The organism is Truepera sp. (assembly GCA_032027045.1).
Lineage (GTDB): Bacteria > Deinococcota > Deinococci > Deinococcales > Trueperaceae > JAAYYF01.
In genome coordinates this window covers 1041332-1094634 of the sequence record JAVSMU010000001.1, presented here as the reverse complement: position 1 = coordinate 1094634, position 53303 = coordinate 1041332, and the positions used below count along the sequence as shown (strand labels likewise).

The window sequence follows — 53303 nt, the reverse complement described above, 5'->3', positions numbered from 1 at the left end:
CCACGCCCTCGAGCACGGCCCGGACGTTCTCGCCCGTCTTGGCCGAGACGGCCACGGCGTGGTCGCCGGGCACGCCGATGATGTCCTCTAGTTCCTCTATCGCCGCCGGCACGTCGGCGGCCGGCAGGTCGATCTTGTTGATGACGGGCAGGATCTCCAGGCCGTTGTCTGAGGCGAGGTAGGCGTTCTGGATGGTCTGCGCCTCCACGCCCTGCGCGGCGTCTATCACCAGCAAGACGCCCTCGCAGGCCCTCAGGGCGCGGGAGACCTCGTAGTTGAAGTCGACGTGACCCGGCGTGTCGATGAGGTTGAACTGATAGGTGACGCCGTCGTCGGCCGTATAGAACAGGCGCATGGGGGTCGCCTTGATGGTGATGCCGCGCTCACGCTCCAACTCGAGGGAGTCGAGCATCTGATCACGGCGGCCGCGCTCGGAGACGCTCTGGGTGAGTTCGAGGATACGATCCGCCAGCGTCGACTTGCCGTGGTCGACGTGCGCGATGATCGAGAAGTTACGGATCTCCACCGGGCAAGTGTATCCCACCCCCCGGTGCTACTTCGTGCCGCCCTGCTGGGAATCATCCGGTTGAGGCTCCTCGCTGGGCTGGGTACCGGCGCCCGGTTCGGGCGGCGGGACAGGCGCCGCCGTGGCGCCCGCCGCGGAGGCCGCCCTCTTCGCCGCGAACGCGCGCTTGAGGAGGGCCGCCGCTTCCGCCGCCCGAACGCCGCCCCGAACCACGGGCACGCGCTTCCAGCCGGCCGCTGCCAGATCGACCACCCCGCCCAGGGCGCCCTCGCGCACGTTCGTCGCGCCGTAAACGAGCCCGGCGGCGTGGGTCTGCAACGTGGCCCCCAGGCACATCGGGCACGGCTCCAGCGTCACGTAAAGCGTGGCGCCCTCCAGACGCCAATCACCCACCGCCTTGGCCGCCGCCCTTAGTGCCAGCACCTCGGCGTGGGCCGTGGGGTCGCTCTCGCTCTCGCTTTGGTTGTGAGCCGCCGCCACGACCTTGCCGTCCACGACCACCACGGCGCCAACCGGCACTTCGCCCGAGCTCAGCGCGAGGCGGGCCTCCGCGAGCGCCAGGCCCATGAAGTGTTCGTCCGTGCCGAGCGGGCTGGCCTCGCCCTGGCGCCTCGCCAGGCCGCTGGAGCGGGCGGCGGCGCTTGGCGAGGCACCGCTGGGCGACTCACCGCTTGGCGAGGCACCGCCAGGCGAGGCAACGCCAGGCGAAGCGACGCCAGGCGAAGCGACGCCAGGCGAGGCGACGCCAACAGCGGCGGCCACACCTTCCACCCACAAGACCTCGTTGCCTTCGGCCAGGATGGTGAGCCCGTCCCGGTCGGAGCGGGGCACCTTGCGGTCGATCAGCAGGTCGCTCACGAGCTTGCTCCCGAAGGGCAGCCGGATGCGATCGCCTGCCAGCCGCCGCCGCAGGACCAGGTCCGGATGGCCCTCCAGGACGCTCGGCGACACCCCAACGGGTAGCTGCTCCGCCGAGGTCACCCTCACGGCCGTCGGGTCCGGGGCGCCTTCGGGCGCGCGCCCGAGCGAGAAGCGCCCGTACGCCACCGTGGCCGTCACTCCCCTGCCCACGTCGCGGCGCCAAGGCGGCGCGCTGGTACCCATCCGCGCCGAGCGAAGCACCGCGTCCTCGAGCGCGGACACCAGGCGGGCGCTGGCCGGCACGCCGAGGGCCCTTAGCCTGGCAGCGAGGCCCACACGTAGCACGGCGGCGGGCGCGGCGGCGAGGGCGGCCGCGTCCAGCGACTCGCCACCGCCGAAGCGCCGGCTCGCCTCGGCCTCCAGTGCCTCCCGAGCGGCGGCCAGCTCGCCCGCCGTGTGAGCCAGACGCCCGCTGACTCCCACGAAGCGCGCTTCGAGAGCCGGGATGACCTCGTGCCGCAACCAGGCGCGGTTCCGGGAGAGGTCGAGGTTCGTCGGGTCGTCGCGCCAGGGTTGTGACGCCTCGCGGAGGTAATCGCGCAGGGCCTCGCGCCTCTCGGTCAGTAGCGGGCGCGCCACCGCGCCCCGCCGCGCCGCCATGCCTGCCGGGAAAGCGGCGCCGCGCAGGAGTTGCAACAAGAACGTCTCGGCCTGGTCGTCGGCGGTATGAGCCACCACAATCACACCGCCCCCGGACTCGCGGAGCACGCGGTGGAGGAAGGCGTAACGCAGGCGCCGCGCGGCGTCCTCCAGGTTCCAGCCCTTGGCCTCGGCCACTCGCGCCACGTCCGCGCCGCCAAGCCTGAACGGTGCGCCCAACGACTCGCTGAGGGTCTCGACGAACGCCGCGTCCTCCCCCGATCCGGCGCGGAGCCGGTGATCGAAGTGCGCCACCACGAATGGTCGCTCCGCCGCCTTCAACAGCAGCGCCGCCGCGACGGAGTCGGCGCCACCCGAGACCGCGGCCACCAACGGAGTGCCGGAAGGCGCCAGGCCATCCAGTCGCGCCGTGAACCTCTCGAGCAGGCCCGCCGCCGGCGTCATGTGCCCCGCCGCCGCATGCCCCGCAAGCCTGAGGAAGCGCACCACGCGCGAAGTTCGACCACGCCACATACTACCGGCGGGCGCGTCGCCTGCCGGGCCGCGGCTCTTATACTCTCCCAATGACCGTCACACTGGTGGTACTCGACTCGGTCGGCGTTGGCGCACTGGCGGACGCCGCGGCTTTCGGCGACGCCGGCTCGCACACGCTCGACCACACCCTCGCCGCCACCGGCGTGGAACTTCCGAACCTCGCGCGCCTGGGGTTGGGCCTCGTGGATGGCGTCACGAGCCTGCCAAGGGAGGCAGACCCGCTCGCCAGTTACGGCCGGCTCGCGGAGTTGAGCAAGGGCAAGGACACGACCACCGGGCACTGGGAGTTCATGGGCGTGGTGCTGGAGCATCCGTTCCGGACGTTCCAGCGTTTCCCGGACGACGTCATGGCGGCCTTCGACGCGGCGACGGGCCGGGGCCACCTCGGCAACTACCCCGCGTCGGGAACGGTCATCTTGGACGAACTTGGCGCCGAGCACCTGCGCACGAGCTTCCCGATCGTCTACACCAGCGCCGATTCCGTGTTCCAGGTGGCGGCGCACGTCGACGTCGTGCCGCTCGAGACCCTCTACGCCTGGTGCCTGGCGGCCCGCGAGATCCTGACGGGCGAGAACGCCGTTGCCCGCGTCATCGCGCGCCCGTTCACGGGCGGGCCTGGCGCCTTCGTGCGCCTGGGCGAGAAGCGCCACGACTACTCCCTCGCCCCGCCCGCCAACGTGCTCGACGCGCTCGCCGCCGCGGGCAAAGAGGTCGTCGGCGTCGGGAAGATCCCCGACATCTACGCCCACCGCGGCTTCACCCGCGAGGTGGCGGCGGGCACCAACTTGCTGGGGATCGAGCGCACGCTCGAACTCATGCGCGAGCGGCCCGCCGGGCTCGTGTTCACCAACCTGGTCGAGTTCGACTCGCTTTACGGACACCGCCGCGATCCGCGAGGGTACGCCGCGGCGCTCGCGGAGTTCGACGCTAGGCTCCCCGAACTCGTCGCCGCCACCGCGCCCGGCGACGCGCTCATGTTCGTGAGCGACCACGGCAACGACCCCACTTGGAAGGGCACCGATCACACGCGCGAACACGGGCTGTTGCTCTACTACCGCCCGGGCGAGGAGGCGCGGGCGTTGGGCACGCGCCGCACGTTCGCGGACGTGGGTGCAACCGTCGCGGACCTCCTCGGCGTCGCTTGGGGGGGCGTGGGCACGAGCTTCGCCTGAGGGTCCGCCCCCGCCGACCCCGACAGCCGCGCCCGCATGCTGCACCCATGCCCCACCAAGAAGACCCGACGCCCGCTCGAAAGTGAGCGCCGGGTCCTAGCGGCGGTTCGGCCCCGGTCTCGTTCAGCCGGGAGCCGTTGCCGGGGGTCTCAAAGGTTCAGTCGTTGACCAACTCGATGAGGGCCTCTTGCACGCCGTCACCGCGCCTCGAGGTGAGGCGGTAGATGCGCGTGTAGCCGCCGGGTCGCTCCAGGTACCGGGGCGCGATCTCGTCCATCAGCTTGCGCTGCACGGCGAGATCGTGGATCTCGCGGGCTACCAGCCGGCGCGAGTGGAGGTCGCCGCCGCGGGCGGTGGTGATCAGCTTCTCCACGAAGGGCTGCAGGTTCTTGGCCTTCGTGAGGGTGGTCTTGATGCGGCCGTGCCGCAGCAGTGCCGTGGCCTGGCTGCGTGCCAGGGCCGAGCGGTGACTGCTGGAGCGGTTCAGTTTGCGGCCGCGGATCAGGTGGCGCATCAGTTACTCCTTAAGGTTGTAGCCGCGCGCCGCGAGGCGCTCTTTGATCTCTTCGAGCGACTTCTCGCCGACCCCGCCGACCTTCTTGAGGTCGCGCTCCGAGAGGGCCAGGAGGGCGTTGACGGAGTCGATGCCTTCCTCTTGCAGGGAGTGGAGCACGCGGCTGGAGAGGTCGAGGCTCTCGAGGCTCAGCGTGACCGTCTCGGCGAGCGGCTCGACCTCTTCGGTCTTGCTGGGGCCCAGGACGAGCACCGGTGCGGCGTCCTCCTCCGCGAAGCCGTCGCCCGTGAAGACGTTCAGCTGGCTGCGGAGGGTGTCGACGGCGACGTCGAGCGCGTCCCTCGGGTCGACGCTGCCGTCGGTCCACACGCGCAGGGTGAGGCGGTCGAGGTCCGTCCGCTGGCCGACGCGGGTGTCCTCGACGCGGTAGGCGACGCGGCGGACCGGCGTGTAGATTGCGTCGACGGGGATGGAGTTGATGCGGTCCTTGGTGCCGTGCACCTCCGACGGGACGTAGCCCACTCCGCGCTCGACGCGCACTTCCATGACCAGCTTTCCGCCCTTGGCAAGGGTGGCGACGTGCAGATCGGGGTTGATTATGGCGGCGTTAGACGGGACGTCGAACATCTTGGCCGTCACTTCGCCCGGCTCGTCGACGCGCAGCGTGAGCGTGACCGGATCGTCGTCATGCATCTTCACGACGAGGTCCTTGAGGTTGAGGATGATCTGCATGACATCCTCCTTGACCCCGTCGATGGTCGAGAACTCGTGCAGAACGTCCTCGATGTAGACGCTAGTGACGGCCGTGCCGGGAACCGACGACAGCAGGATGCGCCGTAGCGGGTTGCCGAGCGTGACGCCGTAGCCGCGCGGAAGCGGCTCGACCACGAACTCGCCATAACTGCCCGTGACCTTGGCTTTGAACTCTGGGATGATGTGCACCGGTACCTCCTCGGTAGCGACTTGACTCGTTTGCTCGCCGCTTAGCGCGAGTAGTACTCGATGACCTGGAGCTCGTTGACGGGCACCATGATGTCCTCACGGGCCGGGCGGTGAAGGAACCTGCCCTTCATGGTTTCGCCGTCGAACTCGAGCCACGGGTTCAGCTTGCCCCGCCGACGATCCTCGATGTTGGCCTGGATCACGGGGTTCTTCTTGGCGTTGGGAGCCACTTCGATGACGTCGGCCGGACGCACGCGGTACGACGGGACGTCGACGCGCTTGCCGTTGACCAGGATGTGGCCGTGAGCCACGAACTGGCGCGCCTGCCGCCGCGTGTAGGCGATGCCCAGGCGGTAGACGACGTTGTCGAGGCGCGACTCGAGGAACTGCAGGAAGACGGTTCCCGTCGACCCCTCGGCGCGCTCGGCCTCCTCGAACAGGTTGTGGAACTGCTTCTCGCTCATGTTGTAGTAGAAGCGCAGCTTCTGCTTCTCGCGCAGACGCACGCCGTAGTCGCTCGGCTTGCGACGGCGACGCTGGCCGTGCTGCCCCGGGGGGTACGGGTGCCTCTCCATGTAGCGCTGCACCTTCGGCGTCTCCACCAGGTTGGCGCCCTCGCGTCTGCAGATCTTGACTATCGGTCCTCTGTATCGACCCATATCTCTCCTAGGCCCCCATCATGGGGCCGCGCCCCAAGCTCAGGGACGCTTCCGCTTGCGCGGGCGGCAGCCGTTGTGGGGTGTGGGGGTGTCGTCGATTATGGTGCGCACGGTGACGCCCGTCGCTTGGATGGAACGGATCGCCTGCTCGCGTCCGGAGCCCGTGCCCCTGATGACGATGTCGACCTGCGACACGCCCATGTTCTGGGCCTTGCGGGTGGCGTCGGCGGCCGCGAGCTGCGCCGCGTACGGCGTGCCCTTCTTGGATCCCTTGTAGCCGATGGAACCGGCCGACGACCAGGCCACGGTGTTGCCGGCCATGTCGGTGATGGTGACGATGGTGTTGTTGTAGGAAGCGTGGATGAACGCCTTGCCCTCGGTGAGGGAGCGCTTGACCCGCTTCTTCGTGGTCTTCGTGGGTTTTGCCATAGGTCAGCGTCCCTTACTTCTTCGGGGCCCTCTTCTTGCCGGCCACGGTGCGGCGCGGTCCCTTGCGGGTACGCGCGTTGGTCTTGGTGGACTGCCCACGGACCGGAAGGCCGCGACGGTGGCGGAGGCCACGGTAGCAACCGATGTCCATGAGGCGCTTGATGTTGAGCTGCACTTCGCGGCGCAGGTCACCCTCCACCTTGTAGTCGCGGTCGACGACTTCGCGCAGGCGCGAGACCTCGGAGTCCGTGAGGTCCTTGACGCGCGTGCCGGGGTCGACCGACGCCTTGGCGAGGATGTCCACGGAGCGGCTCCAGCCGATGCCGTAGATGTACGGGAGGGCGGCCTCGATGCGCTTGTCGCGCGGCAGGTCGATACCTGCGATACGAGCCACTCTCAGCCCTGCCTTTGCTTATGCGTCGGGTTGACCGAGCAGATGACGTAGACGCGACCGTGCCGGCGGATCACCTTGCACTTGTCGCACATTGGTTTGACTGAAGCCCTTACTTTCATGCCCCAACTCCTACTTGCGGTAGACGATCCGACCCTTCTCGGGGTCGTAAGTGCTGATCTCCAGGACGACGCGGTCGCCTGGGAGGATCCGGATGTAGTGACGGCGCATCTTGCCACCTACGTGGGCAAGGATCTCGGGCCCGGCGTCCAACTGGACCAGGAAGGTCGTGTTGGGGCGCGCTTCAAGTACCACGCCTTCAGTGCGGATAGTATCTTGAGTCGTTTCTTCCAACCGCTCCACGCGTGGTTTCTTGGTTCTGGGCGGACCCGACCTCTTACGCGCCATGCACACCTCCTGGGGCGGCCGGATGAGCGCTCTTGGCTCCGGTTCCGCCGATCGCTGTCAGCACCCAAGGGCCATCTTCGGTGATGGCTACGGTGTGCTCGAAATGTGCCGCCAGGCTCCCGTTCTCGGTGGAGGCCGTCCAGCCGTCGTCCGCGATGACGACGCGCGTGCGCCGCTGAGCCACCATGGGCTCGATCGCCAGGACGAGGCCGGGACGGAGAAGGGGTCCGGTACCGGCACTACCAAAGTTGGGCACTTCCGGTCCTTCGTGGAACTCCCGGCCGATGCCGTGTCCTACGAATTCCCTGATCACCCAGTAACCAGCCGCCTCGACGACATCCTGAATGGCCGCGGATATGTCGCCCAAGCGCTTGCCCGGCAGGGCCTTCTCGATGCCGGCGGTCAGCGACCGCTCGGTGACCTCGAGGAGGTTGCGGGCTTCGACGGAGACGTCGCCCACCGCGTAGGTGCGCGCCATGTCGGCCGCGTACCCGCGATAGAACGTCCCGATGTCGATCGAGATTATATCGCCTTCCCTTAGCCGGCGGTCGTCGGGGAAACCGTGAACGACCACCTCGTTCGGGCTGGCGCAGATAGAGGCGGGGAAACCGTTGTAACCCTTGAAAGCGGGCTTCCCGCCGCGTGAGAGGATAGCATCTTCGGCCAGCGCGTTCAACTCGCGCGTGGTGACGCCGGGGGCCACGGCCGCCTCGACCACCTCGAGGGCCTCGCGGTTGATGACGGCGGCCTCTGCCATGATGTCCAGCTCGCTTTGGCGCTTGACTACCATGCCAGGGCGCCTTCCAGGGCCGCTTCGATCCGCTCGAAGACGTCCTCGGTGGTGCCGACGCCGTCGACGTCATGGACCTTGCCCTGCCTGCGGTAGTAGTCGAGGAGCGGTTCGGTCTGCTCGCGGTAGACCGCCATTCGCCGGCGGATGGTCGCCTCGTTGTCGTCGGAGCGGCCCTCCTGCCGGGCGCGGCCCAGTAGCCGGCGGACCAGCTCCTGGTCGTCGACCCTGAGCTCGATGGCGGCGTCGATGGCGGCACCGTAGTCGGCCAGGAGCTCGTCGAGCGCCTCGGCCTGGACGGTGGTGCGCGGGAAGCCGTCGAGCAGCACGCGGATGGGGTCCAAGCGGTCCAGCTCGGCCTTCACCATCGCGATGATGATGTCGTCCGACACCAGGCCGCCTTCGTCCATGACGCGTTTCGCCCTGGTGCCCAGCTCGGTGCCGCCCTTGACGTGTGCGCGGAGCATGTCGCCCGTCGAGAGCTTCAGCAGGTCCCGGCTGGCGGCCAGCAGGTTGGCCTGCGTGCCCTTGCCGGCCCCCGGTGGGCCCATGAGCAGGACGACCTCAGGTCCGTGCGCGCTCACCTAGAAGCGCCTCCCACGGCCGCGGATGCGGCCCTTGGACACGAAGCCCTCGTAGTGGCGCATCATGAGTTGAGACTCGAGTTGACGCAGAGTGTCGAGCGCAACGCCCACCATGATGAGCAGGCCCGTCCCGGAGAAGACCAGGGAGAGCTGCTGCTGGCCGGTGAGCCACGAGAAGGTCTGCGGGAGCGCGTTGACCAGGCCCAGGAAGAGTGCGCCCCAGAGCGTGATCCTGTTCGTGATGCGGGTGAGGTGCTCAGTTGTCTGCTGACCCGGGCGCACGCCCGGCACGAAGCCGCCGTACTCGCGAAGGTTCTCGCTGATGCGGCGCGGGTCGAACGAGATCTGCGTGTAGAAGTAGGTGAACCCGACGATGAGCAGCGTGCTGAAGAGCAGCCCCTGCCACTGTGACGGGTTGAACCAGGCGCCCAGGCTCTGCAGCCAGGCCACTTCGGGGAAGCCGCCGATGAGCGTCTGCGGGAGCACGAGGATGGCGACGGCGAAGATGATGGGGATGACGCCGGCGGCGTTGAGCCGCAGCGGGATGTAGGTCGTCTGGCCGCCCATCACCTTGCGGCCGACGACCTTGCGGGCGTACTGCACCGGGATGCGGCGCTCGGCTTGCTGCACGAGCACCATGCCCGCGATCGCGACCACGAGCAGCACGAGGTAGAAGAGCAGGCCGAACACGTTGGATTCGCCCGCGCCGATGAGGGCGAACTGCTGCCCGAGCGCACCCGGGAACGCGGCCACGATGCCCGCGTAGATGATGAGCGAGATGCCGTTACCGATGCCGTACTCGGTGATCTTCTCGCCCAGCCACATGACGACCGTGATGCCGGCCACCTGCGTGACGAGGACGACGAACCAGAAGAACGGCCCGTTCGCCCAGCCCACCTTGAGGGCGCCGGAGGGCCCGATGAGGGCGACGGCCAGGAACAGCGCCTGGATGGCGCCCAGCGCCGTGGCGCCCCAGCGCGTGTACTGCGTGATCTTGCGCCGACCCTCCTCGCCCTCCTTGGAGAGCTTCTCAAGGGGCGGGTAGGTGCTTTGGAGCAGCTGGATGATGATGCTGGCCGTGATGTAGGGGATGACCCCGAGCGCGGCGATCGAGAAGACCTCGAAGTTGCCACCGGAGATGAAGTTGAGCAGGGAGAAGACGCCACCACCGAACCCGCCGGCCTTCAGCGCCTGGATGTCCACTCCCGGGGTGGGGATGTGGACCATCAGGCGGTATGCGGCCAGGAGTCCGATCGTGACGAGCAGCTTGGCCCGCAAGTCCGGTATCACCAGAGCGTTGCGAAAGGCCTTCAGCATATTTAAGCGCCCTCGGCCGGAGCGCCGGGTAGGACTACTCGACCGCCGGCGGCGGCGACGGCACTGAGGGCGCCCTTGGAGGCCCGATCGACCGTGATGACCAGGCCCTTGACCTCGAGCTCGCCGTCGGCGAGCAGCTTGACGGGGTGGTCGGTGCGGCGGATGACGCCGGCGGCCACGAGCTCCTCAGCGCCGACCTGTCCGCCCTCGGTGAAGCCGTTGAGGTCACGGAGGTTGACGAGCTGCAAGGGCTCCTTGACGCGCGTGAAGCCGCGCTTCGGCAGGCGCATGATCAGGCGCGAGCGCCCGCCTTCCCAACCGGCCCCTTGGCTGAAGCCGGAGCGGCTCGCCTGGCCCTTCTGCCCGCGGCCGGCGGTCTTGCCGCGACCGCTGCCCACGCCGCGGCCGACGCGCTTCCGCGACTTCTTCGAGCCCGCTGCTGGGGCGAGTTCGTTGAGCTTCACCGCTTCTCCTCCTCGATGACGACGAGGTGCTTGACCTTCTCGACCATCCCTCGGGTCGACTCGTTGTCGACCACCTTGCGCGCGTCCCCGATCTTCTTGAGACCCAGTGCGTTCACCGTGCCGCGCTGCCTTTTCGTGGAGCCTATGAGGCTACGGACCAGCTTGAGCTTCACTCGGCCGCCTCCCTCAAACGCTTGGAGTCCTCGTAGGTGCGCAGTTGCTTGAGGCCCTCGATGACGGCGTAGGCGACGTTCGTCTGGTTACGACTGCCGAGCTCCTTCGTGAGGAGGTTGCGGTAACCGGCGAGTTCCACGATGGCGCGAGGCACGCTGCCGGCGATGACGCCGGTCCCGGCGCCCGCGGGCTTCAGCATGACGCGGCTGGTGCCGTGCTCGCCGAGGACCTCGTGGGGGATGGTGCCACCCTCTTCGATGGGCACGTTGATGACGTTGCGGCGGGCCACGTACTGACCCTTCTGCACGGCCACGGGCACTTCGCGGGCCTTGCCCAGCCCGACGCCCACGCGGCCGTTACGGTCGCCGATGACGACCATGGCGCCGAAGCGGAACCTGCGGCCGCCCTTGTAGGTCTTGGCGGTGCGGCGGATGAAGATGACCTTATCTTCGAAGTCGGTATCAGCCATCAGAACTCGAGGCCTCCTTCACGGGCCCCTTCTGCCAGGGCCTTGACACGGCCGTGGTAGCGGAAGGCGCCACGGTCGAAAACGACGCTCTTGACGCCGGCGGCCAGGGCGCGTTCGGCGAGTAGCTTGCCGACTTCCTTGGCCTGCTCCGACTTGGTGCCGGTTGCGGCGAGCGTCTTGCTGTTGGCCTCTGCGACGGTGCGACCTTGCGCGTCGTCGATGACCTGCGCGTAGATGTGCTTGGCGCTGCGGAATACCGAGAGGCGCAGGCGTTCGGTTTCGACGGGCCTGCGTAACCGGCGGCGGGTCCGGTTGGCGCGACGTTCCTTGCGTACGGTAGCGTTCATGCTCATTCCTTGACCTGCGCTCAGCGAGCCGCGGACTTGCCGGGCTTGAGGCGGACGGTTTCTCCCGCGTACCTGACACCTTTGCCGTGGTACGAGTCGGGTGGACGCAGCGCGCGGATATCGGCGGCGACTTGGCCGACGAGTTGCTTGTCGATGCCGCTCACGGTGATGCGAGTGGGCTCGGTGGCCTGGATCGTGATGCCCGCGGGGGCCTCGACGGTGAGCGGGTGCGAGTAGCCGAGGGTCAACTCGAGGCTGCTGCCCTTGTTGGCGCAGCGAAAGCCCACACCGTGGATCTCGAGCTTCTTCTCGTAGCCCTGCGTGACGCCCGTGACGGCGTTGGCGATGAGGCTACGGGCGAGGCCGTGCTGGGCGCGGTCCTCCCGGTGATCCGTGGGGCGGGTGATGCTGAGGGTGCCGGCCTCTTGCAAGAGCCCCAGGCGCGTGCTGAAGACGACCTCCAGGTTTCCCTTGGGTCCCTTGACGGACACCTTGCCCGGCTCCATTAGCTTGGTCTCGACACCCTTGGGCAGCGGGATGGGTGAGCGGCCGATCCTCGACATCACCACACCTCGCAGACGATCTCCCCGCCGACGTTCTGGCGGCGAGCTTCGCGGTCGACCATGAGACCCTGGGAAGTGGAGACGATGGCGAGGCCGAGCCCGCCACGAACTACGGGCACGTGCGCGGCCTTGGCGTAGGCGCGGCGGCCCGGGGTCGAGACGCGCTTCAGGGAGTGGATGACCGGGGTGCGCTTGTGGCCGTACTTGAGCCCCATGCGCAAGTAGGGCTTGCCGTCCTTGTCGACCGACTCGATCGACTTGAGGTAGCCCTCGGAGACCAGCACCTGGCCCAGGGCCAGTTTGAACTTGCTCGCCGGCACGTCGACGCTTGCCTCGGCCTTGGCCACGGCGTTGCGGATGCGCGTGAGCATATCTGCGATTGGATCCGTCTGCATTTACCTTCCTCCGTGGGGGCGGTTTCGGCGCGTATGCGCCGACCTTTTCCCCGCTACTACTTCGACTCGATTGTCAGCGGGCGCGCTTCGCGCCTCACCAGCTCGCCTTGACGACGCCCGGCAGGTGCCCGGCGTGGGCAAGTTCTCGCATGCAGATACGGCAGACGCCGAAATCGCGCAGGTAGGCGCGCGACCGGCCGCAGCGCGAGCAGCGGTTGCCGGCGCGAACGGCGAACTTGGGGGTGCGCTTGGACTTCGCTATATGAGCCTTGGTGGCCACTCTTCCTCCTTCCCTTACTTCCTGAACGGCATGCCGAGGAGTTCGAGGAGCGAGCGCGCTTCCTCGTCGGTCTTAGCCGTGGTGACGATGGTGACGTCGAAGCCACGGGTGGCGTCGACCTGCTCGAAGCTGATCTCGGGGAAGACCATCTGCTCACGGATGCCGAGGCTGTAGTTGCCGCGGCCGTCGAAGCTGTTGGAAGGAACCCCGCGGAAGTCGCGGACGCGTGGGAGGGCGATGTTGACGAGGCGGTCGAGGAACGCCCACATCTTCACGCCGCGCAGGGTGACGCGCAGGCCGACCGGCATGCCGGCGCGGACCTTGAAGTTCGACACCGACTTCTTGGCGCGCGTGACCGCCGGGCGCTGCAGGGTGATGGCCGCGATCTCCTTGGAGGCCTTGTCGATGACCTTCGAGTCCTCGCGGGCTTCTCCGAGCCCCATGTTCACGACGATCTTCTCGACGCGCGGGATGGCCATGGGGTTGGTGTAACCGTGGCGTTCCGCCAGTTGCGGCTGGATGGCCGCGAAGCGCTTCTTGATTGGTAGTTCGATCTTCTCCACGTTGCTCACTCGTCCAACTGCGCGCCGCTCTTGACGGCGATGCGCACTTTGCGCCCGTCGTCGAGCTGGCGATAGGCGATGCGGGTGGGGGTGCCCGTCTGGGGGTCGACCAGTTGCACGTTGCTCAGGTGAAGCGAGGCCTCTTGCTCCAGGAAGCCGCCGCGCGGGTTCTCCTGCGTGGGGCGCTGCGCCTTCTTGATGACGTTCACGTTCTTGACGAGCACGCGGCCCTTGATGCGGTCGACGGAGATCACTTCGCCCTGGGACCCCTTGTGCTTCCCGGCGATGACCTTCACGTTGTCGCCCTTCTTGATCCGCGACTTGACCTGGGACATCAGAGGACCTCCGGGGCCAGCGATACGATGCGCATGAACTTCTTCTCGCGCAGTTCGCGCGCTACCGGCCCGAAGACGCGCGTGCCGCGCGGCTCGTTCTGGGGGTTCAGGAGGACCGCGGCGTTGGTGTCGAAGCGGATCGACGAGCCGTCTTTCCGGCTGACTTCCTTCTTGGTCCGCACGATGACGGCCTTCACGACGTCGCCCTTCTTGACGGCGGCGTGCGGGATGGCGTCCTTCACGGCCGCGACGATGACGTCGCCCACCGAACCGACCCACTGCTGGCCGGTGCCGAGGACGCGGATGCACTGGATGGTGCGGGCTCCCGAGTTGTCGGCCACGTCTAGGTAGCTTTCCTGTTGAATCATCTCAGCTCACTCCCGCGGCCTAAGCGCGCGCCTTCTCTATCAAGCGCGACACGACGAAGCGCTTGCGGCGACTGATGGGGCGGCTGGCGGCTATCTCCACGAGGTCACCGACCTGATAGGAGTTCTCTTCGTCGTGCGCGAGGTAGCGCTTCGAGACGGTGACGACCTTGCCGTAAAGCGGGTGCTTGAAGCGCCGCTCCACGTTGACCGTCACGGTCTTATCGGCCTTGTTGCTCACGACGCGGCCCTGCATGCTTGTCTTCGACTTCACCGTGTTCCCTCGGCCTTCTCTTTGGCGATGGTGAGGAGCCTAGCGATCTCGCGCTTGGCCATGCGGGCGCGGCGCGGGTTACTGGTGTGCCCCACGGCCGACTGGAGCCGCAGGTCGAACAGCTCCTCGCGGCGCTTCTCCACCTCGGCGGTGATCTCGCCGAGGCTCATGTTCCGCACCTCATTGGGCTTCATCGTAGATCTCCCGCTTGACCATCTTGACCTTGATCGGCAGCTTGTGAGACGCGAGGCGGAAGGCCTCCTTGGCCTGCTCTTCGGTCACGTTGGCGACCTCGAACATCACCCGCCCGGGCTTCACTACGCTGACCCAGTACTCGACAGCGCCCTTCCCCTTACCCATCCGCACTTCCTGCGGCTTCTTGGTGACGGGCTTGTCAGGGAAGATGCGAACGTAGATCTTACCGCCACGGCGGAAGTAACGGCTCATGGTCACGCGGACGGCCTCGATCTGGTTCGACTTGATCCAGGCCGGCTCCAGGGCCACCAGGCCGTAGTCGCCGAAGGCGACGTAGTCGCCCCCCTTGGTGGCGCCGGTCATGCGACCGCGCATCTGCTTGCGGTACTTGACACGCTTGGGTAGCAACATGGCTCAGCCACGCTCCTTACGGGCCCGCGGCCGGGCGTCGCGCGCGTCGCGGGCGCCCGGCTTGCCGGTGCCGTCGCGGCGCCTGGCGCCGGGCCGGCGCCTGCGCTTCTTGTCGTCGTCGGCCTTCGGCCGCGGCAGCACGGCCGCCTTGCGCTGCTTGTCGCCGACGATCTCGCCGTGGAACACCCACGCCTTGACGCCGATGACTCCGTAGGTGGTGTTCGCGCGGGCCGTGCCGTAATCGATGTCTGCGCGCAGCGTCTGCAGGGGCACGCGGCCGTCGGCGTACCACTCCGGGCGCGCCTGTTCGGAGCCGCCCAGGCGGCCGGAGCAGCGCACCTTGACGCCCCGTGCGCCCGACTCCATCGTGCGCTGAACGGCCTGCTTCATGGCCCGCCGGAACGCGAAGCGCCGCTCGAGCTGCTCGGCGATCCGCTGCGCGATGAGTGCGGCGTTGGTGTTCGGGTTGGAGACCTCTTGGACGTTGACGCCGATCGTGCCGGGGATCTTGGCGCCCAGCTTCGTGCGCAGCGCCTTGATGGCCTCGCCACCACGCCCGATGACCACACCCGGCTTGGCCGTGTGGATGGTCACGTTGATGTTGTGAGCGGCGCGCTCGATCTCGATGCGGGCGATGCCCGAGTGACCGACGTCCTTGATGACGACGGCACGAATCAGTTCGTCCTCTTGCAGGAGGCGCGGGTAGTCGGCGGGCGAAGCGTACCAGTGCGCCGAGGCGTCCTTGTTCACGCCGAGCCTGAAGCCGACGGGGTTGATCTTATTTCCCACTGCGTTCCTCCAAGGTGATCGAGATGTTGCAAGTGCGCTTGCGCAGGAGGTCCGCCCGGCCGCGGGCACGGGGCAGGAACCGCTTGAGCGTCGGCCCTTCGCTGACCTCGATCGCCTTGACGAAGAGGCTGTCCTCGAACATGTCGTGGTTGTTGACCGCGTTCGCCTTGGCGCTCCTCAGCACCTTCAGCATGGGCAACGCGGAGCGCTTGTCAGTGTAGCGCAGGATGTCCTCGGCCTTGGTAACGTCCTTGCCACGGATGAGGTCGGCCACGAGCCGCGTCTTGCGCGACGTGATCCTGAGCATGCGGAGGGAAGCCTTGGCTTGCTGGGGCATGCTCAGTCCTTCCGCGAGCCGGAGTGGCCACGGAACGTGCGCGTGGGCGAGAACTCGCCCAACTTGTGCCCGACCATGGTCTCCTGCACGAAAACGGGGACGTGCTGGCGGCCGTTGTAGACGCCGATCGTGTGTCCGACCATCTCGGGCACGACGGTGCTACGGCGGCTCCAGGTCTTGATGACGCGCCGGTCGCCGGAGGCGTTGGCCGCGTCGATCTTCTTGAGGAGGTGACCGTCTACGAACGGCCCCTTCTTGATGCTACGCGCCATGTTCAGCTCACCTTCCGGCGCCGCACGATGAAGCGGCTCGAACCCTTACGCTTGTTGCGCGTCTTGAGGCCCTTGGCCTGCTGGCCCCAGGGGCTGACCGGCGGGCGTCCGCCCGTGGAGCGACCCTCGCCGCCACCGTGCGGGTGATCGACCGGGTTCATGGACCGACCGCGCTGGTGGGGCTTACGGCCAAGCCAGCGCTTGCGGCCGGCCTTGCCGATGACGATGTTCTTGTGCTCGCTGTTGCCGACGCCGCCCACGGTGGCGTAGCACTCGCCGTGCACCTTGCGCAGCTCGCCCGAGGGCAGGCGCAGCGTCACGTAGATGCCGTCGCGGCCCTGGATCTGGATGCTGGTGCCGGCCGAACGGGCCAGTTGGGCGCCCTTGCCGGGGAGCAGCTCGACGGCGTGCACGACCGTGCCGACGGGCACGAACCGTAGCGGCATCGCGTTGCCAATCACGGGCTCGGAGTCGGCGCCGCTAACCACGAGGCTGCCCACGGAGAGCTTCTCTGGGGCCAGGATGTAGCGCTTCTCCCCGTCGCGGTAGTGGAGCAACGCGATGTTGGAGCTGCGGTTCGGGTCGTACTCGATGGCGGCGACCTTGGCGGGCACGCCCTCCTTGTCGCGGCGACGGAAGTCGATGACGCGGTAACGGCGCTTGTGGCCGCCGCCCCGGAAGCGCGAGGTGATGCGCCCGTGGTGGTTGCGACCGCCCGACTTCTTGATCGGGCGTACCAGCGACTTCTCTGGGGTTTCGCGAGTGATCTCGGCGAAGTCCAGCGTGGTCATGCTGCGACGGGAGGGGGTGTAGGGGCGATAACTCTTGGTAGGCATTACCTATCCCTCCTCCTTCACGACAGGCCCTCGAGCTGCTGAATGCGCTGCCCGGCCTTGAGAGTGACGATGGCCTTCTTCCGCTCTGGGCGGCGGCCGGAGAAGCGCCCCTGGCGCTTGACCTTGCCGGTGACGGTGAGCAAGTTGACCTTGGTCACGTCGACCTTGAAGACCGTCTCGATGGCCTCGCGGATCTGCACGCGGTTGGCCTGCGGATGGACGTAGAACGAGTACTTGCCGTCGGCGATGGCCTGGACGGCCTTCTCGCTGAGGACCGGCGCAAAGATGACGTCGTGCGGGTTCATGCGGACTCCTCGGCCGTGTCGAACAGCTTGGCGTCGGCGATCACGTGGCCGGCACGCAAGATGTCGTAGACGTTGAGCCCCGCCGTGGCGAGGACGTCGATCCACGGCAGGTTGCGCGCGGCGCGGCGCGCCAGCTCATCGTCGGTGACGAGAAGCACGCGCTCGTTGCCCTCGAAGCCGTTGCTCTTGGCCCAGGCCACGAACTCGCGCGTCTTGCCGTTGACCCCGAACGAATCGACCAGCGTGAGGCGGCCGTCCTGGGCACGCGCGGCGATGGCCATCTGGAGGCCCAGCCGCCGTACGCGCTTGGGAAGCGTGTAGGCGTACGAACGGGGGTGGGGGCCGAAGGCCTTGCTGCCACCCACGAATATCGGGGCCTTGCGGTCGCCGTGGCGAGCGCGGCCGGTGCCCTTCTGTGGGTAGATCTTGGCGGTGGAGCCCGTGATCATGCCCCGCGTCTTGGTGGCGGCGGTGCCGCGGCGCCGCTTGGCGAGCTGCCACATGACCACCTCGTGCAGCACCGACTCCTTGGGTTCCGGCAGGTCGAGCGTGACCTTGCGACCGCTGCCGACGACGTCGACGGTGACCGACATCAGCTCACCTTCCTGTTCGACTGCCGCACCTGCACCAGGGCGCCGTTCGGGCCCGGGATGGAGCCCTTCAGGAGGAGCAGGTTGTCTTCCACGCGGACTTCGACGACCTCGAGGCCGATGATCGTGACGACCTCATTGCCGTACTGGCCGGCCATGCGCTTGCCCTTGTAGACGCGGCCCGGGAACTTGCGTTGCCCGATGGAGCCGGGCGAACGGTGCTTCTTCTTCACGCCGTGAGAGGCGGGCAGGCCGCTGAAGTTCCAGCGCTTCATGACCCCCGCCGTGCCGCGGCCCTTGCTGATTCCCGTGACGTCGACGGCTTCGCCGGCGCTGAACACGTCCGCCTTGACCTCGTCGGTCTCGGGCGCGTAGTCGCGGAACTCGACCAGGTGCCGCTGGGGCGCCACGCCGGCGCGCTTGAAGTGACCCGCGGTCGGCTGGTTCACCGCCTTGGCGGGGAGCTCGTCCCACCCCAGCTGCACCGCGGAGTAACCGTCGGTGCCCGGGGTCTTGCGTTGCACCACGGGGCACGGACCGGCGAGCACGACGGTCACCGGCACGAGCCGGTCGCCTTGCCACACCTGGGTCATGCCCACCTTGGTGCCGAGGATTCCTTTCACTGTCAACGGCCTCCGACGGTCTTTATCTCGATGTCGACCCCGGTCGGGAGGTCGAGGTGCATGAGCGAGTCGATGGTGCTCTTGGTCGGCGCCTTGATGTCGATGAGCCGGTTGTGCGTCCGGATCTCGAAGTGTTCCCTGCTGTCCTTGTCGGTGAAGGGGCTCCGAAGGACGCAGAAGCGCCTGATGCGAGTGGGCAGCGGAACGGGGCCGACGACCTTGGCGCCACTGCGGCGCACGGTCTCGACGATCTTGGTAGCCGAGGTGTCGAGGCTACGATGATCGAAGGCCTTCAGTTTGATGCGAATGCGTGGGGCTGCCATGATTACTTGACGACGGTGGTCACGACACCCGCACCCACCGTACGACCACCCTCACGAATCGCAAACCGCAACCCCTCCTCCATCGCAATCGGCTTGATCAACTCAACCGACAACTCAACATTATCCCCAGGCATAACCATCTCCACCCCACCCGGCAAAGACACCACACCCGTCACATCAGTCGTCCGAAAATAAAACTGCGGACGATAACCAGAGAAAAAAGCAGAATGACGACCACCCTCCTCCTTCCTCAAAATGTACACACTCGCACCAAACACCGTATGCGGCGTAATCGAACCCGGCCGAGCCAACACCTGACCCCGCTCAACATCATCACGCCCCACACCCCGCAACAAAACCCCCACATTATCCCCAGCCATCCCCGAATCCAACGTCTTCCTATGCATCTCCACACCCGTCACGACACTCTTACGAGTATCAGACAACCCCACGATCTCAACCTCATCCCCCGTCCTCACCACACCCCGCTCAATACGACCAGTCGCCACCGTCCCACGACCCGTAATCGTAAACACATCCTCCACCGGCATCAAAAACGCCTTATCCACATCCCGCACCGGCGTCGGAATATAAGCATCAACCGCATCCAACAACTCCCACACCCCATCAACCCAAACATTCTCACCACGCGGCAACTTAGGCGACGCCACCAACGCCTCCAACGCCCGCAACGCCGACCCCCTCACCACCGGCAAATCATCCCCCGGAAACTCATACGCAGACAGAAGCTCACGCACCTCCATCTCCACCAACTCCAACAACTCCACATCCTCAACCATGTCAACCTTATTCAAAAACACCACAATAAACGGCACACCCACCTGACGCGCCAACACAATATGCTCACGCGTCTGCGGCATCGGACCATCAGCAGCCGACACCACCAAAATCGCACCATCCATCTGCGCCGCACCCGTAATCATATTCTTCACATAATCCGCATGCCCCGGACAATCAACATGCGAATAATGCCGCGCCGCAGTCTGATACTCAACATGCGAAGTATTAATCGTAATACCCCGAGCCCGCTCCTCCGGCGCCTTATCAATCGCATCATAAGACTGCACCTCAACCGAAGCATCAGCCGAACCCGCAGTAAACGTAATCGCCGCCGTCAACGTCGTCTTCCCATGATCAACATGACCAATCGTCCCAACATTCACATGCGGCTTCGTACGCTCAAAAACACCCTTAGCCATGATCAAAGCTCCTTAAGTACTACCTAGAATCCTGATTATTTCTTCAACAGTTCTTCTTGCACGCCACGAGGCACTGCCTCGTAGTGATCGAAGAACATCGAGAACGTAGCGCGACCCTGGCTAAGACTGCGCAGGTCGGTGGCGTAGCCGAACATCTCGGCGAGCGGAACGTTGGCGGTCACGATGTGGGCATTACCGCGAGGTGTCATGCCCTGGATCTGGCCGCGCCTGGAGTTGAGGCTCCCGATGACGTCGCCCATGTACTGGTCGGGCGTGGTCGCCTCGACGCGCATGATGGGCTCCAGCACCTGGGCGCCGCCTTGCTTCATGGCCTCGCGAACGGCCATGGAGGACGCGATCTTGAACGACATCTCCGAGGAGTCGACCTCGTGGTAAGAGCCGTCGTAGAGCATGACCTTGATGTCGACGATCGGGAAACCGAGGAGCGGGCCGCTCTGCATGGCCTCTTCCACGCCCTTCTGGACCGCGGGGAGGAACTCCTTGGGGATGGTGCCGCCCACCACCTGGTTCTCGAACACGTTGCCGGTGCCGCGCGGCAGGGGTTCGGCCTTGATCTTGACGTGGCCGTACTGACCGCGGCCGCCGGACTGGCGCACGAACTTGCCCTCGACGTCGACCGGCTTGGAGATGGTCTCGCGGTAGGCGACCTGGGGCGCGCCGACGTTGGCCTTCACGTGGAACTCGCGCTTCAGGCGGTCCACGATGATCTCGAGGTGCAGCTCACCCATGCCCGAGATCTTGGTCTGGCCCGTCTCGGGGTCCGACTCGACGCGGAAGGTGGGGTCCTCCTCTGTCAGCTTCACTAGCCCGTTGGAGAGCTTGTCCTGGTCGGCCTTCGAGGCGGGCTCGATGGCCACCGTGATGACGGGCTCGGGGACCTCGATGGACTCGAGGATGATGGGGTGTTCCATGTCGCTGAGGCTGTCACCCGTGGTGGTGTCCTTGAGACCCACCACCGCGCCCAGCGAGCCGGCCTCGATGACGTCGACTTCCTCGCGCGAGTTGGCGTGCATCTTCAGCAGGCGCCCGATGCGCTCGCGGCGGCCCTTGGTGACGTTGTAGATGTACGTGCCGGCCTTGAGCGCACCCGAGTAGACGCGCACGAAGACGAGGCGACCGACGTAGGGGTCCGTGGCGATCTTGAACGCCAGCGCCGCCGTGGGGCCATCGATCTCGGCCGGACGGCTGTCGGGTTGGCCCGTTTCGGGGTTGACGCCCGGCACGGGTGGGATGTCGAGTGGCGACGGCAGGTACGCGGCGATGGCGTCGAGCAGCCGCTGCACGCCCTTGTTCTTCAGGGCGGAGCCGCAGCACACGGGGAAGAAGTCGAGGGCGATGGTGCCCTTGCGGATCGCCTCGCGCAGCAGGTCGTTCGGCACGTCCTGGCCCTCGAGGTAGTACATCGCGACGTCGTCGTTGAACTCCGCCACGCGCTCGACCATGAGGGCGCGCTTCTCGTCGGCCAGGGCCTGAAGCTCGGCGGGTATGTCCTCGATCTCGATCTTCACGCCGAGGTCGTCGTGATAGTAGATGGCCTTCATGTCGAGCAGGTCGATCATGCCCTCGAAGGAGTCTTCGGCGCCGATGGGCCACTGGAGCGGGACGGCGACCGCTCCGAGGCGGTCCTGCATGGAATCGAGGACGAGCTCGAAGGATGCCCCGGTCTTGTCCATCTTGTTGGCGAAGGCGATGCGGGGCACGTGGTACTTGTCGGCCTGCCGCCATACGGTCTCGCTCTGCGGTTCGACTCCCTGGCTGGCGTCGAACACCGCGACGGCGCCGTCGAGCACGCGCATGCTGCGCTCGACTTCCATGGTGAAGTCCACGTGGCCGGGCGTGTCGATGACGTTGATGCGCGTGTCGTGCCAGAAGGCCTGCGTCACGGCGGACGTGATGGTGATGCCGCGTTCGCGTTCCTGCGCCATCCAGTCCATCTGGGCCGCGCCCTCGTGGGTCTCGCCGGTCTTGTGTATGCGGCCGGTGTAGTAAAGGATCCGCTCCGTGAGCGTGGTCTTGCCGGCGTCGATGTGCGCGGCGATACCGATGTTGCGCGTCTTGTGAAGATCCGTGATCGTTGTCGTCATATCAGTTCTGTCGTGGTCGCTCTACTCGTGCTCGGCGGCCGCATAGGGCCGGCCGGCGGGCGAGTTCACCAACGGTAGTGGGCGTAGGCGCGGTTCGCCTCGGCCATCCGCTCGACGTCCTCCTTCTTCTTCACGGCGCCACCCCGGCCGGCGGCGGCGTCGAGGAGTTCCCCCGCGACGCGTTCGACAGCGGTGCGCTCGGGTCGCGCGTCACAAGCGGCCACCAGCCAGCGGAGGCTGAGGGACTGTGAGCGGCGGGGGATGACCTCGACGGGCACCTGGTAGGTGGAGCCGCCGACCCGGCGGCTACGGACCTCTATGCGAGGCCGGATGTTATCGAGCGCCTGGCGGAAGACCTTGAGCGGCTCCTGGCCGGAGCGTTCCTGGATGAGGCGGCAAGCGCCGTAGAAGATGCGGCTGGCCGTGTTCTTCTTGCCGTCTCGCATCAGCTTGTTCACCAGGGCGGTCACGGTCGTGTCGGAGTAGACCAGGTCGGGTTGAAGCTTCCGGATCTCTGCGCGCCTTCTACGTCCCATGGCTTACTTCCCTGCCTTCGGCTTCTTGGTGCCGTACTTGCTGCGGCCCTTGTTGCGCTGCACGTAGCGGCCCACACCGACGCCCTGGGCGTCGAGTGCACCGCGGACGATGTGGTAACGAACGCCGGGGAGGTCCTTCACACGGCCGCCACGGATGAGCACGACGGAGTGCTCCTGGAGGTTGTGCTTCTCGCCCGGGATGTAGGCCGTGACCTCTTGGCCGCCGGCCAGGCGCACACGCGCGATCTTGCGAAGCGCCGAGTTCGGCTTCTTCGGAGTCTGCGTCTTGACGGCGGTGCACACGCCACGCCGCTGCGGCGACCCCTTCAGTGCGGGGGTCTTGCTCTTCTTTTCGATCTTCCTGCGCCCCTTGCGGAGCAACTGGTTTACGGTCGGCAGAACGATCACTCCCTCGTGTGGTCTCGCGCCCTGAACGTTCCCGGGTGCGGCGATAAGGCCTCGAACTCTGTGTAGCTTGACGTCGTTCACGGCCTGCGCCGCAGCACACGACAAACTCGCCCTGGGCCCAACGCTGCGGGCCGAGGGCAGACAAACCTAGTTACTATATACCCCGCGCCGGGGTGTTGGCAAGCAGCAGCCCACCCCCCGGTACGAATTAGTTTTGAGTTGACACGGCAGCTGCCTACTGGTCACGTGCGCGCCAAGGAGGCGCGAGCGGCCAGCGCCGCGCGCTCGGCCTCTTCCAGCGTGCCCGCGACGGCCGTGAGGTGCCCCATCTTCCGGCCCGGCCTCGGCTCCGCCTTGCCGTAGAGGTGGAGGCTCACGCCGCCCTGCTCCAGGGCCCTCTCCCAGCGGGGCTCCCCAGCGTTCCAGACGTCTCCCAAGAGGTTGACCATCGCGGCGGGCGCGAGGGGCCGCACGCTGCCGAGCGGCAGTCCGCAGACCGCCCGCCACTGCAGTTCGAACTGGCTCATGGAGCAGGCCTCGATGGTGAGGTGCCCGGAGTTGTGTGGCCGGGGGGCGATCTCGTTGACCAGCAGCTCGTCCCCGTCGGTTACGAAGAACTCCACGCAGGCCACGCCAACGAAGTCCAGCAGCGCGAGTACCTCGGCCGCCGCGTCCTGCGCCTCAGCGACCAGCCTGGGCCAGGTGGCGCCGGCCGGCAGGCCCATGGGGGCGTCGCCGCTGGGCCACGGGAACAGCGTGGTGTCGAGCACACCCTCGCGGTGGTGGTTGATGAAGGGCGGGTACGAGACTACCCGCCCGGAGGCTGAGCGCGCGGCCACGACAGACAGCTCGGCCTGCAGCTCGACGCGCTCCTCCAACACGATGGGCCCGCCGGTCAGGAGCGCCTCCGCCGCGGGCAGCCCGTCCGGACCCGCCACCACGGCCTGGCCCTTGCCGTCGTAGCCGAAGCCGGCCGACTTGGCCACGAAGGGGAACCAGCTCGGGGCGAGCTCCTGGAGAACGGCCGCGTCGGAAACGGCCACGAAGCGCGCGTGCGCGAAGCCGTTGGCGCGCAGGAACTCCTTCTCGCGCAGCCGGTTCTGGCTGACGTGCAGCGCCCCGGCCGATGGGCGCGCCGGTGTGATGCGACCGGCGGCCTCGAGGGCCACACTCGAGACGTTCTCGAACTCGATCGTGATCACGTCGACCCCGCTCGCGAACTCGGCGACGGCGTCGACATCGTCGTAACTCGCCACCACGTGACGGTCGGCCACCTGGGCCGCCGGTGACTCCGCAGAGTCGGTGAGCACGTGCAAGCGGTAACCGGCGCGGCGCGCCGACAGCGCCAGCATGCGGCCGAGCTGCCCTCCGCCCAGCACACCGATGGTGCCTCCCGGGAGTACGGGCCGCGTCACTTGCGCCAAGGCGTCACTCCGCCGCGAAGTTGGGGCTCGGAAGGGTGCTCGCGGCGGCCGCGGCCGTCTGCTCGGCGCGGTACCGGCTTAGGCGCGCCCGCAGTTCGGGCCGCGTCAGGGCCAGGATGCTCGTCGCCAGTAGGCCCGCGTTCAGGGCGCCGGCCGGGCCGATCGCCAGCGTGCCCACGGGTACGCCGCGGGGCATCTGGACGATGGACAGGAGCGAATCGAGCCCGCGCAGCGCGTCGCTGAGGACCGGCACGCCGAGGACCGGTAGGGTCGTGTTGGCTGCCAGCATCCCGGGCAGGTGCGCGGCGCCGCCGGCCCCGGCCACGATCACCTCGAGGCCCCGCGCCTCCGCCCCCTTGGCGAACTCGGCCAGCCTGTCGGGGGTGCGGTGCGCCGAGACCACCTGACAGACGTGCGGTACGGCCAAGCGCTCGAGCAGCTCGGCGGCATGACGCATGGTCTCCCAGTCGCTCGTCGAGCCCATCACGACGGCTACCAGGGCGGCAGCAGAAGTGGGCCCCGTCTCGGGGTCGGTCATGCGCTCCTCCTCGGCAAGGTCGCACCAGGACGCGGCGCGCTGGCGCGCGTCAGCCGGTCTCGTACCGCCAGCCATTCGGGTCGGTCGGGCACGCTCTCTATGAGTATGGCCTTCGGGTGGGTGGCGTCGAGCCGCCTGAGGGCGGCGTACATCCCAGCCGCGTAACCCGCCGCGTCGTCGGGGAGCCTCTGCCACACGCCGCCCCAGCCTCGCGGCGCCTCACCCCGTGCCAGTACGGCGAGGCCGTCGCCCTCCATCTGCGCCAGCTCGGCTGCGCTTACGAGCGCGGTCGGCGCTCCGGGGGCGTAATGGCTGGCGTGGCTGCCGGGCACGCGCGGCGTGCCGTGGTCGGCGGCTACCGGCAGCTCGACGACGCGCCCCAGGAGGGCTTCCAGCTCCTCGCGGGAAACGCCGCCGGGCCTCAACAGCCGCGTTGCCGGGGTGGTGAGGTCGACGATGGTCGATTCCAGGCCGACGGACGAGGGCCCGCCGTCGAGCACCAGCAGGTCCTCACCGGCGAACTCCGCCACGACGTCCGCGGCCGCCGTGGGGCTGAGGCGACCGAACCGGTTGGCCGACGGCGCGGCCACCCCGTCTCCGAACGCCCGCAAGAGCTCGTTGGCCACCGGGTGAGAAGGCACGCGCAGCGCCACCGTCGGTTGTCCGCCGGTGACGCTGTCGGGCACCCCCTTGGCCCGTGGCAAGACGAGGGTCAGCGGGCCCGGCCACAGGGCGTCCGCCAGCAGGCCGGCTCGGTCATCAAGCGGCTCTCCCCAGGAAAGCAGCTGCGCCGCGGACCCGAGGTGAACGATGAGGGGGTGATTGCGGGGCCGCCCCTTGAGCTCGAAGACGCGGTTCACCGCCGCCTCGTCACGGGCAGCGGCGGCCAGGCCGTACACCGTCTCGGTGGGCATGCCCACGAGGCCGCCCACGCGCAGCCGCTGGGTGGCACGCGCCACGTTGGCCGGCGTGGGGGCGAGCACTTCCATCGGTCGTGAGCATAACCGCAAGGCGCCCGCCCGGCGAGCCTCGGGGCAACCCCCTGGGGCTCAGACGCGGGGCGGGAAGAGCGCGATGCGGAGGGCGTTGACGTTCGTGCGGGTCGGGCCGGTGCTTACCAGACCGCCCACGGCGCTCAGCAGGGTGTGAGAGTCGTGGCGGCGCAGGTAGTCGGCTACCTGGACGAGGCTCAGGTGACTCAACTGGCGGGGCCCCAGCAGGGCACCCGCGGCGTCGGAGTCGCCGTCGATCCCGTCGGTGTCGACGGCGAGAAGCCACATCGGCGGTCCGCCGGACATGGCGCTGGCGAACGCCAGCGCCCACTCGCCGTTGGGTCCTCCTCTGACGGGGGGTTCCACGGGCCGGCCGTCGGCCATACCGAAGGCGAGGCGGCCGGTGCGGCGGTTCACCGTCGTCTCGCCGCCGTACACGAACGCGACGGCTTCGCCTGCGGGGGCGGCCGCCAGGGCGCGCTTGACCTCGTCCGCCTGGCGCAGCGCGGTCTCGGCGGAGTCGCCGGTGACCAGCGGGTCCTCGGCGAGCACAACCACCCCCGCGGCGCGCAGTCTGGCCACGGCGGCTCCGACAGCGTCGGCGCCCGAGGCCACCAGCACGAAACGCGACTCCTCGAGGCGTTCGTCCCCGGGCTTGGGGGTCTCGGGCCTCTCCCCCCTCAGCCCGGCCTCCAACGCGGCGCGCGCGGCGGCGGCGCCGGGGGCCAGGTCGGTGACCACCTCGAGGGCCTGCTGGAACGTGGTCTCGTCGGCGACGGTCGGCCCCGAGGCTATGGTGGCGGGGTCGTCGCCCACGACGTCGGAGACGGCAAGCGTCACGACGGGGGCGCCGGAGACGGCGGCCAACCAGCCGCCCTTTACCTTGGAGAGGTGCTTACGCACGGCGTTCATTGAGTGTATGTCCGCCCCTGCCGCGAGTAGTTCCCTCGTTAGCGAGGCCTTGTCGTCCAGGGTCAGGCCACTCGGGGCGCAGGCCAGTGCCGATCCGCCGCCCGACAGTAGGCACAAGACGAGGTCGTCTTCGCCGGCGCTCTTCACCAGGTCCAGCAGCTTGCGCGTGGCCGCCACCCCCGCCTCGTCGGGCACGGGATGCGCCGCCTCCAACACCTCGACTCGCTCGGTAGGTAGCGCGTGGCCGTAACTGGTGATGACCAGGCCCTCCGGTCGGGCCCGGCCGCGGTAACCCTGCTCGGCGGCCAGCGCCATCGACGCCGCTGCCTTGCCGGCGCCAACTACCATCAGGCGCCCTTTGGGCGGCGGCGGCAGGTTGAGGCGCGTTGCGGTGGTCGGGTCGGCGGCCTTCAGCGCATCGGCCAGCGCCTCTTTCAGCAGGTCGGCTTCGAGAGCACTCACGCTGGCTACAATAGTCTCATGTTCGGACTGTTCAGGCGCCAGGACCCGCGGTTCCGCGAAGACCCCAACGCGCTGTTCTGCCAGGTGCGCACCGACCGCAACGGGGAGATAATCCACGTTCGGCTCTCCAAGACGAGCGAGATGAGCCTGCAGGGCAACTCGTACTTCGTGCGCAAGGCGCTGGTGGGGCCGAACACGCTCGATAACGCCGTCCTCGAGGTGACGATGACGCGCGCTCACAAGGTGACCCTCGCTACGGTGGATGGCGGCAGCCTGCTTCCAGTGCGCGACTGGGAATGACGGACGCCGAACCAGGCGAAGGAGTCCTGGGCCCGCGCGAGGGGCCGGCCGAGCTGGTGATCAGGCCGGCGGCCGTGATCGAGTTGTGCTACGCCTACTACCGACTGCTGGGCCCATCCAGTCCGAACACCCCGCTGCCGTGGCTGCGGGAACTCAGGGACCACCCGCCGAAGTGGCTTGCGACCCTTCCCGCCGCGGACACCGGGTTCACGGGCTACGAGGCGCTCCTGTTGGCTTGCGCGTTCGGCTACGAAGACGACGAGTCGCCCGAGCGCTTCCTGGGCGACCTGCCCAGTTTGCCCGGCAGGCTCTTGGCGGAGTTCACCCGGGTGTTCGACCCGGCCCGCTTCGAGGACGATCCCGACGATCCCCGCGGCAGCTACGCCGCGCTCAAGGCGTCGTTCGAGGCGCTGGACGGGGCGGCGGCCTCGTGCCTGGCCGAGAACCTCGGACATCTCTGGAGTCACTTGCGAGCCGCCTGGGAGGACGGCGGCGTGCAGGTCACGGCGGCCGCGAGCCGCGACCTCCGCGCCGCCGTGCGCGCCAGCAACGACCTGGCCCGGTCGTTGCCGGTGCACCACTTCGTGAGCTTCGAGGAGAACGTGGCCGACATCCGGGCTTTCGGGCGGCAGGGGCGCACGCTCGTGGTGCCTCTCTACTTCGCGACGCGAGGTGGCTTCAAGTTCCAGGTCCGAAGCCGCCTGTGCATCGGCTACGGGGTGCGCTCGGAGGACATCTACGAGGAGCAGAAGGAGGGAGTGGTGCGTCTCGCGAACCGCCTCAAGGCCTTCGCCGACCCCACGCGGCTCCTGCTGCTGCTGCTCATTGCCCGCCTGCCACGCTTCCCGCTGACGGTGGGCGACCTCGCCAAGCAGCTGAACGTGACCCAGCCGACCGCCAGCGGCCACCTACGCCTCCTGCGTGAGCTGGAACTGGTCCAGGTCGTGAAGCGCGGCAACCGCTCCTACTATCGGCTCGACCGTGACGCGGTGAAGGAGATACTCGCGGCCCTGGAGGAGACCCTCGCGCCGCCTGACTGAGCCCCTACTGGGCGCTGACGAGATCCGGCCGCAGGCTCTTGGCCTCCCGCAGGTAGACGTGCCTCATGTCGGCCTGTTGCTTCGGGGTGTGCAGCAGGAGCATCACCCTGACACAGCGCGCCAGCCTGCCGGGCACCGGGATCTCCTGGAAGCAGAGGAGCGGGACCGAGGTCATGCCGATGGCCCGGGCGCCCTCCGCCGGGAAGGTGGAGGTGAGGTCCTCCGTGGCGGTGAAGAACACCGAGGAGATGAGTCCGAAGTCGGTTATGTCGTTCTGCTCGAGCATCGCCTCGAGCAGCTCACGGGTGGCCTCGAGGATGAGCTCGGGCTCGTCAGCCGCAACAGTGGTGGCCCCCCTGATGCCCCTGACCCACACCTGGTTCTCCATGGCGCGGAGTGTACCAGGCACGCCGGCCACGCACGGGCAGCCGCCCATTCGTGGGCATAGGTTGGGTGGATGGTAGATCCTGAACCGGCCGCGCCCGCGTGGTTCGACCTGACCGCGGACCAGCGCGCCATCCTGGGGCCCCTCAAGGCCTTCCTCAAGAGCGAGGTGGCGCCCGGGGCCATCACGCGAGACACGACCGGCGAGTTCCCCCACGCCATCGTCAAGGAACTCGGCGCCATGGGCATCTTCGGCCTGCAAGTACCCGAGGAGTACGGCGGGGCGGGGCTCGACACGACCACGGCGGCGCTGGTGATCGAGGAGATCGCCGCCGTCGACGGCTCCCTGGCGCTCACCGTGGCGTCTCACAACTCGCTGTGTGTGGGGCACCTGCTGGTGGCGGCGAACCCCGCGCAAAGGCGCGCCTACCTCCCGGCGTTGGCTACGGCCGAGAAGCTGGGCGCCTGGGCCCTGACCGAGCCGGAGGCGGGTTCGGACGCGGCGTCGCTGTCCATGCGCGCGGTGGCGGTGGAGGGCGGTTACGAGCTCAGCGGCAGCAAGCAGTTCATCACCCAGGGGACCGTTGCCGGAACGTACGTCGTCATGGCCCGCACCTCCGAAGCGGCGCCGGACGCCCCGCGCTCCGACGGCATAAGTGCCTTCGTGCTCGACGGCTCCACGCCCGGCCTCGTGCGCGGCAAGCCCGAGCACAAGTTGGGCCTCCACTCGTCCGACACGACGCCCCTCTCCTTCGAGGGCGCGCGGGTGGAGTCGGCGGCCCTCCTCGGCGAGGAAGGCGCCGCGTTCGCCGACGTCTCCACGGTCCTTTCAGGCGGCCGCATCGGGATCGGCGCCATGGGCATCGGTCTGGGCCGGGCGGCGCTGGAGCGGGCAGCGGCCTACGCGCAGGAACGGCGCCAGTTCGACCGGCCCCTGTGGCGGCATCAGGCCGTGGCGTTCAAGCTCGCCGAGGCCGCCACGGAACTGGAAGCCGCGCGCCTGCTCGTGCGCAAGGCGGCGGTGCTGCGCGACCAGCGGCGCGACTACACGATGGCCGCCGCCATGGCCAAGCTGAAGGGCAGCGTGGCCGGGGTGAACGCCTGCGACGCCGCCATCCAGGTGCTCGGGGGTTACGGCTACTTGCGGGACTTCGAGGTGGAACGCTTCTGGCGCGATGCGCGCCTCACCCGGATCGGCGAGGGTACGGACGAGATCCAGCACCTGATCATCTCGCGCGAGTACCTGCGGCAACTCGGCTGAGCCCGCCGTCGGCGACGTCCGCGGGCAGCGCCGCCAGGGCGGCCGCCAACACCCGGACGCCGGCGCCCGGCTCGTGCGAGCCCTCCGAGAGCATGCGGCGCCAAGCCCTGGCGCCTGGGCGACCCCGGAACAGGCCCAGCATGTGCCTGGTGATCGCGTGCAGCGGCACGCCCTGCGCCAGTTGTGCCTCGACGTACGGGTACATGCCCTCCACCACCGCCCGCGGGCTGGGGCCGACCCCTGGCGCGCCGGGCGCGTCGCCCCCCTGGGGCCCTGGATCAAAGCGGGAGAGGAGGTCGTCGGCTCCCGCCAGCACGAACGGGTCCTCGTACACGGCGCGGCCGAGCATGACCCCGTCTACGTGCCTCAGGTGCTCCGCCGCGGCTTCGAGGTCGGGCACTCCCCCGTTCAGCTCGATCACCAGCTCCGGCCTCTCCCGCTTGAGGCGGTAAACCGCGCCGTAGTCGAGCGGAGGCACGCTGCGGTTCGCCTTCGGGCTGAGGCCCTTCAGCCACGCCTTGCGCGCGTGCACCACGAAGGCGTCGGCACCCGCGCCGGCAGCTTCGTCGACGAACGCGAGCAGCTCCTCGAACGAGTCCCTGTCGTCCACCCCGGTGCGGTGCTTCACCGTCACGGGTACCCCGACCGCCGCACGCATGGCCATGACCGCCGCGCCGACGCGCTCCGGCTCCTTCATCAGGCAAGCGCCGAAGTTGCCGCTACTGACGCGCGGGGAGGGGCAACCGACGTTGAGGTTCACCTCCGCGTAGCCGTACTCCGCCCCTATCCCGGCCGCCTCCGCCAGCGCCACTGGATCATCGCCGCCGAGCTGCAAGACGACGGGGCTCTCCTCCGGGTCGAAGCCCAGCAGCCGGTCGCGGTCGCCACGCAGAACGGCGGCGGCCGTCAGCATCTCGCCATACAGAAGCGTGCGCCGCGTGACTCTACGCACGAGGTAGCGGAAGTGGCGGTCCGTAAGGTCCATCATCGGCGCTACCGACAGTGGCCTCGTCATGTGGCGTCGCAGCGTGCTCAGGCTTCGCCTTTCAGCGTTTCTGGTATTCGGATATCGGGCCTCTGCGCCTCGGGCCCTCGTGTAGCGGGCCTCTGCGCTTCCGAGTTCGACGCAGGTGGCGGGACTCTGCGGGGTTTGCGGAACGTGATGTTCTCCCACGCGCCCTCCTCTACGACCTCCAGGGCCGGGTTGAGGGCGCGGAAGTGAGCCACCACGGCCTGTACGAGATCGTCGGGGGTGCTGGCCGCAGAGCTCAGGCCCAAGGTCCTGGCGCCCTCCAGCCACTCCGGCCTTACGTCGGCGACCGACTCGATGCGGTGCGCGTTGCCGGTAAGCTCGGCCGCCAGCTCCAACAGCCGCATGCCGTTGGAACTCGCCTCGCTCGTGACGACGAGGAACACGTCGGAGCGCGGCGCTATCGACCTGACGGCGTCCTGCCGGTTCTTGGTGGCGAAACAGAGGTCGTCGGAGGGTGGCACGAGGAGTTTGGGGAACCGCTCCTTGAGGAGCCTGACGGTGCGCATGGTGTCGTCTACCGAGAGGGTCGTCTGGGTCAGCACCACGACCTTCTCCGGGTCGGGAACCGTGACCGTCCGCGGGTCGGCGAGCTCGGGGTCGTGTTTCCGGTTGCCGAGCACCGCCACGACCGTGGTCTGCTCAGGGGCCTCGCCGAGAGTGCCGATCACCTCCTGGTGACGCGTGGAGTCGCCGACCAGCAGGATATGGAAACCCTGCGCCGCGTACTTCTTGGCCTCGTTGTGAACCTTCGTCACGAGCGGACAGGTGGCGTCTATCGTCGTGAGCCCCAACTGGGCCGCCCGTTGCCGGACCACGGGGCTCACGCCGTGAGCGCTGAAGACGACCGTGGTGCCGATCTCGCGGCCCACCGCGGCGGCCTCCGAGCGGGCCGCCTCGAGGTCACTCAGGCGCTCGACGAAGGTCACGCCGTGCTCGTCCTCGAGGCGCTCGACCACCGTCTTGTTGTGCACTATGTCGTGGTAAACGGCGATGTCACCCTCGCGCCGGGCTCGAGCCTCGGTGGCCGCTTCCTCGACCGCGTCGATCGCCATGACCACGCCGGCGCAGAAGCCGCGCGGTTTGGCAAGGTAGAGGCGTTCGATGCTCACGGCCGCATTGTACCGGCGGCGTGGGTTCCCGGAAGTAACCTTGGGACTCAAGGACGCTTCCCGCCTTCAGGCGTTGGCGCGTCAGCTGAACATGTTCCTTGCCGGCTGATGGTTGGTTGCGCACCCCTGTGGCCCGTGATATCCTCCGCTTCGCTCGGGCCCGGCCTTCTCGGCTTGCGGACTACCGGCACGAGCGCACGTGGGCGATTAGCTCAGCTGGTTAGAGCGCGTCGCTGATAACGACGAGGTCAGTGGTTCGAGTCCACTATCGCCCACCACCCGCGTCCTATTCGGGCGCCGCTGAAGCGCACCCTACTTACTTGAAATCCGCGGGCTCTAGCCCTTCGCGAACACCGACGACCTGGCGCGCAGCTCGAGCTGTACGCGGAAGGTCGCGTTCCCTCGTTGGACGGTGAGCGTGACGACGTCGCCTATGTTCTTGGAACGTATGAGCGACAGGAGGTCGTAGAAGGTCGGGGTGGGGGTGCCGTCGACGGCGACGATCACGTCACCGACCGGCTCGAGCGAGACCGTGCCGTCGGCGTTGGTGACGGTGGTCTGCCGCAGCCCCCGCAGGCCCGCGAGGTCGGCGGGCCCACCGGCCTCCACGCTGTCGACGATGGGGCCGGGACGAGCGCCCAGGTAGTGCGGGCTGGTCGCAGGGTCGTAATCCATGCCCTCGAGCCACCGGAACCCGACCACCGGCACGTCGCGGCGGTGGCCCGCCAGGACGGCGTTCACGAGGTCGCTTCGCTGCGTGACGGGCACCGCGTAACCGGCGAAGTCCCGCGTGAGGCTCAGGCCTTGCAAGAAGGGCGGCACGAATGATTGCGAGCTCATGGCCGCCGGGTTGAAGCTGATGTAACTGACGACTCCCACGGCCTCCCCGCGGCCGTTGACCACGGGGCCGCCGGAATCACCGGGCGCCAGCGAGTTGGTGAGTTCGATGGTGTCGTCGGCGAAGTCGGCGCGCCCGGCATGAACACCCAACCGGGTGACGCGACCGGCCCTTGCCCCCATGAAGTCGTCGCGACTGTTGCCGATCGCCACCACGCCGGTGCCCGGGCTCGGCAGGCGCGTGGCAAGGGGGATGTAGGGCACCAGGGTCGTCACGTTCGCCCTGAGCGCCGCGAGGTCCATGTAGGCGTCGAACCCCACCAGTTCCACCGAGTACTCCAGGTGGTCGGTGGTGATGGCCACGAGTTGGGCGCGGCAGCGGGTCGTCTCCTCGGCCGTCACCACGTGGTAGGCGGTCAGCAGCAACCCGTCTTCGGAGACGAAGAAGCCGGTGCCTACGCCGAGCACGCTGTCGGAGCAGCGCGCCTCGAGCCTCACGGTGGCGTCGCGCGCCCTCTCGAACGCGGTCAGCAGCGCGCCCGTGGGAGCCTCGATGACCGGTGGCGTGCCGGCCACGTGCACGAGCCTGGGTTCCGGCCTGAGTTGGCTTCCCAGCACGGCCGCCAGCGCCAAGACCCCTAGCAACAACCAGGTGAATACCCTGACCTGACCCAGCCGCTTGGACCTCGTCAGCGCACGGTCGTCGCTCCCAACCGCGCCGGCACTGAACGGTTCCTCGCCGGCCACCGCCGGCCCTTCGCCGGCCTTGAACGCATCCTCCTCGGTCCCGGCCGTGTGCCCTCCGGCCCTGAGCGCATCCTCTTCGGCCCTGAGCTTCTCGGGGTCGTCCATTGGCTCCATGGTCACATTATGAAGGGAGATCGCGGGTGCCGAGTATCATGGCTCTCATGTCCTCTTTCGTCGACAACCGCGGCGACGCCGCCTACTCCGAGGTTCTGGCCGAGATGGCCGACCGCGCCCGCGCCTGGGAGGGCCCCATCGTAGTGGTCGCTCACGTCGACCCCGACGGCGACGCTCTCGGTAGTTCCCTGGCGCTTACCCGCGCGCTCGGCTCACTCGGCAAGGATGTCACCGTCCCGCTTACGCCACCCGCGTTCCTCCAGTTCCTCGCCGAACCCGGCGAGCTCTCCGGCCCACTCGAGGTCTTACCCCCGGACTCGCTGCTGTTCGTGCTCGACGTCGGGGAACCCTCGCGCGCCGCCGGAGCTCCCCTGGATGGGGCGGCAGCGCTCTTCAACATCGACCATCACGGTACCAACGAGCGCTTCGGCGACCTGGCGGTGGTGGAGCCGAGCAAGGCCGCCACGGCCGTGTTGATCAAGGAGTTCATCGACGCCCTGGGCGTCCGCTGGACCCCCGCCATCGCAACGCCATGCCTGGCGGGCATCCTCATGGACACGGGCAACTTCCGCTTCGGGAACACGAACAAGGAGACGCTCAACGTGGCCGGCGAACTCCTCGAGGCCGGTGTGGACCTGGGTGACCTCACGGACCGACTGCAGTGGCGCCCCCGCTCATACTTCGCCCTCCTGGCCAAGGTGATGGCGACCGTCGAGTTCGCGTACGGCGGCCGCCTGGTGTACGCCAAACTCACGAGCGAGATGCGCGGGGAGGGTGCGGACGACGATTCCGACGACTTCGTCGGCGTCATCCGCTACGCGGAGGGCGCTTTGGTGGCGGTGCTGCTGAAGGAGCGCGGCGACGTCGTGAAGGTCAGCGTTCGCACCCGCGCCGGCGTCTCCGCGCAGCGGATCTGCTTGGCCCTGGGCGGCGGCGGCCACGTGGCGGCTGCCGGAGCCACGCTGCCGGGCCCGATGGCGGCGGCCGAGGCCAAGATGCTCGCGGCCGTGCGCGCGGAGCTGGAGCGCGAGGCGGTTACGGCCGACTGAGCCCCTAGTTCCGCAGGCCTGCCAGCCTCCGGGCCTCCACCGCCAGGTCGGGTAGGGCCGTGAGGTCGGGCGCCACGGCCAGACCCTCGCCTTCCAACCACGGAAGCACGCGCTCCGTCGGTAGGTTGCCTACCAGCTCGTCGGCGGCGAAGGGGCAGCCTCCCACCCCCGCCAGCGCACCCTCGAACCACCTGACGCCGTGGCGCAGCGCCACCTGGAGCAGCGGTCGCCAGTCGTTGCCGGCGGCATGCAGGTGCAGGCCGAGCCCGGCCGGGTCGGTCACTTCCGCCAGGACCGCCTCGACTTCGTCGGGCCCGGCGTTACCTACCGTATCGGCCAGTGCGATGCGCCCGACCCCCATGGCCCTCAGCCGCTCCACCGCGGCCGCGGTCGCCTTCGGGCTCCACGGGTCGCCGTAGGGGTTCCCGAACCCCATCGACACGTACACGACGAGGTCGAGGCCGAGCCGCTCCGCCTGGGCGCACAGGGCGCTCAGCTCGTCCCACGACTCCAGGATCGAGCGACCGAGGTTGCGGTGCTGGAACGTGTCACTGATCGAAAGGGGGTATCCGACGCTCGTTACGCCCTTGGCGGCAGCAGCGCGGGTGAGTCCACGCTCGTTACCGATGATGCATAGCAGGTCAACGCCCGGCCGGGCGCTCAGGGACTCGAGCACGGCCTCGGTGTCGGCCATCTGCGGCACGGCCTTGGGCGAGACGAAGGAACCGAGGTCGAGGTGATCGAACCCCGCGGCCAGGAGGTTCCGCAGGTGGGCCACCTTCTCGGCCGTCGCCGGCACCCGCTCGAGGCCCTGCCACGCGTCTCTCGGGCACTCGACCCACGTGACCTGATCGGGAGCGCTCATGCGGCGAGTCTACCCACGCCAAACGGGCGAGATGGTCGCCCCGTCGCCGCTCCCTGCACCAAGGGCCCCTAGGCTTCGGCCCGGCGCACCACCCTGGCGCCCAGCGCGTTCCCTATACTTGTAGGCGTGCTGCACACGCTCGAACTGCGCGATTTCGCCATCGTGGACGAGTTGGAGCTGGACCTCGCGGAAGGCCTCAACGTCCTCACGGGCGAGACTGGCGCCGGCAAGTCCATCGTGGTCGACGCCCTCGAGCTCCTGAGCGGCGGCCGGCCCGACGCCGCCATGATCCGCACCGGCGCCGAAGCGGCGCTGGTGCAAGCGACCTTCGAGGCGGCGCCCCTGGCCTCGGCGTCGCGTCGCGTTGCCGCGAACGGGCGCCACGGCGCCAGGCTGAACGGCGAGCTGGTGAGCGTCGCTGAACTTGCCGAGGCCGTCGGGGGGCAGCTGCAAGTGTTCGGTCAGCACTCCGCTGGGGAGTTGCTCTCGCCCGCATCACAGCGTGAGCAACTCGACAGGCTCCTGCCGGCCGCCGACGCCGCCGTTCTGGAGAGGCACCGCTCGGCGTACGCGGAACTGCAGGCCGCCACCAACGCCTTGGAGCGTCTGGAGGGCGCTCGGCTCGAACGTATGCGCAGGCTCGACACCTTGGCCTTCGAGCTGCGGGAGATCGACAGTGGGGGGCCGCGGTTGGGAGAGGACGAGCGCCTTAGTGAGGAGCTGGCCACCCTGCAACACGCGGAGCGCGTCATGCTGGCCGGCTCGGCGGCGTTCGCGGCGCTGGGTGGCGAGGATGACAACGCCGTCTCCTTCGCGGCCGCGGCGCTGCGGGAGCTCGAGGGCGTCGGCCGCTACGCTCCGGCGCTGGCAGATCTGGCGCGCGACCTTCGAGAACTCGTGAGCGGGCTGAGCGCGGTGAGCGCGGAGGTGGAGAGCTTCCTGTCCGACTTCCAGGCCGACCCACAGCGTCTCGATGCGGTGCAGGCCCGGCTCTCCACCTTGGAGGCCCTGAAGCGCAAGTACGGTCACGACCTGGCGGCGGTCATCGCCTACCGCGACGCGGCCGCGGCCGAGACTGAGGCCCTGGGTGGGGCCGACGACGAGATCCAGCGATTGCAGGCCGAGTCTTCGCGCCTGACGGCAGAGCTTGACGGTCTCGCCACGAGGCTCACCGCCGCCCGCGAGACCGCCGGCGCCGCGCTCGCGGCCGGCGTCCTGCCACTGCTGCACCAACTGGGCCTGCCCAAGGCCGCCTTCGCCGCCGTGGTGAGGCCCGCCGCCCGACCCGGCAAGCACGGCAACGACGAGGTGGCGTTCGAGTTCAGCGCCAACCCGGGCGAAGCCCGGCGGCGGGTGGCCGACGTGGCCTCGGGGGGCGAACTCTCGCGCATCATGCTCGCCTTGCACCTGGTCACGGGCTCCGACCTCAGCGCGGTGGTTTTCGACGAGGTCGACGCCGGCGTGGCCGGCGAGACCGGCAACCACGTGGGGGCGCTGCTGGCGCGGCTCGCAACCAAGCGCCAGGTACTGGTCGTCACGCACCTGGCCCAGGTGGCCGCCTTCGCCGACGCCCACTTCAAGGTCGAGAAGGTGCAGGCCGGTGGCAGGACCGTCGCGCGCGTTCAACGGTTGGCGCCCGAGGCGCGCATCGCCGAGTTGGCACGGCTGCTCTCGGGAACGCTCACAGACACGTCCTTACGCCACGCAGAGGAGCTCCTCGAGCGCGCCCGCGCCACGGTAATCGAGGGGCAGCAAGGCCCCGGGCGAGCCCGGGCGCGTCACACCTAGGCGCCGGCGTCACTGCTATATGCTGGGGCCATGAGAGCGCGCCCGAGCCCCCGCCACAAGGAACGCTAGTGGACGCCGAGGGCTTCCACGAAGGCGTTCGCTGCCCGCGCTGTGGCGGCGTGAACACCATCACGTACCACTACGTCGAGGGCTTCTCGGAGCTCGAGTGCCCAACCTGCGGTTACCGTTCGGACGCCGCCGAACTAGACGCCCTCACGAGGTTCGAATCGGACCTCGCCGAGGGTCGCACGCTCGGGGCGACGGGCGGCCAGGCCCATGGACCAGCCAACCCGGACCCAGACTTGCCGTCGATCCCACGGCGCGGCCTCAAGGCCTGAGCCGCGTGGGACCCCTGCTCGCGCCACCCTGCCCTCCGCAACGGTGGTCGGCCGGGTGTGGCGCTTCACGGCGGGCGCCCCACGAGAGACGCCCCGTGAGATCCCACGAGAAGCCCCACGAGAAATCAGGGTCCGATCGCCCTCCCGCTCCCGGCTCGGCCGGCGCGGACGCGTGGACCCGGAAGGAGACAGCATGGATGTGAAGGTCGTTCTCAACTCGGAGGAGATCATCCGTGGCCTCAAGCATTACCGGCGCATCGCCCGGCAGGATCTTCTCAGGGCGCCCGAGACCGACGACCCCGAGGGCTTCCGCATCCACGCCGAGGCGCGCCGTCACGTGTACGCCGAACTCAGCGAACTCGCCGAGATCAAGAGCCCCGACGAGGTGGCGGCAGAGGCCCTGCGCGTCTACAAGGAGCTCCCGTTCGTCACGGGCTCCCAGCTCCCCGAACACACGGAGATCAAGGGCCGCGAGAACGCCCTCGAGAACTTCTTCCTCATGATCGGGCTCGAGCCGCGCATCAGGCGAGAAGCGCGCAGCATGCGCCCGAGCCTGACTGAACAAGGCGGCCAGAACGGGCACGAAGCCGGCGCGGAAGTGGGCTGATCGTGGCCCGTCCGCTCCCGCTCTAGCGCTCGTCCGTCCGCGCTGGGTGCGTGGTATGACGGGGCCCGTGACGCTGGCCGAGCTAGAGCGCCGAGCTGCCAGGCGGCCGGAGGCGCTGAACGAACTGTCGGAGAACCTCGTCTTCGGCGAGGGCAACCCGGACGCGCAAGCCATGTTGGTGGGCGAGGCGCCGGGCGAGGACGAAGACCTTAGCGGCAGGCCGTTCGTTGGCCGCGCCGGGCAGTTGCTGGACAAGGTGCTGGCGTCCGTCGGCATCGCACGAGACGACGTCTACATCACGAACATCGTGAAGTTCCGCCCACCGGGCAACCGCAACCCGCGGCCCGAGGAGGTGGCGGCCGGCGAGTGGGTCCTGCTCGAGCAGATCAAGCTCGTCCGGCCACAAGTGATCGTGCCGCTGGGCAACGTGCCCACGCAGTACTTCCTCGGCACCACCCAAGGCATCACCAAGACGCGCGGCAAGTGGTACGACTGGCACGGCGTCAAAGTGTTCCCCGTCTTCCACCCGGCCTACCTGCTACGTAACGCCAGCCGCGAGCGTGGCGCGCCCAAGTGGATAACGTGGACCGACATGAAAGAGCTCAAGCTGACGCTCGACTCCCTGCCACCCAAGGATCAGGCCTTCCATCTCGACACGGCCGAGCAGGAAGCGCTCTTTTGAGCGCGTCCGAGCAGGACGACGCGGCGCGCCTGGCGCCCGAGCAGCACGACGACGCGGCGCGCCTGGCGCGTGAGCAACAGGAGGCCGAGGCAGCGGCCGAGGAGGCGGCGAGCGTTCGCCTCATGGGGCTCATTCACGCGCTGACGGCTTCTGCAGAGGCCGCGCTGGGTGACGACAGCAGCCCGCTGCGGCTGGCGTCTCGCGACGGCGTGGCGGGCCGCAAGGCGGCGCGCCGCAGCCTCGACCTCCTCGAGATGCTACAGGTCAAGACGCTGGGGAACTTGCGGGCCGGCGAACGCGAGGCGCTCTGGGACGCCCTGCGGGCCGTGAGGCGCAGGTTGCAGGAGACTGCCACGGAGCTACCGGTGATGGACGCCGGCGCGGCCGGCCTGTTCACGGGCGACGAGCCCTCTTGAGGGCGCTCGTCCAGCGCGTCAGCCGCGCCTCGGTGCGGGTGGCCGGCGAAACGGTGGGCGAGGTGGGGCTTGGCTTCCTCGTCCTCCTGGGTGTCATGCCGGGGGACGACGCGCCGCTGGCGGGCCGCCTCGCCGAGAAGGTGCGGAAGCTACGCCTGTTCGAGGATGACGCCGGCAAGATGAACCTGAGCCTGGACCAGGTGGGTGGCGCCTGTCTCGTCGTCAGCCAGTTCACGCTCTACGGCTCGGTCAAAGACGGCAACCGCCCGGGCTTCAGCGGCGCCGCGCGCCCCGAGGCGGCCGAGGCGGTCTACCTGGAGTTCGTGGCCGCGCTCAGAGGCGCGGGGGTGCAGGTGGCGACGGGCGAGTTCGGCGCCATGATGGAGGTTGAGCTCGTCAACTCCGGGCCCACGACCATCTGGCTCGACACCGACGAGCTGTTCGCCTGAGGTCGTCAGATCGCGAAGCCCGAGGCCGCCGGAACCGCCGTGGCGCCCTCGAACAGGTTGACTTCCTCTATGAAGCGCTTGAAGTGATACGAGGCGTCGTGTGGGCCCGGGCTCGCCTCGGGGTGGTACTGCACGCTGAACACGGGGTAGCGCACGTGAGCCATGCCCTCGAGCGTGCCGTCGTTCAGGTTCACGTGCGTGGCGACGAACTGGCCACCGGGGATGGACGCGACGTCGACCACGTAGTTGTGGTTCTGGCTCGTGATCTCGACGTCGCCCGTGATGAGGTTCTTGACGGGCGTGTTGGCGCCATGGTGGCCGAAGGCCAGCTTGTAGGTGCGCCCGCCGACCGCCAGACCCAGGAGCTGGTGCCCCAAGCAGATGCCGTACGTGGGCAGCAGCCCTAGCAGCTGCCACACCGCGTCATGTGCGTACTTCGGCCCGCCGGGGTCGCCGGGCCCGTTCGAGAGCACGAGCCCGTACGGGTTCAGGGCCATGATCTGCGCGGGCGTGGTCTGCGCGGGCACGACGATGACCTCCGCGCCCGACTGCTCGAGCTTGTAGACGATCGAGTGCTTGATGCCGAAGTCGACGAGCACCACGCGCGGGTGGTCCTGGAACGTGGGGCGTGCGTAGGGCAGCGGCGTCGTGACCTCGGGCGTCATGTCGCGTCCGTCGATGTCCTCGTGATCCCGCGCCTCCTCCACGAGCCGCGCCTCGAGGTCATCGTCGGTGCGGCCATGATAGATGACGCCCTTGACCACCCCGCCAGAGCGCAGGCGGCGCGTGAGGGCGCGGGTGTCGATGCCCTCGATGCCTACTATGCCGTGCTGCTCCATGAACGCCTGCAGGTCCTGGTTGGCCCGGTGGTTGGAGGCGACGCGAGAGAACTCGCGCACTATGAAGCCCCGGGCGTAGGGCCGGTTCGACTCCATGTCGTACACGCTCACCCCGTAGTTGCCGATGTGCGGGTACGTCATCGTGACGATCTGGCCGTGATAACTGGGGTCCGTGAGGATCTCCTGGTACCCGGTCATCGAGGTGTTGAAGACGATTTCGCCCACGGACTTGCCGTGCGCGCCGAAGGCGTAACCGTAGTAGACGGTGCCGTCTTCGAGGGCGAGGAGCGCGGGGGGTTTCTCCAGCAAAGACATACCGACGAGCAGGTTAGCAGCTTGGACCCCGTACCGTATGCGGTGCGGTTACCTCGCCCGGCGCCACCACCGCGTCGGTCAGCACGCTGTAGGCACCCACCCTGGCGCCCTCGCCCACGTGGGTCGCGCCCCGCAGCACGACTCCCTGTTCCAGCACCACGTCGCCGCTCAACTCCACGTCCTGGTCTATGTAGGTCGTGTCCGGGTCGAGCATGGTGACGCCGGCGCGCAACCAGCGCTCCCGCAGTCGTTGCCGCATGACGCGCTCGGCCACGGCGAGCTGGGCGCGGTCGTTCACGCCGAGCAGCTCGCGCTCGTCGGCCAGCAGTGTGCTGACGCGGCGGCCGTCCGCCAGGTAGGCCTTCGGCAGGTCGGTGATGTAGTACTCGTTGGCCGCGTTGTCGGCGCGCAGGAGGGCCGCGCGGCCGAACACGTCCGCACCGAAGAGGTAAACGCCCGGGTTGACCTCGCGGATGGCGCGCTGCTCGGGCGTGGCGTCACCCTCCTCCACGATGGCCTCGAGGCGGCCGTCCTCACCGCGCACGATGCGCCCCAGGCCACTGGGGTCGGTGGCGACGCAGGTGAGGAGCGCCATGCCGTCGTCGTCACCGAGCGTGTCGACCAGGGCCTCCAAGGTGGCGCTCGTGAGGAGCGGGCCGTCACCGTTCAGGACCAGCACGTTGCCCGCGAAGCCGTCGAGGCCCTTGCTGCTCTCCTTGAGCGCGTGTCCCGTCCCGTAACCGGTGGTGAAATCCTGCGTCACGAACGTCAGACCGCGGCCGGCGAAGCGCGAACGGACCGCATCGCCGGCGTAGCCCACCACCACGACGGTGCGCTCGGGGGCGAGGGGCCGGGTGGCGGCTAGGATGTGCTCGAGCAGTGGCTTCCCGGCAACCTCGTGTAGCACCTTGTGCGTCCTGGAGCGCATGCGCGTGCCCTCGCCGGCCGCCAGCACCACGACCGCCAGCGGCGGCCCGGCAGGCGTTTCGCCCGCGCTCACCGCTTCTTACCCGCCCCGGGTTTGCCGGCCTTGCCCGCCTTGCCCGCCTTGCCCGCCTTGCCCGCCTTGCCGGCCTTGCCGGTCGTAGGGGGGCCGCCACCGGCCGGCCCCGGGGCGACGGCCTGGCGAAGAACCGGGGGCGGGAACGGCGCAGCGGCGCTTCGCCCGATCATGAACGCGGCCACGACGATCAGCACCACGCTGGCGAGCTGGGTAACCGTGAACAGGCCGATGCCGGCCTTGTCGAGACCGTCCTCGAGCACGGCCTTGATTATGAGCGGGTTGTCGCGGAAGGTCTCTTCCAGCACCGCGCGCAGCACGGAGTACCAGAGCACCATCTGCCAGAAGGCGTAGCCCGGGCCCCGCCGTCTGTTGAGCGCCCAGAGCGTGATGAGCAACACGATTGCGCCGATGAGCACGCCGTACATCTGCGTCAGGTGTACCGGGCCGCGCACTATCTCCCCCGTGCACTGATAGAAGGGGATGTACGACCCGTCGGAACAGACGCCGGGAAAGGCGCTCCACAGGTCGCGGCCGAACACGACGCGCCCGAAGGCGCCGAACGTCTCGGTGCCCGGGTCCGGCCAGGTGAAGCCGATGGGCCAGTTGGTGAGCCTGCCGCCCGTGTCGGTGCCGTTCATGAAGTTGCCGATGCGGCCGCCGATGATGCCGAGGCCGGCGATCGGCGACATGGCGTCGAGGTAGGCCCACATGTTGAGCTTGTGGGCGCGGCAGTACAGCCACGTCGCCACCACGATGCCGATCACGCCACCGTGGATACTGATGCCCCCCTGCCACACCTTGAGGGCGTCCAGCAGGTTGCCGTTGGGCCCGAAGAAGGCGGCAGGGCTCGTGATCACGTAAACGACGCGCGCGCCGACGACACCGGCGATGACCAGCCACGGCGCGAGATCGAGCAACCGCTCGGGGTCGAGGCCGCGGCGTTCCGCGTACCGCAGGGCCAACGCCGAGCCGACGAGAACGCCAAGCGCGATGAGGAGGCCGTACCACCTGATGGAAAGAGGCCCTAACTGGACGAGGATCGGGTCCATATAGCTCCTAGGCCGCGCGTCCTCTCATCTGGGGCCGATGGCCGCCCTTTACGTCGGCCGGAACCATCACCCTGCGAAGAAGCGTGGGAACACGATTACACCTATCACTACCATTATCACCAGCTTCGCGACGCTGCCCCCCAAAGTGCCCACAAACGCCCCGATGCCGGAGCGCACCGCCTGCCGCAACTCCCGACCAACCAACAGTTCGGCGCCGACCGCGCCCGCTACGGCTCCCAACAAGAAACCCCATGGCGGGAACACGAAGAGCCCCACGAACGAGCCGATGACCCCGCCCCACGTGCCCGCCCGCCCGGCGCCGTAGACCTTGGATCCCAGGTACGTGCCGGCCAGGTCGATCAGCTGGGAGAGGACGGCGAGCAGGGCGACCTGAATCAGGATCTGCACGCCGAAACGCTCGAAACCCATGATGGCGGCCGCCGCCAGCGCCCCCGCCGCCGCGATCGGGACACCGGGCAGCACCGGCACGACGACGCCGACCGTGGCCACGGCGAACGCGATCAGGAAGACGAGGAACGCGAGGATCGTCACGCACGAACTATAAGCGGCGTCAGCCGGCCGGTGGCACGACCTTCTCGCCCCGCAACTCCTCGACCGCGAACGCGAGCGCGGTGATTACGGCGGCGAGCGCGGAACTTGCCGCGTCGGGCATCGGCGGGAGGTTCACTATCAACGTGGAGCGCCTGACCCCCGCGAGTCCGCGTGAGAGCACCGCGAGAGGCCTGTCCTTGGCGAGCGCCGCGCGCATGGCCTCTGGCAGCCCGGGCACCTCGCGCTCGATGACCTCGGCCGTAGCCTCCGGCGTGCGGTCCTTCTTTCCCAGCCCCACCCCGCCGGTGGTGAGGATCAGGTCGACGTTGCCCTGGTCGCACCACACGCGCAACTTGGCGCGTATGGGCGCCTGCTGGTCTTGCACCGACTGGTAGTCGACCTCCACGAACGGGCCGCCCTTCAAGACCTGGCGGATGGCCTGAGCGGCGCGGTCCTCGCTCTCGTCCCCGGCGCCGGAGTCCGAAACGGTGAGGATGGCTGTGCGCACCATGACCCGACTGTATCCGGCCGTCACCGTGACGCGAGAGGGCATCTGCCACATCGCGGCGCCAGGCGTGGGTGCCTTGCGGGCCGACGGGGTGTACCTTGGGAAAGACTGTTCTTTAGCGCCACCGCGGCGCCTCACGGTAGCCTGTCGCGGCGCTGAGTTCCCTGGAGGTTCCCTTGAAGATCCACGAGTACCAAGCCAAAGAGCTGATGAAGCAGCGCGGCATCGCCGTGCCCATCGGCCGCGTAGCGCGGACCACCGAAGAGGCCGTCGAGGCCGTGCGGCCCATCGTCGAGGCCAGCGGCAACCCCGTCGTGGTCGTAAAGTCGCAGATCCATGCCGGCGGCCGCGGCAAGGGGCGGTTCGTGGAGCACCCGGAGGTGGCCGGCGTCAACGTGGTCACGGACGGCATCAAGGGCGGCCTCGGCGCAACCGAGGAGCGCGTGCGCGAGCTGGCCGAGGCCATGCTCGGCTCCACGCTCGTGACCATCCAGACTGGCGCCGCCGGCAAGCAGGTGAACCGCCTCTACATCGAGCAGGGCATCGACATCGACCGTGAACTCTACCTGTCGGTCGTGCTGGACCGCGCCAGCGGCCGCAACGTCGTAATGGCCTCCACCGCGGGTGGGATGGACATCGAGGAGGTCGCTCACAGGGCGCCCGAGAAGATCCTGCGCGAGAGCATCGACCCCTCGGTGGGCCTCCTCGACTTCCAGGCCCGGCGCCTGGCCTTCGCCCTCGGGCTCTCGGGCGACGCCCACAAGAACGGCGTGCGCTTCATGCTCGCCCTCGCGTCCCTGGCTACGGACCTCGACACGGACATGGTCGAGATCAACCCGTTGGTCGTCACGAAGAGCGGTCAGGTCATGGCCCTCGACGGCAAGATGAGCTTCGACAACAACGCCCTCTTCCGTCACAAGAACGTCCTGGAGATGCGCGACCTGAGCGAGGAGGACGCCGCCGAGGTGGAGGCGAGCAAGTTCGGCCTCTCGTTCATCAAGCTCGAGGGCTCCATCGGCTGCCTCGTGAACGGCGCGGGGCTCGCGATGGCCACCATGGACACCATCAAGCAGGTCGGCGGCGAACCCGCCAACTTCCTGGATGTCGGAGGCGGCGCCACCACCGAGAACGTGACCGCGGCGTTCAAGATAATCACGCGCGACCCTAACGTGAAGGGGATCTTCGTCAACATCTTCGGCGGCATCATGAAGTGCGACACCATCGCCACCGGCGTCGTCGAGGCCGTGAAGGAGGTCGGGCTCGAGGTTCCGCTCGTGGTCCGGCTGGAAGGCACGAACGTGGACCTGGGCAAGGCGATAATCGACTCCTCGGGCCTCAACGTCGTCAGCGCGTCCGACATGAAGGACGGCGCCCGTAAGATCGTCGAGCTTGCCGGAGGTGCCCAGTGAGCGTCTTGGTCGACAGCGACACCCGCCTGATAGTGCAGGGCCTCGGCGAGGCCGGCACGTTCCACACCGACAAGGCGATCGCCTACGGCACCAACGTGGTGGGCGCCGTGCGGCCCGGAAAGGGCGGTCAGCTCGTGCGCTTCGAGGGCGAGACCGACCACTCCGGCGTGCCGGGCCGCGCCGACCGCTACCGGGTCGACGTGCCGAGCTTCAACACCGTCAGGGACGCCCTCGAAGCCACCGGCGCCAACGCCACGGTGGTCTTCGTACCACCGCCGTTCGCGGCCGACGCCATCATGGAGGCTGCGGAGGCCGGGCTGAAGCTGATCATCACCATCACCGAGGGCATCCCGATCGGCGACATGGTGAAGGTCAAGCGCTACCTGGTGGGCAAGGACGTGCGCCTGGTGGGTCCGAACTGCCCGGGCGTCATCACGCCGCACCAGTGCAAGATCGGGATAATGCCCGGCTACATACACCAGCACGGTCGCATCGGGGTGATCAGCCGCTCCGGCACCCTCACGTACGAGGCCGTCAAGCAGCTCACCGACAACGGGCTCGGGCAGACCACGGCCGTCGGCATAGGCGGCGACCCGGTCAACGGCACCAACTTCATAGACGTGTTGGAGTTGTTCAACGCCGATCCCGCCACGGAGGGCGTGATCATGATCGGCGAGATCGGCGGCAGCGCCGAGGAGCAGGCCGCGGCCTGGATCAGCGCCAACATGACGAAGCCCGTCGCCTCGTTCATCGCGGGCACCACCGCGCCCGCCGGCAAGCGTATGGGGCACGCGGGCGCCATAATCTCGGGAGGCCAGGGCACCGCGGCCGAGAAGATCGCGGCCCTGGAAGCGGCAGGCGTCGTGGTGGCGGCCACCCCGTCCGACATGGGCAGCGCCATGCTGGAGGCGATGCGCCGGGCCGGCCTGGCCTGAGAAGCGCCATGGCGCAGCCCGGGCCAACGCGCGGCGGCCACTACCGCGGCCGTTTCGCGCCCTCCCCCACGGGCTTCCTTCACCTGGGCAACGCCCGCACCGCGCTAGTGGCGTGGTTGCGGGCGCGCTCGTTCGGGGGCGACTTCGTCATCCGGGTGGAGGACCTGGACGGCCCACGCACGAAGCCGGAGGCGGTGTCGGGCAACCTGAGTGAGTTGCGCTGGCTCGGCCTGGACTGGGAGGAGGGGCCTGACGTCGGTGGCCCCCACGGGCCCTACCGCCAGAGTGAGCGCAGCGCCCTTTACGCGGCGGCGCTGGAACGTCTGAGGGCCGACGACCGCGTGTTCGAGTGCTACCTGTCACGAAAGGACCTGGCGGAGGCCTCGGGCGCACCCCACGGCCCGGCGCATACGCGCGTCTACAGCGACGCCGATCGAAGGCGCAGCGCGGCCATCGCCTCCATCAAGTTGGCGGCCGGCGCCACGCCAAGCTGGCGCTTCGCGGTGACGGACGAGGAGGTCTCGTTCGCGGATGCCTGCCTGGGTGAGACCCGCGTGCGCCTGGCGCGCGACTTCGGCCACTTCGTCGTGCGGCGCGCGGATGGCCTGTGGGCGTATCAACTGGCGGTGGTCGTCGACGACGCCGCCATGGAGGTGACCGAGGTCGTCAGGGGGGCCGACCTGCTCACCAGCACGGCCGCCCAACTGGCGTTATATGAGGCGCTGGCGCTGGAGCCCCCCGGCTTCGCGCACGTTGGACTGCTGCAAGACGTGGCGGGAGAGCGGCTGGCAAAGCGGAGCGGGGCGCTCGCCCTCACCGAGCTACGCACCGCGGGCGTTCGGCCGGAGCGCGTGTTGGGGCTCTTGGGCCACCTTCTGGGAGTGACGGAGGCGAGAACCGAGCTCTCGCCGGCCGAGCTTCTCGCGGCCTTCGACCCCGCGCGCCACTCCTGTGACCCCGCGCGGCTGACGCCCGCGGACCTCGGGTGGCTGACGGCCGGCTGAACGCCCCGCCGGCCCCCTGAACACTTGTCACCCACGGCCCGCTCGCGTAGACTTCGACGATGCGCCCGAGACCCCGCGTTCGCACTCCACGCGCGTTCAAGCGACGCCACCAACGGTGGTGGCGGCACGGCCCAGGCTGACCGAGCCCGACCCGATCGCGCGGAACCCGGTTGCGCTGCTCCCGATCGGATAGTTGCCGATCCAAAGCTTCCCGCTCGAACGGTTCCCGACCCAGCAGTTCCCGATCGAATCCTTCGCGATCGCCGCGCGCCTCGATCAGCCGTACCCGGAGCTTGCTCCCGCCGCACCCGGAGCCCGCTCCAGGCGTACCCGGAGTCTGCTCCTGCCGTACCCGAAGCCTGATCCAGCCGTACCCGGGTGAACCGCCGGCCCCGTGCCGGTGCACCCACCCGACCGACACCTCCCTCACTTTCACCGAGCGCGCCCTCGTCCGTGGCCGCCCGTAACCGACCGGCCGCCGGCGTCCATGACGACCGGGGTGCACGAACCGGAGGACACATGCACATAACCCAGCCGAACCCGTCGCCCGCGGAAGCCGGCGTCAAGGAACCCTTCCCGCTGCCGGACGCCCGTGGCCGCTTCGGCATGTTCGGTGGCCGCTACGTCCCGGAGACCCTCATCCCCGCCCTCGACGAGTTGCAGACCGCTTACCTCGCGGCGCGCGAGGACCCCGAGTTCCTCGGCGAGTACGGCGCCGTGCTCCGCGACTACGCCGGCCGGCCGAGCCTCCTCTACCTGGCGCGCAACCTCACCGCGGCGCTGGGCGGGGCGCGCATCTACCTCAAGCGCGAGGACCTGAACCACACGGGGGCGCACAAGATCAACAACACCCTGGGCCAGGCGCTGCTGGCCAAGCGCATGGGCAAGCAGCGCGTGATAGCCGAGACGGGCGCGGGTCAGCACGGCGTTGCGACCGCGACGGCCGCCGCGCTCTACGGCCTCGAGTGCCGCGTCTACATGGGCGAGGAGGACGTCCGGCGCCAGGCGCTGAACGTCTACCGCATGGAACTGCTGGGCGCCGAGGTGATCCCCGTCTCCAGCGGCACCAAGACGCTCAAGGACGCCACCAACGAAGCCATCCGTGACTGGGTCACCAACGTCAGGGACACGTTCTACATCCTGGGGTCGGTGGTTGGACCGCACCCCTACCCCATGCTGGTGCGCGACTTCCAGGCCGTGATAGGGCGCGAAGTCGCCCGGCAGCTGGAGCAAGCCGAGGGCCGCGCCATACCGGACGCGATAGTGGCGTGCGTGGGTGGCGGCAGCAACGCCGTGGGCATCTTCGCGCCGTTCGCCTACTTGGCCGCGAACGTGCGGCCGCGCCTCGTGGGGGTAGAAGCCGGCGGCCACGGTCTCGGCAGCGGGCTTCACGCCGCGTCGGTCTCGGGTGGCAAGACGGGCGTCCTGCACGGCTCGCTCATGTACCTGCTCTCGGACGCGGACGGGCAGGTGTCGCCGCCGCATAGCGTTTCGGCGGGCCTCGATTACCCGGGCGTGGGGCCCGAGCACAGCTACTACCACCAGCACGGCCTCGCCGAGTACGTGGCCGTCACCGATGACGAGGCCCTCGCCGCCTTCGAGGTGCTCGCCCACACGGAGGGCATAGTGCCTGCGCTCGAGAGCGCTCACGCGGTGGCTCACGTCTTGCGGTTAGCGCCCACCATGCGCCCCGAGCAAGTGATCGTCGTGAGCCTCTCGGGCCGCGGCGACAAGGACGTCGCGGAAGTGCAGAGGTTGCGCGAGGGGGCGGGTCACTCGTGAGCCGACTGGCCGCTGCCTTCGCCCGCGCGGAATCGGAAGGCCGCGCGGCGTTCATCGCCTTCCTGACCGCGTCGTACCCCGACGACGCACGGTTCCTGCGGGCCGCCACGGACGTGTTGCGCCACGCCGACGTCCTGGAGGTCGGGCTACCGTTCTCCGACCCGCTGGGCGACGGGCCGGTCATCCAACGCGCCAGCGAGGCCGCGCTGGCGGGCGGCGCAAGCGGCGCGCGCACCCTCGCGCTCGTGAAGACGCTCAGGGCCACGACCGACAAGCCCCTCCTGGTGATGACCTACTACAACCCTGTCTACTGCTTCCCGGGCGGCGAGGCCGGGTTCGTGCGCGCGGCAAAGGCCGCGGGCGCCGACGGACTCATCTTGCCCGACCTGCCGCCCGACGAGGGGGAGGAACTCATCGCGGCCGCCCGCGAAGCCGACCTGGACACCGTCTTCTTGGTAGCGCCCACCTCCACCACCGCCAGGCTGCGCCTGGTCACCGCCGCCTGCCGCGGCTTCGTGTACGCGGTCTCGGTCACCGGCGTCACGGGCGCCAGGGAGAGCGTGCCCACCGAAGTGGCGAACCTGGTCGCGGCCACGAAGGCCGTCACCGACCTGCCCGTGGCCGTCGGCTTCGGCGTCGCGAACGCGGAGAGCGCGCGGCGCGTCGCCGGGGTGGCGGACGGCGTGATCGTGGGTTCGGCGCTGGTCCGGACGTTGTCGGACGGCGGTGACCTGGGAGCACTGGCCGCGGAGCTGGCGGCGGGGTGCCGACGTGATTAGCCGGGCGTGAGATTCACCCTGACGTGAGACTCAGCCTGGCGTGAGGTTCAGCCCGACTTGAGAATCCGCCTGACGTGAGGATCAGCCTGACGTGAGGCTCGGTCCGGCATGCGACCGCGACGGCCGATGCCCGCTGTTCGAGGAGCCCGCCGGCTTCAGTCCCCGCTGACCTTGGCTTCCGATCCGACGCTGGCGTACAGCTCGAGGCCCACGAGGACGTCGGCGGGGCTCTCGATGGGCAGGTCCTGAGAGACCACCCGCACGACGATCGGCTCTCCACCCTGGACGGGGGTGAGCGCCAGCAGCGTGCCCACCGCGTGTTGGCGGGAGACGATGTCGAAGTCGCTGAGCGTGCGCAGCGTGCCCACTCGCACCGTCCCGGGCGGCAGCGTCAGCACCTCGAGGCGCACACGGGCGACTCCACTGCCGATCATGCCGACTGCCTCGGCCGCCGCGCGGGAAAGGTCGATGATGCGGCCCCCCTTGAACGGCCCCCGGTCGTTGATGCGCACGACGACGCTCTCGCCGTTCGTCTCGTTGACGACCCGCACGAGCGTGTTGAAGGGCAGTTCCCGGTGAGCGGCGGTGAGTTGGCTCGGGTCGAAGACCTCGCCGTTGGCCGTGCGCCGACCGGCGAAACCCGGGCCATACCAGGACGCCATGCCGCTCTGCGCCCGCGGGGCCCCTGCGGTGGGCGGCGAGGGCGGCTTGCCGACAACGGCCCTGGTCGCGCTGGCGTCGGCGCGTGCCACCGCCGGCGCACAGCCGGCGAACAGCGGCGAGGCCACTAGCAACAGAGCCGCCGCACGTAAGGCAGCGGCCGCGCCGCGGTGAAGGCCCGCGTCACGTGAAGAAGCGCGCGTGAGCATCCCTAATGCTACGCGCGCTTACACCGTGTTGGATGTGAGGTAACCCTGCCTACCGCCCGCTAGGCTCACTCGTCAGGCCCAAGTACGGCGGGCGAGCTCCTTCTGGCAGACGACGAACGCCTCGTAGTCGCCGATCTCCGCGCTGCCGTCGCCGATGGCTCCTTCGCACTTCGAGATGATCTCGCCCAACTCTTCGTTGCTCAGGTACCGCACGTCCGGGGTCTCGGGTCGCTCTTGTAGCATCATGCTCGCCTGGCCTCTCTCTTTAGCCCTTGTCGTTTCGACCGCTGGGGCCGGTGAGGGCGTTCGCCCTCGTTGAGTAACGAGAAGGTAGCAAGCGCGTTATTACAGAACTTGCACAAGCCTCTTACGCAATACTCACAAACGGCCTGGGCGACCCCGGCGCGGCCCGCTCGGGGCCGGTGAATCGCGCCTCCGACGTGGTTTCCCTACATGAGAGCGCCTCACGGAAGCCACCGAGACACGCCGCTCAAGCACCCGGCGGTAAGGTGCGCACGTGACCGACAGCCATTGCCACTTGGACCGCTGCCCGGACCCCGACGCCGCCGTGGACCCGACGCTTGCCGCCCTGGTGACGGTCGGGACGGACTTGCCGAGCAGCGAGCGCGCGCTGCTCGCTGCCCGTTCCCACCCCAACGTCTTCGCGGCGGTGGGCGTGCACCCGAACGATGCCGGTCTGGCGGCGGACCCGGCCGTGCGAGAGGGCATCGCCGCTCTCGCGCGCCACCCCCTGGTGGTGGCCATAGGCGAGACGGGCTTCGACCAGTACTGGGACGACGAGACCCTCGAGTCCCAACGGGCCGCGTTCGATTGGCAACTCGAGCTGGCCCGGAGCCTTGGCAAGCCACTCGTGTTGCACGTACGCGACAAGCAGGGGCGCGAGGACGCGGCGCTGGCGGCCGTCGCCGCCCTGCGCGCCGGAGGATACGAGAAGGGCGTCCTCCACTGTTTCGGCGGCCACGAGCTCCTGCTGGCCGTGGGCCTCGAGCTGGGCTGGATGGTGTCGTTCGCCGGCAACCTCACCTACAAGAGCGCAGGCGACCTGCGTAACATCGCGCGGCGGGTGCCCCTCGACCGCCTGCTGGTGGAGACCGACAGCCCATACCTCGCTCCCGTGCCACACCGCGGCAAGAAGAACACCCCCGCGTACGTCCGTTACACGGCCGCCGTTCTCGCACAGGCGGTCGAGGCCGCGCCGGACGAGCTGGAGGCCGTTCTGGACGCCAACGCGGAGCGCTTCTTCGGTTTCGCCGCCGCCCGCGCCGCGGCCTAGACTGGACGCATGAGCGGATCCCCACGGTTCATCGACGACTCGCGTTACGTGTTGACGACCGGCGCCGAGTTGTACGCGGAGCGGGTCGGCCCCGACGCCGCGCCGGCCGTCTACTACCTTCACGGTGGGCCCGGCTACAACAGCCACTCGTTCCGCGAGCTCATGGGCGACGACTTGGAGGAGTGGCTCGTCGTCTACGCCGACGAGCGGGGCGGCGGAAGGTCTTACGCCCAGGCCGGCACGAGTGATGACCTCGCCACCCTGGCAGCCGACGTCGTGACGATCATGGACGCCTTCGAGCTGGACCGCGCCGCCCTCCTGGCGCACGGCTTCGGGGCGATGATCGCGGTACAAGCGGCGCTCGCTAACCCCGAGCGAGTCAGCGGCCTGGTGCTGGTGAACCCGTGGCTGTCGCTGCCGCTACTTGCCCGGCGCCTGCTGGCCGCCGCCGAGGCCGCCTCCGGCTTGGAGGCCGGCGCGGGCGCCCGGGTGCCGGACACGGCCGAGCCTAGCGGTGCTGCCGACGCGGCAGCCACCGCAGACGCCGCCTTCTCCCTGCAGAACCCGAAGGCCCTCTTCGATTCGCTGCAGTTCCCCACGCCCTCGTCGCGCCTAAGGCTGGAGCACGTGGACGCGGAAGCGCTCCTCGGCC

At 68.7% G+C, this 53303-nt stretch carries 70 protein-coding genes, 1 tRNA gene and 1 pseudogene (2 of these 72 running past the window's edge); 19 read left to right on the top strand and 53 right to left on the bottom strand.

Translation table 11 applies throughout. From position 1 onward, the window contains the following. Together lepA and tilS are read right to left on the bottom strand one after the other, a co-directional pair. Positions 1 to 526, bottom strand: the beginning of a protein-coding gene (lepA, locus tag ROY82_05025) for a translation elongation factor 4 (protein ID MDT3681829.1). The gene continues 1262 nt to the left of window position 1, outside the view; only the first 526 of its 1788 coding nucleotides appear in the window; its start codon is at positions 524 to 526; its stop codon lies beyond the left edge, outside the window. Between the two features lie 27 nt (positions 527 to 553). Further along, entirely contained in the window at positions 554 to 2536 is a 1983-nt protein-coding gene (gene tilS / locus ROY82_05020) for a tRNA lysidine(34) synthetase TilS (GenBank protein ID MDT3681828.1), read from the bottom strand. 74 nt (positions 2537 to 2610) lie between these two features. On the opposite strand from tilS, the gene ROY82_05015 reads away from it, so the two are divergent. Beyond that, a complete protein-coding gene (locus ROY82_05015) occupies positions 2611 to 3753 on the top strand; it encodes a phosphopentomutase (protein ID MDT3681827.1) in 1143 nt (380 codons plus the stop codon). A gap of 157 nt (positions 3754 to 3910) precedes the next feature. On the opposite strand, the gene rplQ is transcribed toward ROY82_05015, so the two are convergent. The 39 genes and pseudogenes from rplQ to ROY82_04820 form a co-directional block, all read right to left on the bottom strand. Next, on the bottom strand, positions 3911 to 4267 hold the full coding sequence (gene rplQ / locus ROY82_05010; GenBank protein ID MDT3681826.1) for a 50S ribosomal protein L17: 357 nt from the start codon (positions 4265 to 4267) through the stop codon (positions 3911 to 3913). 3 nt (positions 4268 to 4270) lie between these two features. Further along, entirely contained in the window at positions 4271 to 5209 is a 939-nt protein-coding gene (locus ROY82_05005; GenBank protein ID MDT3681825.1) for a DNA-directed RNA polymerase subunit alpha, read from the bottom strand. Between the two features lie 41 nt (positions 5210 to 5250). Then, positions 5251 to 5868 (bottom strand): 30S ribosomal protein S4, encoded by a 618-nt coding sequence (gene rpsD, locus ROY82_05000; GenBank protein ID MDT3681824.1) that lies wholly within the window; start codon positions 5866 to 5868, stop codon positions 5251 to 5253. Positions 5869 to 5907: 39 nt separating this feature from the next. Continuing rightward, entirely contained in the window at positions 5908 to 6297 is a 390-nt protein-coding gene (gene rpsK / locus ROY82_04995; GenBank protein MDT3681823.1) for a 30S ribosomal protein S11, read from the bottom strand. Positions 6298 to 6310: 13 nt separating this feature from the next. Continuing rightward, positions 6311 to 6691 (bottom strand): 30S ribosomal protein S13, encoded by a 381-nt coding sequence (gene rpsM / locus ROY82_04990; protein ID MDT3681822.1) that lies wholly within the window; start codon positions 6689 to 6691, stop codon positions 6311 to 6313. A 2-nt stretch (positions 6692 to 6693) separates the two neighbouring features. After that, positions 6694 to 6810, bottom strand: a complete 117-nt coding sequence (rpmJ, locus tag ROY82_04985) for a 50S ribosomal protein L36 (GenBank protein MDT3681821.1) — start codon at positions 6808 to 6810, stop codon at positions 6694 to 6696. 10 nt (positions 6811 to 6820) lie between these two features. Next, the gene (gene infA / locus ROY82_04980; protein ID MDT3681820.1) at positions 6821 to 7042 is read right to left on the bottom strand and encodes a translation initiation factor IF-1; all 222 of its coding nucleotides are present in this window, start codon (positions 7040 to 7042) and stop codon (positions 6821 to 6823) included. A gap of 43 nt (positions 7043 to 7085) precedes the next feature. Beyond that, a complete protein-coding gene (gene map / locus ROY82_04975; protein ID MDT3681819.1) occupies positions 7086 to 7886 on the bottom strand; it encodes a type I methionyl aminopeptidase in 801 nt (266 codons plus the stop codon). Next, positions 7880 to 8470: an adenylate kinase gene (locus tag ROY82_04970; GenBank protein MDT3681818.1), complete on the bottom strand. Its 591-nt coding sequence runs from the start codon at positions 8468 to 8470 to the stop codon at positions 7880 to 7882. Before ROY82_04970 ends, map begins: the two co-directional genes overlap by 7 nt. After that, positions 8471 to 9787: a preprotein translocase subunit SecY gene (gene secY / locus ROY82_04965; protein MDT3681817.1), complete on the bottom strand. Its 1317-nt coding sequence runs from the start codon at positions 9785 to 9787 to the stop codon at positions 8471 to 8473. Between the two features lie 2 nt (positions 9788 to 9789). Continuing rightward, on the bottom strand, positions 9790 to 10251 hold the full coding sequence (gene rplO, locus ROY82_04960) for a 50S ribosomal protein L15 (protein ID MDT3681816.1): 462 nt from the start codon (positions 10249 to 10251) through the stop codon (positions 9790 to 9792). After that, on the bottom strand, positions 10248 to 10424 hold the full coding sequence (gene rpmD, locus ROY82_04955) for a 50S ribosomal protein L30 (GenBank protein MDT3681815.1): 177 nt from the start codon (positions 10422 to 10424) through the stop codon (positions 10248 to 10250). The genes rplO and rpmD overlap by 4 nt, the downstream gene beginning before the upstream one ends. Beyond that, positions 10421 to 10894 (bottom strand): 30S ribosomal protein S5, encoded by a 474-nt coding sequence (gene rpsE / locus ROY82_04950; protein ID MDT3681814.1) that lies wholly within the window; start codon positions 10892 to 10894, stop codon positions 10421 to 10423. Before rpsE ends, rpmD begins: the two co-directional genes overlap by 4 nt. Further along, positions 10894 to 11241, bottom strand: a complete 348-nt coding sequence (gene rplR, locus ROY82_04945) for a 50S ribosomal protein L18 (GenBank protein ID MDT3681813.1) — start codon at positions 11239 to 11241, stop codon at positions 10894 to 10896. The genes rpsE and rplR overlap by 1 nt, the downstream gene beginning before the upstream one ends. A gap of 20 nt (positions 11242 to 11261) precedes the next feature. Further along, positions 11262 to 11804: a 50S ribosomal protein L6 gene (gene rplF / locus ROY82_04940; GenBank protein MDT3681812.1), complete on the bottom strand. Its 543-nt coding sequence runs from the start codon at positions 11802 to 11804 to the stop codon at positions 11262 to 11264. Next, positions 11804 to 12199: a 30S ribosomal protein S8 gene (gene rpsH, locus ROY82_04935; GenBank protein MDT3681811.1), complete on the bottom strand. Its 396-nt coding sequence runs from the start codon at positions 12197 to 12199 to the stop codon at positions 11804 to 11806. The genes rplF and rpsH overlap by 1 nt, the downstream gene beginning before the upstream one ends. A 94-nt stretch (positions 12200 to 12293) precedes the next feature. After that, positions 12294 to 12479, bottom strand: a complete 186-nt coding sequence (locus ROY82_04930; GenBank protein ID MDT3681810.1) for a type Z 30S ribosomal protein S14 — start codon at positions 12477 to 12479, stop codon at positions 12294 to 12296. A gap of 14 nt (positions 12480 to 12493) precedes the next feature. Further along, on the bottom strand, positions 12494 to 13033 hold the full coding sequence (rplE, locus tag ROY82_04925) for a 50S ribosomal protein L5 (protein MDT3681809.1): 540 nt from the start codon (positions 13031 to 13033) through the stop codon (positions 12494 to 12496). Positions 13034 to 13047: 14 nt separating this feature from the next. Next, positions 13048 to 13377, bottom strand: a complete 330-nt coding sequence (gene rplX, locus ROY82_04920; protein ID MDT3681808.1) for a 50S ribosomal protein L24 — start codon at positions 13375 to 13377, stop codon at positions 13048 to 13050. After that, positions 13377 to 13745 carry a 50S ribosomal protein L14 gene (gene rplN, locus ROY82_04915; GenBank protein MDT3681807.1) on the bottom strand — a complete coding sequence of 123 codons (369 nt, stop codon included), beginning with the start codon at positions 13743 to 13745 and terminating at the stop codon, positions 13377 to 13379. Before rplN ends, rplX begins: the two co-directional genes overlap by 1 nt. A gap of 19 nt (positions 13746 to 13764) precedes the next feature. Further along, on the bottom strand, positions 13765 to 13998 hold the full coding sequence (gene rpsQ, locus ROY82_04910) for a 30S ribosomal protein S17 (GenBank protein MDT3681806.1): 234 nt from the start codon (positions 13996 to 13998) through the stop codon (positions 13765 to 13767). 14 nt (positions 13999 to 14012) lie between these two features. Further along, positions 14013 to 14210, bottom strand: a complete 198-nt coding sequence (rpmC, locus tag ROY82_04905; GenBank protein ID MDT3681805.1) for a 50S ribosomal protein L29 — start codon at positions 14208 to 14210, stop codon at positions 14013 to 14015. Beyond that, on the bottom strand, positions 14197 to 14622 hold the full coding sequence (rplP, locus tag ROY82_04900) for a 50S ribosomal protein L16 (protein MDT3681804.1): 426 nt from the start codon (positions 14620 to 14622) through the stop codon (positions 14197 to 14199). The genes rpmC and rplP overlap by 14 nt, the downstream gene beginning before the upstream one ends. 165 nt (positions 14623 to 14787) lie before the next feature. Beyond that, a pseudogene (rpsC, locus tag ROY82_04895) lies at positions 14788 to 15411 on the bottom strand (30S ribosomal protein S3). Then, a complete protein-coding gene (rplV, locus tag ROY82_04890; GenBank protein MDT3681803.1) occupies positions 15401 to 15748 on the bottom strand; it encodes a 50S ribosomal protein L22 in 348 nt (115 codons plus the stop codon). The pseudogene rpsC and the gene rplV overlap by 11 nt, the downstream one beginning before the upstream one ends. A gap of 2 nt (positions 15749 to 15750) precedes the next feature. Next, entirely contained in the window at positions 15751 to 16020 is a 270-nt protein-coding gene (gene rpsS / locus ROY82_04885; GenBank protein ID MDT3681802.1) for a 30S ribosomal protein S19, read from the bottom strand. Between the two features lie 2 nt (positions 16021 to 16022). Beyond that, complete coding sequence (rplB, locus tag ROY82_04880; protein ID MDT3681801.1) at positions 16023 to 16856, bottom strand: 50S ribosomal protein L2; 834 nt, start codon at positions 16854 to 16856, stop codon at positions 16023 to 16025. A 17-nt stretch (positions 16857 to 16873) separates the two neighbouring features. Beyond that, on the bottom strand, positions 16874 to 17161 hold the full coding sequence (gene rplW / locus ROY82_04875) for a 50S ribosomal protein L23 (GenBank protein ID MDT3681800.1): 288 nt from the start codon (positions 17159 to 17161) through the stop codon (positions 16874 to 16876). Beyond that, positions 17158 to 17754 (bottom strand): 50S ribosomal protein L4, encoded by a 597-nt coding sequence (gene rplD, locus ROY82_04870; GenBank protein ID MDT3681799.1) that lies wholly within the window; start codon positions 17752 to 17754, stop codon positions 17158 to 17160. Before rplD ends, rplW begins: the two co-directional genes overlap by 4 nt. Then, a complete protein-coding gene (rplC, locus tag ROY82_04865; GenBank protein ID MDT3681798.1) occupies positions 17754 to 18374 on the bottom strand; it encodes a 50S ribosomal protein L3 in 621 nt (206 codons plus the stop codon). The genes rplD and rplC overlap by 1 nt, the downstream gene beginning before the upstream one ends. A gap of 2 nt (positions 18375 to 18376) precedes the next feature. Next, the gene (gene rpsJ, locus ROY82_04860; protein MDT3681797.1) at positions 18377 to 18697 is read right to left on the bottom strand and encodes a 30S ribosomal protein S10; all 321 of its coding nucleotides are present in this window, start codon (positions 18695 to 18697) and stop codon (positions 18377 to 18379) included. Between the two features lie 2 nt (positions 18698 to 18699). Then, positions 18700 to 19917, bottom strand: coding sequence for an elongation factor Tu (tuf, locus tag ROY82_04855; GenBank protein MDT3681796.1), 1218 nt, complete (start codon positions 19915 to 19917; stop codon positions 18700 to 18702). A 35-nt stretch (positions 19918 to 19952) separates the two neighbouring features. Next, positions 19953 to 22022 (bottom strand): elongation factor G, encoded by a 2070-nt coding sequence (fusA, locus tag ROY82_04850; protein MDT3681795.1) that lies wholly within the window; start codon positions 22020 to 22022, stop codon positions 19953 to 19955. A 65-nt stretch (positions 22023 to 22087) separates the two neighbouring features. After that, entirely contained in the window at positions 22088 to 22558 is a 471-nt protein-coding gene (gene rpsG / locus ROY82_04845; protein MDT3681794.1) for a 30S ribosomal protein S7, read from the bottom strand. Between the two features lie 3 nt (positions 22559 to 22561). Then, positions 22562 to 22957 (bottom strand): 30S ribosomal protein S12, encoded by a 396-nt coding sequence (rpsL, locus tag ROY82_04840; protein MDT3681793.1) that lies wholly within the window; start codon positions 22955 to 22957, stop codon positions 22562 to 22564. A 251-nt stretch (positions 22958 to 23208) separates the two neighbouring features. Beyond that, on the bottom strand, positions 23209 to 24381 hold the full coding sequence (gene purK / locus ROY82_04835; GenBank protein ID MDT3681792.1) for a 5-(carboxyamino)imidazole ribonucleotide synthase: 1173 nt from the start codon (positions 24379 to 24381) through the stop codon (positions 23209 to 23211). Between the two features lie 13 nt (positions 24382 to 24394). After that, positions 24395 to 24928 (bottom strand): 5-(carboxyamino)imidazole ribonucleotide mutase, encoded by a 534-nt coding sequence (purE, locus tag ROY82_04830; GenBank protein ID MDT3681791.1) that lies wholly within the window; start codon positions 24926 to 24928, stop codon positions 24395 to 24397. Next, complete coding sequence (locus ROY82_04825) at positions 24925 to 25917, bottom strand: L-threonylcarbamoyladenylate synthase (protein ID MDT3681790.1); 993 nt, start codon at positions 25915 to 25917, stop codon at positions 24925 to 24927. The genes purE and ROY82_04825 overlap by 4 nt, the downstream gene beginning before the upstream one ends. A gap of 60 nt (positions 25918 to 25977) precedes the next feature. Then, complete coding sequence (locus ROY82_04820; protein MDT3681789.1) at positions 25978 to 27294, bottom strand: DUF4147 domain-containing protein; 1317 nt, start codon at positions 27292 to 27294, stop codon at positions 25978 to 25980. A gap of 18 nt (positions 27295 to 27312) precedes the next feature. Here ROY82_04820 and ROY82_04815 point away from each other — a divergent pair, with 18 nt between their 5' ends. Together ROY82_04815 and ROY82_04810 are read left to right on the top strand one after the other, a co-directional pair. Then, positions 27313 to 27594: a hypothetical protein gene (locus ROY82_04815; protein ID MDT3681788.1), complete on the top strand. Its 282-nt coding sequence runs from the start codon at positions 27313 to 27315 to the stop codon at positions 27592 to 27594. Then, a complete protein-coding gene (locus tag ROY82_04810) occupies positions 27591 to 28634 on the top strand; it encodes a metalloregulator ArsR/SmtB family transcription factor (protein ID MDT3681787.1) in 1044 nt (347 codons plus the stop codon). Before ROY82_04815 ends, ROY82_04810 begins: the two co-directional genes overlap by 4 nt. A gap of 4 nt (positions 28635 to 28638) precedes the next feature. Here the strand turns inward: ROY82_04810 and aroH are convergent, their stop codons facing one another. Beyond that, positions 28639 to 29022 carry a chorismate mutase gene (gene aroH / locus ROY82_04805; GenBank protein MDT3681786.1) on the bottom strand — a complete coding sequence of 128 codons (384 nt, stop codon included), beginning with the start codon at positions 29020 to 29022 and terminating at the stop codon, positions 28639 to 28641. Positions 29023 to 29091: 69 nt separating this feature from the next. On the opposite strand from aroH, the gene ROY82_04800 reads away from it, so the two are divergent. Next, the gene (locus ROY82_04800) at positions 29092 to 30279 is read left to right on the top strand and encodes an acyl-CoA dehydrogenase family protein (GenBank protein ID MDT3681785.1); all 1188 of its coding nucleotides are present in this window, start codon (positions 29092 to 29094) and stop codon (positions 30277 to 30279) included. On the opposite strand, the gene dusA is transcribed toward ROY82_04800, so the two are convergent. Both dusA and ispH read right to left on the bottom strand, forming a co-directional pair. Further along, positions 30245 to 31294, bottom strand: a complete 1050-nt coding sequence (gene dusA / locus ROY82_04795) for a tRNA dihydrouridine(20/20a) synthase DusA (GenBank protein MDT3681784.1) — start codon at positions 31292 to 31294, stop codon at positions 30245 to 30247. The genes ROY82_04800 and dusA overlap by 35 nt on opposite strands. Positions 31295 to 31311: 17 nt before the next feature. Beyond that, on the bottom strand, positions 31312 to 32421 hold the full coding sequence (gene ispH / locus ROY82_04790) for a 4-hydroxy-3-methylbut-2-enyl diphosphate reductase (protein ID MDT3681783.1): 1110 nt from the start codon (positions 32419 to 32421) through the stop codon (positions 31312 to 31314). A 201-nt stretch (positions 32422 to 32622) separates the two neighbouring features. On the opposite strand from ispH, the gene ROY82_04785 reads away from it, so the two are divergent. After that, positions 32623 to 32699, top strand: a tRNA-Ile gene (locus ROY82_04785). Positions 32700 to 32757: 58 nt separating this feature from the next. Here the strand turns inward: ROY82_04785 and ROY82_04780 are convergent. Continuing rightward, the gene (locus tag ROY82_04780; GenBank protein ID MDT3681782.1) at positions 32758 to 34119 is read right to left on the bottom strand and encodes a S1C family serine protease; all 1362 of its coding nucleotides are present in this window, start codon (positions 34117 to 34119) and stop codon (positions 32758 to 32760) included. A gap of 47 nt (positions 34120 to 34166) precedes the next feature. Here ROY82_04780 and ROY82_04775 point away from each other — a divergent pair, with 47 nt between their 5' ends. Beyond that, complete coding sequence (locus ROY82_04775) at positions 34167 to 35168, top strand: DHH family phosphoesterase (protein MDT3681781.1); 1002 nt, start codon at positions 34167 to 34169, stop codon at positions 35166 to 35168. 4 nt (positions 35169 to 35172) lie between these two features. Here the strand turns inward: ROY82_04775 and ROY82_04770 are convergent, their stop codons facing one another. Then, positions 35173 to 36033: a hydroxymethylglutaryl-CoA lyase gene (locus ROY82_04770; GenBank protein ID MDT3681780.1), complete on the bottom strand. Its 861-nt coding sequence runs from the start codon at positions 36031 to 36033 to the stop codon at positions 35173 to 35175. A gap of 126 nt (positions 36034 to 36159) precedes the next feature. Here ROY82_04770 and ROY82_04765 point away from each other — a divergent pair, with 126 nt between their 5' ends. The 6 genes from ROY82_04765 to dtd all read left to right on the top strand — a co-directional run bounded on the left by ROY82_04765 (position 36160) and on the right by dtd (position 40313). After that, positions 36160 to 37821 (top strand): DNA repair protein RecN, encoded by a 1662-nt coding sequence (locus tag ROY82_04765; protein ID MDT3681779.1) that lies wholly within the window; start codon positions 36160 to 36162, stop codon positions 37819 to 37821. Between the two features lie 119 nt (positions 37822 to 37940). Then, positions 37941 to 38159: a hypothetical protein gene (locus ROY82_04760; GenBank protein MDT3681778.1), complete on the top strand. Its 219-nt coding sequence runs from the start codon at positions 37941 to 37943 to the stop codon at positions 38157 to 38159. A gap of 193 nt (positions 38160 to 38352) precedes the next feature. Continuing rightward, positions 38353 to 38766, top strand: a complete 414-nt coding sequence (locus ROY82_04755) for a hypothetical protein (GenBank protein ID MDT3681777.1) — start codon at positions 38353 to 38355, stop codon at positions 38764 to 38766. 55 nt (positions 38767 to 38821) lie between these two features. Further along, a complete protein-coding gene (locus ROY82_04750) occupies positions 38822 to 39448 on the top strand; it encodes a uracil-DNA glycosylase (GenBank protein MDT3681776.1) in 627 nt (208 codons plus the stop codon). Further along, complete coding sequence (locus tag ROY82_04745) at positions 39445 to 39864, top strand: DUF1844 domain-containing protein (GenBank protein ID MDT3681775.1); 420 nt, start codon at positions 39445 to 39447, stop codon at positions 39862 to 39864. The genes ROY82_04750 and ROY82_04745 overlap by 4 nt, the downstream gene beginning before the upstream one ends. Beyond that, entirely contained in the window at positions 39861 to 40313 is a 453-nt protein-coding gene (gene dtd / locus ROY82_04740) for a D-aminoacyl-tRNA deacylase (protein MDT3681774.1), read from the top strand. Before ROY82_04745 ends, dtd begins: the two co-directional genes overlap by 4 nt. A gap of 5 nt (positions 40314 to 40318) precedes the next feature. Here the strand turns inward: dtd and carA are convergent, their stop codons facing one another. The 5 genes from carA to ROY82_04715 all read right to left on the bottom strand — a co-directional run bounded on the left by carA (position 40319) and on the right by ROY82_04715 (position 44582). Beyond that, complete coding sequence (carA, locus tag ROY82_04735; protein MDT3681773.1) at positions 40319 to 41467, bottom strand: glutamine-hydrolyzing carbamoyl-phosphate synthase small subunit; 1149 nt, start codon at positions 41465 to 41467, stop codon at positions 40319 to 40321. Positions 41468 to 41480: 13 nt separating this feature from the next. Beyond that, the gene (locus ROY82_04730) at positions 41481 to 42467 is read right to left on the bottom strand and encodes an NTP transferase domain-containing protein (GenBank protein MDT3681772.1); all 987 of its coding nucleotides are present in this window, start codon (positions 42465 to 42467) and stop codon (positions 41481 to 41483) included. Next, positions 42464 to 43519, bottom strand: a complete 1056-nt coding sequence (gene lgt, locus ROY82_04725) for a prolipoprotein diacylglyceryl transferase (protein ID MDT3681771.1) — start codon at positions 43517 to 43519, stop codon at positions 42464 to 42466. The genes ROY82_04730 and lgt overlap by 4 nt, the downstream gene beginning before the upstream one ends. A 66-nt stretch (positions 43520 to 43585) precedes the next feature. After that, positions 43586 to 44071, bottom strand: a complete 486-nt coding sequence (locus ROY82_04720) for a DUF456 domain-containing protein (protein ID MDT3681770.1) — start codon at positions 44069 to 44071, stop codon at positions 43586 to 43588. Between the two features lie 19 nt (positions 44072 to 44090). Next, positions 44091 to 44582 carry a MogA/MoaB family molybdenum cofactor biosynthesis protein gene (locus ROY82_04715; protein MDT3681769.1) on the bottom strand — a complete coding sequence of 164 codons (492 nt, stop codon included), beginning with the start codon at positions 44580 to 44582 and terminating at the stop codon, positions 44091 to 44093. A gap of 173 nt (positions 44583 to 44755) precedes the next feature. Here ROY82_04715 and sucC point away from each other — a divergent pair, with 173 nt between their 5' ends. The 5 genes from sucC to trpA all read left to right on the top strand — a co-directional run bounded on the left by sucC (position 44756) and on the right by trpA (position 50488). Then, positions 44756 to 45988, top strand: coding sequence for an ADP-forming succinate--CoA ligase subunit beta (gene sucC, locus ROY82_04710; GenBank protein MDT3681768.1), 1233 nt, complete (start codon positions 44756 to 44758; stop codon positions 45986 to 45988). Then, positions 45985 to 46923, top strand: a complete 939-nt coding sequence (gene sucD / locus ROY82_04705; GenBank protein MDT3681767.1) for a succinate--CoA ligase subunit alpha — start codon at positions 45985 to 45987, stop codon at positions 46921 to 46923. The genes sucC and sucD overlap by 4 nt, the downstream gene beginning before the upstream one ends. An 8-nt stretch (positions 46924 to 46931) precedes the next feature. Further along, positions 46932 to 47927, top strand: coding sequence for a tRNA glutamyl-Q(34) synthetase GluQRS (gene gluQRS, locus ROY82_04700; GenBank protein MDT3681766.1), 996 nt, complete (start codon positions 46932 to 46934; stop codon positions 47925 to 47927). Positions 47928 to 48446: 519 nt separating this feature from the next. Further along, positions 48447 to 49709 (top strand): tryptophan synthase subunit beta, encoded by a 1263-nt coding sequence (gene trpB, locus ROY82_04695; GenBank protein MDT3681765.1) that lies wholly within the window; start codon positions 48447 to 48449, stop codon positions 49707 to 49709. Further along, positions 49706 to 50488 carry a tryptophan synthase subunit alpha gene (trpA, locus tag ROY82_04690; protein MDT3681764.1) on the top strand — a complete coding sequence of 261 codons (783 nt, stop codon included), beginning with the start codon at positions 49706 to 49708 and terminating at the stop codon, positions 50486 to 50488. Before trpB ends, trpA begins: the two co-directional genes overlap by 4 nt. A 155-nt stretch (positions 50489 to 50643) precedes the next feature. Here trpA and ROY82_04685 read toward each other — a convergent pair whose 3' ends face one another. Together ROY82_04685 and ROY82_04680 are read right to left on the bottom strand one after the other, a co-directional pair. After that, complete coding sequence (locus ROY82_04685; protein MDT3681763.1) at positions 50644 to 51357, bottom strand: septal ring lytic transglycosylase RlpA family protein; 714 nt, start codon at positions 51355 to 51357, stop codon at positions 50644 to 50646. 72 nt (positions 51358 to 51429) lie between these two features. Beyond that, a complete protein-coding gene (locus ROY82_04680) occupies positions 51430 to 51600 on the bottom strand; it encodes a hypothetical protein (protein MDT3681762.1) in 171 nt (56 codons plus the stop codon). A gap of 274 nt (positions 51601 to 51874) precedes the next feature. Here ROY82_04680 and ROY82_04675 point away from each other — a divergent pair, with 274 nt between their 5' ends. Beyond that, positions 51875 to 52651, top strand: coding sequence for a TatD family hydrolase (locus ROY82_04675; GenBank protein MDT3681761.1), 777 nt, complete (start codon positions 51875 to 51877; stop codon positions 52649 to 52651). Positions 52652 to 52660: 9 nt separating this feature from the next. Beyond that, positions 52661 to 53303: the 5' portion of an alpha/beta hydrolase gene (locus ROY82_04670; protein ID MDT3681760.1), read on the top strand. The gene runs 263 nt beyond the window's last position; only the first 643 of its 906 coding nucleotides appear in the window; its start codon is at positions 52661 to 52663; its stop codon lies beyond the right edge, outside the window.

Bases quoted from the DNA above. Each gene is read 5' to 3' on its own strand.
- rplQ (MDT3681826.1), bottom strand. From the start codon at position 4,267: ATGCGCCACCTGATCCGCGGCCGCAAACTGAACCGCTCCAGCAGTCAC.
- map (MDT3681819.1), bottom strand. From the start codon at position 7,886: ATGGTAGTCAAGCGCCAAAGCGAGCTGGACATCATGGCAGAGGCCGCC.
- ROY82_04780 (MDT3681782.1), bottom strand. From the start codon at position 34,119: ATGGAGCCAATGGACGACCCCGAGAAGCTCAGGGCCGAAGAGGATGCG.
- rplW (MDT3681800.1), bottom strand. From the start codon at position 17,161: ATGAACCCGCACGACGTCATCTTTGCGCCGGTCCTCAGCGAGAAGGCC.
- ROY82_04755 (MDT3681777.1), top strand. From the start codon at position 38,353: ATGGATGTGAAGGTCGTTCTCAACTCGGAGGAGATCATCCGTGGCCTC.
- rpsE (MDT3681814.1), bottom strand. From the start codon at position 10,894: ATGGCTGATACCGACTTCGAAGATAAGGTCATCTTCATCCGCCGCACC.
- rpmJ (MDT3681821.1), bottom strand. From the start codon at position 6,810: ATGAAAGTAAGGGCTTCAGTCAAACCAATGTGCGACAAGTGCAAGGTG.
- ROY82_04800 (MDT3681785.1), top strand. From the start codon at position 29,092: ATGGTAGATCCTGAACCGGCCGCGCCCGCGTGGTTCGACCTGACCGCG.
- ROY82_04685 (MDT3681763.1), bottom strand. From the start codon at position 51,357: ATGCTCACGCGCGCTTCTTCACGTGACGCGGGCCTTCACCGCGGCGCG.
- ROY82_04715 (MDT3681769.1), bottom strand. From the start codon at position 44,582: ATGGTGCGCACAGCCATCCTCACCGTTTCGGACTCCGGCGCCGGGGAC.
- rplR (MDT3681813.1), bottom strand. From the start codon at position 11,241: ATGAACGCTACCGTACGCAAGGAACGTCGCGCCAACCGGACCCGCCGC.
- ROY82_04810 (MDT3681787.1), top strand. From the start codon at position 27,591: ATGACGGACGCCGAACCAGGCGAAGGAGTCCTGGGCCCGCGCGAGGGG.
- rpmC (MDT3681805.1), bottom strand. From the start codon at position 14,210: ATGAAGCCCAATGAGGTGCGGAACATGAGCCTCGGCGAGATCACCGCC.
- rplV (MDT3681803.1), bottom strand. From the start codon at position 15,748: ATGCCCCAGCAAGCCAAGGCTTCCCTCCGCATGCTCAGGATCACGTCG.
- trpB (MDT3681765.1), top strand. From the start codon at position 48,447: ATGCACATAACCCAGCCGAACCCGTCGCCCGCGGAAGCCGGCGTCAAG.
- rplD (MDT3681799.1), bottom strand. From the start codon at position 17,754: ATGTCGGTCACCGTCGACGTCGTCGGCAGCGGTCGCAAGGTCACGCTC.
- ROY82_04750 (MDT3681776.1), top strand. From the start codon at position 38,822: ATGACGGGGCCCGTGACGCTGGCCGAGCTAGAGCGCCGAGCTGCCAGG.
- purE (MDT3681791.1), bottom strand. From the start codon at position 24,928: ATGACCGACCCCGAGACGGGGCCCACTTCTGCTGCCGCCCTGGTAGCC.
- rpsD (MDT3681824.1), bottom strand. From the start codon at position 5,868: ATGGGTCGATACAGAGGACCGATAGTCAAGATCTGCAGACGCGAGGGC.
- secY (MDT3681817.1), bottom strand. From the start codon at position 9,787: ATGCTGAAGGCCTTTCGCAACGCTCTGGTGATACCGGACTTGCGGGCC.
- ROY82_04680 (MDT3681762.1), bottom strand. From the start codon at position 51,600: ATGCTACAAGAGCGACCCGAGACCCCGGACGTGCGGTACCTGAGCAAC.
- aroH (MDT3681786.1), bottom strand. From the start codon at position 29,022: ATGGAGAACCAGGTGTGGGTCAGGGGCATCAGGGGGGCCACCACTGTT.
- rpsQ (MDT3681806.1), bottom strand. From the start codon at position 13,998: ATGCAGGGCCGCGTCGTGAGCAACAAGGCCGATAAGACCGTGACGGTC.
- tuf (MDT3681796.1), bottom strand. From the start codon at position 19,917: ATGGCTAAGGGTGTTTTTGAGCGTACGAAGCCGCATGTGAATGTTGGG.
- rplN (MDT3681807.1), bottom strand. From the start codon at position 13,745: ATGATTCAACAGGAAAGCTACCTAGACGTGGCCGACAACTCGGGAGCC.
- gluQRS (MDT3681766.1), top strand. From the start codon at position 46,932: ATGGCGCAGCCCGGGCCAACGCGCGGCGGCCACTACCGCGGCCGTTTC.
- carA (MDT3681773.1), bottom strand. From the start codon at position 41,467: ATGTCTTTGCTGGAGAAACCCCCCGCGCTCCTCGCCCTCGAAGACGGC.
- ROY82_04775 (MDT3681781.1), top strand. From the start codon at position 34,167: ATGTCCTCTTTCGTCGACAACCGCGGCGACGCCGCCTACTCCGAGGTT.
- ROY82_04825 (MDT3681790.1), bottom strand. From the start codon at position 25,917: ATGGAAGTGCTCGCCCCCACGCCGGCCAACGTGGCGCGTGCCACCCAG.
- rplB (MDT3681801.1), bottom strand. From the start codon at position 16,856: ATGCCTACCAAGAGTTATCGCCCCTACACCCCCTCCCGTCGCAGCATG.
- rplX (MDT3681808.1), bottom strand. From the start codon at position 13,377: ATGTCCCAGGTCAAGTCGCGGATCAAGAAGGGCGACAACGTGAAGGTC.
- rpsJ (MDT3681797.1), bottom strand. From the start codon at position 18,697: ATGGCAGCCCCACGCATTCGCATCAAACTGAAGGCCTTCGATCATCGT.
- ROY82_05015 (MDT3681827.1), top strand. From the start codon at position 2,611: ATGACCGTCACACTGGTGGTACTCGACTCGGTCGGCGTTGGCGCACTG.
- ROY82_04770 (MDT3681780.1), bottom strand. From the start codon at position 36,033: ATGAGCGCTCCCGATCAGGTCACGTGGGTCGAGTGCCCGAGAGACGCG.
- dusA (MDT3681784.1), bottom strand. From the start codon at position 31,294: ATGACGAGGCCACTGTCGGTAGCGCCGATGATGGACCTTACGGACCGC.
- lgt (MDT3681771.1), bottom strand. From the start codon at position 43,519: ATGGACCCGATCCTCGTCCAGTTAGGGCCTCTTTCCATCAGGTGGTAC.
- rplP (MDT3681804.1), bottom strand. From the start codon at position 14,622: ATGTTGCTACCCAAGCGTGTCAAGTACCGCAAGCAGATGCGCGGTCGC.
- rplF (MDT3681812.1), bottom strand. From the start codon at position 11,804: ATGTCGAGGATCGGCCGCTCACCCATCCCGCTGCCCAAGGGTGTCGAG.
- fusA (MDT3681795.1), bottom strand. From the start codon at position 22,022: ATGACGACAACGATCACGGATCTTCACAAGACGCGCAACATCGGTATC.
- rpsS (MDT3681802.1), bottom strand. From the start codon at position 16,020: ATGGCGCGTAGCATCAAGAAGGGGCCGTTCGTAGACGGTCACCTCCTC.
- rpsG (MDT3681794.1), bottom strand. From the start codon at position 22,558: ATGGGACGTAGAAGGCGCGCAGAGATCCGGAAGCTTCAACCCGACCTG.
- rpsK (MDT3681823.1), bottom strand. From the start codon at position 6,297: ATGGCAAAACCCACGAAGACCACGAAGAAGCGGGTCAAGCGCTCCCTC.
- rpsH (MDT3681811.1), bottom strand. From the start codon at position 12,199: ATGCAGACGGATCCAATCGCAGATATGCTCACGCGCATCCGCAACGCC.
- ROY82_04815 (MDT3681788.1), top strand. From the start codon at position 27,313: ATGTTCGGACTGTTCAGGCGCCAGGACCCGCGGTTCCGCGAAGACCCC.